General features: G+C 65.3%; 51 protein-coding genes and 1 pseudogene (1 of these 52 cut by a window edge). 30 read left to right on the top strand and 22 right to left on the bottom strand.

Annotation, left to right across the window (positions count from 1 at the left end; genetic code table 11):
* Window positions 1-3025: the 5' portion of a methyltransferase domain-containing protein gene (locus L880_RS32560; RefSeq protein WP_245615188.1), read on the bottom strand. It extends 656 nt beyond the left edge of the window; 3025 of the gene's 3681 nt are visible here — the first part of the coding sequence; the start codon lies at window positions 3023-3025; its stop codon lies off the left edge, out of view.
* Window positions 3026-3162: 137 nt separating this feature from the next.
* Between L880_RS32560 and L880_RS0116145 the strand changes: the two genes are divergently transcribed.
* Both L880_RS0116145 and L880_RS35675 read left to right on the top strand, forming a co-directional pair.
* The gene (locus L880_RS0116145; protein WP_027476555.1) at window positions 3163-3897 is read left to right on the top strand and encodes a SapC family protein; all 735 of its coding nucleotides are present in this window, start codon (window positions 3163-3165) and stop codon (window positions 3895-3897) included.
* Window positions 3898-4035: 138 nt separating this feature from the next.
* Window positions 4036-5243 (top strand): annotated as a pseudogene (locus L880_RS35675) (glycosyltransferase family 4 protein).
* A gap of 67 nt (window positions 5244-5310) precedes the next feature.
* Here L880_RS35675 and L880_RS34445 read toward each other — a convergent pair.
* On the bottom strand, window positions 5311-7698 hold the full coding sequence (locus L880_RS34445) for a tetratricopeptide repeat protein (RefSeq protein ID WP_027476554.1): 2388 nt from the start codon (window positions 7696-7698) through the stop codon (window positions 5311-5313).
* 192 nt (window positions 7699-7890) lie between these two features.
* Here L880_RS34445 and argB point away from each other — a divergent pair, with 192 nt between their 5' ends.
* From argB to slmA, 4 genes are read left to right on the top strand one after another with little or no spacing between them, the layout of a single operon-like run.
* Window positions 7891-8781: an acetylglutamate kinase gene (argB, locus tag L880_RS0116130; protein ID WP_027476553.1), complete on the top strand. Its 891-nt coding sequence runs from the start codon at window positions 7891-7893 to the stop codon at window positions 8779-8781.
* Window positions 8782-8818: 37 nt separating this feature from the next.
* The gene (locus tag L880_RS0116125; RefSeq protein WP_027476552.1) at window positions 8819-9523 is read left to right on the top strand and encodes a response regulator transcription factor; all 705 of its coding nucleotides are present in this window, start codon (window positions 8819-8821) and stop codon (window positions 9521-9523) included.
* Window positions 9524-9528: 5 nt separating this feature from the next.
* Window positions 9529-10956, top strand: a complete 1428-nt coding sequence (locus L880_RS0116120) for a sensor histidine kinase (RefSeq protein ID WP_027476551.1) — start codon at window positions 9529-9531, stop codon at window positions 10954-10956.
* A gap of 52 nt (window positions 10957-11008) precedes the next feature.
* Window positions 11009-11695, top strand: coding sequence for a nucleoid occlusion factor SlmA (gene slmA, locus L880_RS0116115; protein WP_027476550.1), 687 nt, complete (start codon window positions 11009-11011; stop codon window positions 11693-11695).
* 30 nt (window positions 11696-11725) lie between these two features.
* Here slmA and L880_RS0116110 read toward each other — a convergent pair whose 3' ends face one another.
* On the bottom strand, window positions 11726-12322 hold the full coding sequence (locus tag L880_RS0116110) for a hypothetical protein (protein WP_157462921.1): 597 nt from the start codon (window positions 12320-12322) through the stop codon (window positions 11726-11728).
* Window positions 12323-12507: 185 nt separating this feature from the next.
* Here L880_RS0116110 and L880_RS0116105 point away from each other — a divergent pair, with 185 nt between their 5' ends.
* The gene (locus L880_RS0116105; protein WP_027476548.1) at window positions 12508-13371 is read left to right on the top strand and encodes a fumarylacetoacetate hydrolase family protein; all 864 of its coding nucleotides are present in this window, start codon (window positions 12508-12510) and stop codon (window positions 13369-13371) included.
* 62 nt (window positions 13372-13433) lie between these two features.
* Here the strand turns inward: L880_RS0116105 and L880_RS0116100 are convergent, their stop codons facing one another.
* Genes L880_RS0116100 through L880_RS0116090 form a run of 3 tightly spaced genes read right to left on the bottom strand, consistent with a single transcriptional unit; the run spans window position 13434 to window position 16308 of the window.
* Window positions 13434-14438 (bottom strand): Bug family tripartite tricarboxylate transporter substrate binding protein, encoded by a 1005-nt coding sequence (locus L880_RS0116100; protein WP_027476547.1) that lies wholly within the window; start codon window positions 14436-14438, stop codon window positions 13434-13436.
* 38 nt (window positions 14439-14476) lie between these two features.
* A complete protein-coding gene (locus tag L880_RS0116095; protein WP_027476546.1) occupies window positions 14477-15295 on the bottom strand; it encodes a beta-keto acid cleavage family enzyme in 819 nt (272 codons plus the stop codon).
* A gap of 47 nt (window positions 15296-15342) precedes the next feature.
* Window positions 15343-16308 carry a 3-hydroxyacyl-CoA dehydrogenase family protein gene (locus L880_RS0116090; protein WP_027476545.1) on the bottom strand — a complete coding sequence of 322 codons (966 nt, stop codon included), beginning with the start codon at window positions 16306-16308 and terminating at the stop codon, window positions 15343-15345.
* Between the two features lie 104 nt (window positions 16309-16412).
* Here L880_RS0116090 and L880_RS0116085 point away from each other — a divergent pair, with 104 nt between their 5' ends.
* On the top strand, window positions 16413-17351 hold the full coding sequence (locus tag L880_RS0116085; protein WP_019575909.1) for a LysR family transcriptional regulator: 939 nt from the start codon (window positions 16413-16415) through the stop codon (window positions 17349-17351).
* Between the two features lie 4 nt (window positions 17352-17355).
* On the opposite strand, the gene L880_RS0116080 is transcribed toward L880_RS0116085, so the two are convergent.
* Window positions 17356-17856, bottom strand: coding sequence for a CreA family protein (locus tag L880_RS0116080; RefSeq protein WP_043329646.1), 501 nt, complete (start codon window positions 17854-17856; stop codon window positions 17356-17358).
* A 318-nt stretch (window positions 17857-18174) separates the two neighbouring features.
* Here L880_RS0116080 and L880_RS35010 point away from each other — a divergent pair, with 318 nt between their 5' ends.
* From L880_RS35010 to L880_RS0116060, 4 genes are all read left to right on the top strand, one after another.
* A complete protein-coding gene (locus tag L880_RS35010) occupies window positions 18175-18561 on the top strand; it encodes an aggregation-promoting factor C-terminal-like domain-containing protein (protein ID WP_027476543.1) in 387 nt (128 codons plus the stop codon).
* A gap of 267 nt (window positions 18562-18828) precedes the next feature.
* Window positions 18829-19041 carry a hypothetical protein gene (locus L880_RS32545; RefSeq protein WP_157462920.1) on the top strand — a complete coding sequence of 71 codons (213 nt, stop codon included), beginning with the start codon at window positions 18829-18831 and terminating at the stop codon, window positions 19039-19041.
* Between the two features lie 35 nt (window positions 19042-19076).
* Entirely contained in the window at window positions 19077-19865 is a 789-nt protein-coding gene (locus L880_RS0116065; protein WP_027476542.1) for an SDR family oxidoreductase, read from the top strand.
* Between the two features lie 3 nt (window positions 19866-19868).
* Window positions 19869-20162: a 2Fe-2S iron-sulfur cluster-binding protein gene (locus L880_RS0116060; protein WP_027476541.1), complete on the top strand. Its 294-nt coding sequence runs from the start codon at window positions 19869-19871 to the stop codon at window positions 20160-20162.
* Here the strand turns inward: L880_RS0116060 and L880_RS0116055 are convergent.
* The 3 genes from L880_RS0116055 to L880_RS32540 are packed head-to-tail and all read right to left on the bottom strand — an operon-like array spanning window position 20155 to window position 26470.
* Entirely contained in the window at window positions 20155-21567 is a 1413-nt protein-coding gene (locus L880_RS0116055) for an FkbM family methyltransferase (RefSeq protein WP_027476540.1), read from the bottom strand. The genes L880_RS0116060 and L880_RS0116055 overlap by 8 nt on opposite strands.
* Before the next feature lie 60 nt (window positions 21568-21627).
* A complete protein-coding gene (gene cphA, locus L880_RS0116050; RefSeq protein WP_027476539.1) occupies window positions 21628-24195 on the bottom strand; it encodes a cyanophycin synthetase in 2568 nt (855 codons plus the stop codon).
* 43 nt (window positions 24196-24238) lie between these two features.
* A complete protein-coding gene (locus L880_RS32540) occupies window positions 24239-26470 on the bottom strand; it encodes a cyanophycin synthetase (RefSeq protein WP_043329689.1) in 2232 nt (743 codons plus the stop codon).
* Between the two features lie 183 nt (window positions 26471-26653).
* On the opposite strand from L880_RS32540, the gene L880_RS0116040 reads away from it, so the two are divergent.
* From L880_RS0116040 to mdtD, 10 genes are all read left to right on the top strand, one after another.
* Complete coding sequence (locus tag L880_RS0116040; RefSeq protein ID WP_027476538.1) at window positions 26654-28966, top strand: cyanophycin metabolism-associated ABC transporter; 2313 nt, start codon at window positions 26654-26656, stop codon at window positions 28964-28966.
* 9 nt (window positions 28967-28975) lie between these two features.
* Window positions 28976-29449 (top strand): cyanophycin metabolism-associated DUF1854 family protein, encoded by a 474-nt coding sequence (locus tag L880_RS0116035; RefSeq protein WP_027476537.1) that lies wholly within the window; start codon window positions 28976-28978, stop codon window positions 29447-29449.
* Between the two features lie 35 nt (window positions 29450-29484).
* The gene (gene queC / locus L880_RS0116030) at window positions 29485-30189 is read left to right on the top strand and encodes a 7-cyano-7-deazaguanine synthase QueC (RefSeq protein ID WP_027476536.1); all 705 of its coding nucleotides are present in this window, start codon (window positions 29485-29487) and stop codon (window positions 30187-30189) included.
* Between the two features lie 150 nt (window positions 30190-30339).
* Window positions 30340-30795, top strand: coding sequence for a hypothetical protein (locus tag L880_RS0116025; protein WP_027476535.1), 456 nt, complete (start codon window positions 30340-30342; stop codon window positions 30793-30795).
* A 259-nt stretch (window positions 30796-31054) separates the two neighbouring features.
* On the top strand, window positions 31055-31483 hold the full coding sequence (rplM, locus tag L880_RS0116020) for a 50S ribosomal protein L13 (RefSeq protein ID WP_019575878.1): 429 nt from the start codon (window positions 31055-31057) through the stop codon (window positions 31481-31483).
* 9 nt (window positions 31484-31492) lie between these two features.
* Complete coding sequence (rpsI, locus tag L880_RS0116015; protein WP_019575877.1) at window positions 31493-31885, top strand: 30S ribosomal protein S9; 393 nt, start codon at window positions 31493-31495, stop codon at window positions 31883-31885.
* Window positions 31886-31978: 93 nt separating this feature from the next.
* Window positions 31979-32686 carry a DUF6776 family protein gene (locus tag L880_RS0116010; RefSeq protein WP_027476534.1) on the top strand — a complete coding sequence of 236 codons (708 nt, stop codon included), beginning with the start codon at window positions 31979-31981 and terminating at the stop codon, window positions 32684-32686.
* A gap of 37 nt (window positions 32687-32723) precedes the next feature.
* Entirely contained in the window at window positions 32724-33119 is a 396-nt protein-coding gene (locus L880_RS0116005; RefSeq protein ID WP_019575875.1) for a bactofilin family protein, read from the top strand.
* Window positions 33120-33178: 59 nt separating this feature from the next.
* On the top strand, window positions 33179-33544 hold the full coding sequence (gene erpA / locus L880_RS0116000; RefSeq protein WP_027476533.1) for an iron-sulfur cluster insertion protein ErpA: 366 nt from the start codon (window positions 33179-33181) through the stop codon (window positions 33542-33544).
* A gap of 79 nt (window positions 33545-33623) precedes the next feature.
* Entirely contained in the window at window positions 33624-35072 is a 1449-nt protein-coding gene (mdtD, locus tag L880_RS0115995; protein ID WP_027476532.1) for a multidrug transporter subunit MdtD, read from the top strand.
* A gap of 27 nt (window positions 35073-35099) precedes the next feature.
* On the opposite strand, the gene L880_RS0115990 is transcribed toward mdtD, so the two are convergent.
* Both L880_RS0115990 and L880_RS0115985 read right to left on the bottom strand, forming a co-directional pair.
* The gene (locus tag L880_RS0115990; RefSeq protein WP_027476531.1) at window positions 35100-36230 is read right to left on the bottom strand and encodes an anhydro-N-acetylmuramic acid kinase; all 1131 of its coding nucleotides are present in this window, start codon (window positions 36228-36230) and stop codon (window positions 35100-35102) included.
* Between the two features lie 56 nt (window positions 36231-36286).
* On the bottom strand, window positions 36287-37642 hold the full coding sequence (locus L880_RS0115985) for a M23 family metallopeptidase (RefSeq protein WP_027476530.1): 1356 nt from the start codon (window positions 37640-37642) through the stop codon (window positions 36287-36289).
* A 192-nt stretch (window positions 37643-37834) separates the two neighbouring features.
* On the opposite strand from L880_RS0115985, the gene tyrS reads away from it, so the two are divergent.
* Entirely contained in the window at window positions 37835-39070 is a 1236-nt protein-coding gene (gene tyrS, locus L880_RS0115980; protein ID WP_027476529.1) for a tyrosine--tRNA ligase, read from the top strand.
* Window positions 39071-39103: 33 nt separating this feature from the next.
* Here tyrS and L880_RS0115975 read toward each other — a convergent pair whose 3' ends face one another.
* Window positions 39104-40099 carry a LysR substrate-binding domain-containing protein gene (locus L880_RS0115975; RefSeq protein ID WP_027476528.1) on the bottom strand — a complete coding sequence of 332 codons (996 nt, stop codon included), beginning with the start codon at window positions 40097-40099 and terminating at the stop codon, window positions 39104-39106.
* A 128-nt stretch (window positions 40100-40227) separates the two neighbouring features.
* Here L880_RS0115975 and L880_RS34440 point away from each other — a divergent pair, with 128 nt between their 5' ends.
* Window positions 40228-40773, top strand: coding sequence for a DUF2917 domain-containing protein (locus tag L880_RS34440; RefSeq protein WP_051443352.1), 546 nt, complete (start codon window positions 40228-40230; stop codon window positions 40771-40773).
* 30 nt (window positions 40774-40803) lie between these two features.
* On the opposite strand, the gene L880_RS0115965 is transcribed toward L880_RS34440, so the two are convergent.
* Entirely contained in the window at window positions 40804-41742 is a 939-nt protein-coding gene (locus L880_RS0115965) for a DUF6279 family lipoprotein (protein ID WP_157462918.1), read from the bottom strand.
* Between L880_RS0115965 and glmU the strand changes: the two genes are divergently transcribed.
* Window positions 41741-43150: a bifunctional UDP-N-acetylglucosamine diphosphorylase/glucosamine-1-phosphate N-acetyltransferase GlmU gene (glmU, locus tag L880_RS0115960; protein ID WP_027476526.1), complete on the top strand. Its 1410-nt coding sequence runs from the start codon at window positions 41741-41743 to the stop codon at window positions 43148-43150. The two genes, L880_RS0115965 and glmU, sit on opposite strands and share 2 nt — an antisense overlap.
* Window positions 43150-43926 carry a sensor histidine kinase gene (locus L880_RS0115955; protein ID WP_027476525.1) on the top strand — a complete coding sequence of 259 codons (777 nt, stop codon included), beginning with the start codon at window positions 43150-43152 and terminating at the stop codon, window positions 43924-43926. The genes glmU and L880_RS0115955 overlap by 1 nt, the downstream gene beginning before the upstream one ends.
* Here the strand turns inward: L880_RS0115955 and L880_RS0115950 are convergent.
* The gene (locus L880_RS0115950; RefSeq protein ID WP_027476524.1) at window positions 43907-44407 is read right to left on the bottom strand and encodes an Lrp/AsnC family transcriptional regulator; all 501 of its coding nucleotides are present in this window, start codon (window positions 44405-44407) and stop codon (window positions 43907-43909) included. The genes L880_RS0115955 and L880_RS0115950 overlap by 20 nt on opposite strands.
* Before the next feature lie 158 nt (window positions 44408-44565).
* On the opposite strand from L880_RS0115950, the gene glmS reads away from it, so the two are divergent.
* Window positions 44566-46467: a glutamine--fructose-6-phosphate transaminase (isomerizing) gene (glmS, locus tag L880_RS0115945; RefSeq protein ID WP_027476523.1), complete on the top strand. Its 1902-nt coding sequence runs from the start codon at window positions 44566-44568 to the stop codon at window positions 46465-46467.
* 382 nt (window positions 46468-46849) lie between these two features.
* Here glmS and L880_RS32530 read toward each other — a convergent pair whose 3' ends face one another.
* Genes L880_RS32530 through L880_RS0115920 form a run of 5 tightly spaced genes read right to left on the bottom strand, consistent with a single transcriptional unit; the run spans window position 46850 to window position 50302 of the window.
* Complete coding sequence (locus tag L880_RS32530; protein WP_019575862.1) at window positions 46850-47209, bottom strand: siderophore-interacting protein; 360 nt, start codon at window positions 47207-47209, stop codon at window positions 46850-46852.
* A 23-nt stretch (window positions 47210-47232) separates the two neighbouring features.
* Entirely contained in the window at window positions 47233-47973 is a 741-nt protein-coding gene (locus L880_RS0115935; RefSeq protein ID WP_019575861.1) for an SDR family oxidoreductase, read from the bottom strand.
* Window positions 47970-48902 (bottom strand): SDR family NAD(P)-dependent oxidoreductase, encoded by a 933-nt coding sequence (locus L880_RS0115930; RefSeq protein ID WP_043329683.1) that lies wholly within the window; start codon window positions 48900-48902, stop codon window positions 47970-47972. Before L880_RS0115930 ends, L880_RS0115935 begins: the two co-directional genes overlap by 4 nt.
* A gap of 16 nt (window positions 48903-48918) precedes the next feature.
* A complete protein-coding gene (locus L880_RS0115925) occupies window positions 48919-49839 on the bottom strand; it encodes an NADP-dependent oxidoreductase (protein ID WP_027476521.1) in 921 nt (306 codons plus the stop codon).
* Between the two features lie 16 nt (window positions 49840-49855).
* Window positions 49856-50302 carry an ester cyclase gene (locus tag L880_RS0115920; protein ID WP_019575858.1) on the bottom strand — a complete coding sequence of 149 codons (447 nt, stop codon included), beginning with the start codon at window positions 50300-50302 and terminating at the stop codon, window positions 49856-49858.
* 93 nt (window positions 50303-50395) lie between these two features.
* Here L880_RS0115920 and L880_RS0115915 point away from each other — a divergent pair, with 93 nt between their 5' ends.
* Window positions 50396-51307, top strand: coding sequence for a LysR family transcriptional regulator (locus L880_RS0115915; protein ID WP_019575857.1), 912 nt, complete (start codon window positions 50396-50398; stop codon window positions 51305-51307).
* A gap of 93 nt (window positions 51308-51400) precedes the next feature.
* Here the strand turns inward: L880_RS0115915 and L880_RS0115910 are convergent, their stop codons facing one another.
* On the bottom strand, window positions 51401-52540 hold the full coding sequence (locus tag L880_RS0115910) for a zinc-binding alcohol dehydrogenase family protein (RefSeq protein ID WP_027476520.1): 1140 nt from the start codon (window positions 52538-52540) through the stop codon (window positions 51401-51403).
* A gap of 29 nt (window positions 52541-52569) precedes the next feature.
* Window positions 52570-53094, bottom strand: a complete 525-nt coding sequence (locus tag L880_RS32525; RefSeq protein WP_043329642.1) for an antibiotic biosynthesis monooxygenase family protein — start codon at window positions 53092-53094, stop codon at window positions 52570-52572.
* A 116-nt stretch (window positions 53095-53210) separates the two neighbouring features.
* Here L880_RS32525 and L880_RS0115900 point away from each other — a divergent pair, with 116 nt between their 5' ends.
* Both L880_RS0115900 and L880_RS0115895 read left to right on the top strand, forming a co-directional pair.
* Window positions 53211-54143 carry an AraC family transcriptional regulator gene (locus L880_RS0115900; RefSeq protein ID WP_019574260.1) on the top strand — a complete coding sequence of 311 codons (933 nt, stop codon included), beginning with the start codon at window positions 53211-53213 and terminating at the stop codon, window positions 54141-54143.
* A 278-nt stretch (window positions 54144-54421) separates the two neighbouring features.
* Entirely contained in the window at window positions 54422-54697 is a 276-nt protein-coding gene (locus L880_RS0115895) for a hypothetical protein (RefSeq protein WP_043329640.1), read from the top strand.
* The last annotated feature ends 327 nt before the right edge of the window (window positions 54698-55024 follow it).

Here is a 55024-nt window from a genome sequence, read left to right as displayed (position 1 = left end):
GCATGCGGCGGGCCGTGTCGATGCTGGGGGCCAACACATGGCGCATGCGCTGCAAGATGGCGCGATGGTCGCGGCGCCACACCTCGATGGTCTTGTGGTCGGGGGCCGGGCGCTCTTGCAGGCAGGCGGCACATTGGCTGGGCCCTTGCTCCCCGCAGTAGCGCCCGTTCACGTCTACCAGCGACACCTGGGGGCACAGGGTGTAGAAGTCGTGTGCGGTGAAATCGGCAGGCACACCCAGGTCGCGAGGCAGGTTCAGCACCTCGCTGCCGTGGTCCAGCAGGTGGTGGTAGTGCACCAGCACCACGCCCAGTTGTTGCAGGCGTGCTCGCAAGGCCGGGGCCTCGTCGGGCAACTGAAAGCTCTCCAGGTAGCCCTCACGCGGGTCCACACAACTCAGCTTCAGCACGCCGCCTTCGTAAGGCCGCAACAGCAGAAAGTCGGCTCTCTGGCCCAGCTGTTGTGCCAGTTCGCGGATGTGCTGCAGGGTGCCACCGGCGGCGTTGTGGCTCACGGCCAGCACCTTGGGTCGGCCGGTGGCCTGCAGGCGCAGCAGGTCGATCTGCTGGCGGGCCGGGCGGGCCGGGTCGGCCTGCACAAAGCGTTGAACCTCGGCCTCATAGCCGGGGTGCAGACGGCGCAGGGTGCGCATGGCGGCCCGTTCACGTTCGTTTTTGCTGTCGCCAAAGCTCACGCCGCCGCGGTGCAGCACAAAGGTGTCCAGAGCATGCAGATGGCGCCAGCCTGCGGCGCTGGCGCGGCAGCAAAAATCGTTTTCTTCGCCGTAGCCCTTGCCAAAGTGCTCTACATCGAACAGGCCCACCACCTGCAGGCAATCACGCCGGATGTACATGCAAAACCCGATGGCCGTCGGGATGTCCACCGTCTGCCCGGGCAGATGCCGCGCCAGCATCTGGTCGAGCGACGCCGTATCCAACCCTTCGGGCAGCTCATTGGCTTCGCAAAAACGGGGGTAGCTGCAAATCGTGGCGTTGTTTGAAAACGGGGTCACTGAAGACACTCGGGGGGCGCTGTAGGCCGCACGGCGCATCCGGTCCAGCCAGTCGTTGGCCACCTCGGTGTCGCTGTTGAGCAGCAGCACGTCGTGGGCCTCGCTCAGCGCCATGCCGCGATTGACGGTGGCCACAAAGCCCAGGTTGCTTTCGTTCTCCAGCAGCATCACCTCGGAGTGGGTCGCGGCCCATTGGCGCAACCAGTCGCTCAACTCGGGCTCAGGGCTGCAGTCATTGATCACGATCAGGCGGGTGGGCGTGTGCTGATGGTGGGCCAGAACCGATTCAAGGCATTGCTTCGTGTCGTTCAGGCCGCGGTACACCGGCACGATGATGTCCACCGTGGGGGCCAAGGGCGGGGCGATCGAGGCCGGCATCAAGGGCGCTATGGCCGTCGAGGCGGGCCGGGCGGAGGGTTCGGGCGTTGCAGCGGTCACCGCGGCTGGGTCCGGGGTGGCGGCGAGGGACGGCACCGATGGGGCCGCCACGGGCGACGGGGTGGCTTGCTGAGCTGCTGCGGGCCGCAGGCTGCGCCTGGCGAGCCTGAGCAGTCGGTGCAAGGGGTGGGCTTGGGCGGCTTGCCGTGCCGCGTGGCTTTGCCGCAGGGCCTCCTGGCTTTGTTGCAAGGCCTGCAGGGTCTGCTCGTGCTCGGCTTGCAGGGCTTGCAGCCGCTCGTGCCGCGCTACGGCCTGCCCATGTTCGTGTCGCCACTCTCGTTCCATGGCTTGCAGTTGCTGTTCAAGCTGCTGCGTGTGGGTCTGGTCGGTCGACCAAGCGTCGCGCAGGCGGGCCAGTTCTTGCTCGCTGGGCTGAATTTGCCGCAAGTGCTCCAGCAGGGCCAGGTAGTCGGTGGAGGCAGGCCAGCCCAGGCTGGCTTGCAGTGTTCCACCAGCCAGGGCCTGCCAAGGGAGTGCGCGGGGCAGTTCCAGCCAGGGGTCTGAGCCCTCCAGCACCGACAGCACCCCGGACTGTGCATCCACCGCTGGGGCCAGGCTGATCTGATGCAGGGCGCAGTCGGCCAGTGCGGCGGTGCCGAGTTGTCGGAAGTCGGCCTCCCAAATGCGCAGACCTGTGGCATCCAGCAGTTCCAGCCGGTGCCAGCGCATGAAACCGGGTCGGTCTGCGGGGTCCAGCCGCAGCCCGCACAGTCCCAGCTTGGAGGGCAGGGGGTAGCGCAGGGTCTGAAAGTCTTGTCCGATGACGCCACTGACTTGCAGCTTTTGGGCTTCCTGGAAGCCTTGACCCAGGTCCCAGTAGAGCGTGGTGCCGAAGCTGGGCGGCAGGGGCGCAACGGGTGCCTGCAAGGTGGGCGAATGCGGGGCATCCGGCACGCAGGCCGTGATGAATTGGTAGGTCAGTGCATCAGGCAAGGTGCACAGGTAGTGCGACACTGCCGGCGGCAACAGGTCGAAAGCCACCTCGAATTCGGTCTGAGGCACATCCCGTTGAATGCCCTCCAACCGCGTGGCGCCCCAGCCTTGATCGGCCAAAAAGCCGAGCCAGCTCCGGCGGGTGAAGAATCGCAGGTGGGTTCGGTCCAGCAGGCCTTCGTCGCGGTACTCAAGTCGCCCGCCCATCAGTTCGCCAATCAGGCCCGCATGGCCTGCATTCGGGATCGAGGCCAACAGCTGACCGCCTGGCGCCAAGTGTTGGCGACATTGGGCCAGCAGGCGTTCGGGCGAGCGCAGGTGCTCCAGGACATCGGCACAAACAATCACGTCGTATCGTTGCTCGCCCAGCAGGGTGGCCAGCTCGCACTGGTCCAGGTCGGCCACGGCCACCTGTTGGTACCACTGGCGTGCTGCCTCAGCCTCCGCGGGGTTGTAGGTGATGCCGTCAATGCGATCCGTCCCACGCTGGCGCAGCAAATGGCCCAGGGCCCCCGCACCACAGCCCAGGTCCAGCACGCGAGATCCCGGGGCAATCCACTGTGCCAACCGTCCCAGGGAATGTGAGGCGTCAAGGCTCAGGTCGCGTTGGTAGACGTGGAGTGGGGTGGAGGCACTTTGCATGCGTGAATTATCTCGCCCTCTTGGGGCAGACACGGGGGTGTTGGTAAAGGGAGCGCGCCCCTCCGATTTAGAATCGTGCTTTGTCCAATCACTGGTGCTGGCCCGGGCCGCCCATTCAATTCGATCAAAGGTCATTCATGCAGGCACTGAAAGCCGTCACCCCCGAAGCATTTGCGGGCAAATACTGGAAGCACCCGGGCAACTATCTTTATGCCGCAGGCTTGAACCTCATTCCGGTGGTGGCCGCCGAATTGTCCAAGGCGGCTGCGCACATGCCGCTGGCATTCGTGGAGTTTGGTGGCCGTTGGCAATTGATGGCCGTCACCTCGCTGATCCCCAACACCAATTTGCTGGTGGGTCCGCAGGGTCAATGGCTGGGCCAGTACATTCCGGCCTCGATGCGCGGCTATCCATTCGCGTTGGCCCGCCCGCAGGGCACCGATACCCTGGTGCTGTCCACCACCGATGAAGGTGATCACATCGTGGGCGCCGATGAGGGCATGCCTTTCTTCGATGCGTCGGGCCAACCCAGCCCACAGACCCAGCGTGCCATGAACTTCCTGGTCGATTTCAACACCAGCCGCACGCAAACCTGGCGCGCCATCGATGCCTTGGTGGCCGCCAAACTGCTGGTGCCTTGGGAGCTGACCTCCACCCACAACGGGCAGATCCAGCCGGTGGAAGGCTTGTACCGCCTGGATGACGTGCGCTTTGCCGCCCTGTCGCCCAAGGCCCTGGCCACCCTGCATGCGGAAGGCGCAGCCTTGGTGGCGTATGCCCAGTTCTTCTCCCGCGAGCAGTTGGGTCGTCTGCAGGCCGCTGAGCGCGAGCAGGCACGTCTGCGTGGCGTCGACGCTGCGCCGCAGGCCTGAGGCGCATTTGACCCCCTCGACCGAGTTAGATCTGATCCCGTGGGCCAGCGACGGCATGGAGGTTGAGCGCGCATGGTGGTGCTGACCTCGATTGCCTTTCTGCTGGCCGTGTTCGTCGGGGGCTGGCTGGTGCTGCGCATGCCGGCTGGGGCCTACAGCCATGACAAGCCTCAGCGCTTTCATGAAGGCGAGGTGTCACGTCTCGGTGGCGTGGCGCTGGTTGTGGCGTTGGTTCTGGCCTGGCTGGTGGGGGCAGGCTTGGATGGCTGGTTGTTGCAGCTCAATCTGCACCTGCCTTTGAAAACCGTGTTGCTGGCAACGTTGGCTCTGGTTCCTGCGATGGTGGTGGGCTTGCTTGAAGACCTGACCCAGCGGGTCTCGGTGCGTCGGCGCATGCTGGCCACGCTCATGAGCGGCGGCCTGGCCTGCTGGGCGTTGGATTTGTCGATCAATCGCATGGGCATTGGGGGCCTGGATGCTTGGCTGCAGGCCTGGCCTTGGCTGGATCGTCGGTTGAACGGGCACGACCCAACAAAACAGACCAACCCGAGCATGCGTGCGCCTGGGCTCACGGATTCAGGGGCCTTGGCTGGGCATCGGCTTGGCCGTCTTGGCGATCACGGGGCTACCGCATGCCTTCAACATCATTGATGGCTCGCTTGGCTGGGCATCGGCTTGGCCGTCTTGGCGATCACGGGGCTACCGCATGCCTTCAACATCATTGATGGCTACATTTCTTCGGGTACAACGGCTTGGCCGGGGTGGTCGTGACCTTGATCGCATTGGCTTTGGCCCATGTGGCCTTGCAGGTGGGTGACCGGGCCGTGGCCGCCTTGATGATGGCGCTGGTGGGCGCCACGGCGGGCTTTTTGTTCTGGAACTATCCCCGCGGGCAGTTGTTCGCAGGTGATGCGGGGGCTTACCTCTGGGGCGGGGTGATTGCGCTTGGGGCCATCATGCTGGTGCAGCGCAACCCCCAGGTCTCACCTTGGTTCCCGGTGTTGCTCTTGATGTACCCGGTGTGGGAGACCCTGTTCTCGATCTATCGAAAAGCGGCCAGAGGGCATTCGCCGGGCTTGGCAGACGCCCTGCATTTTCACCAATTGATTTTTCGCCGCCTGGTCAAAGGGGTGTTTCACGATGGGCGAGTGCGCCATTTGTTGATCCGAAACAATCGCACATCTCCTTACCTTTGGGGCTTTTCTGCATTGACGGTGCTTCCCGCCGTGTTGTTCTGGAAGTCGACACTGGCGCTGATGCTGTGCTGTGCGCTTTTCGCCATTCTGTATGTCTTGGCTTACCTGGCGATTGTTCGTTTCAAGATTCCCCACTGGCTGAAGCACTGATCCAAGCGCTGAAGGCCTGTCAGATCAAGTAGATGCCCCAGCACAGGGGCATCTTCTCAAGGTCAATTCAGCGGCTGGACGTCCCAAGCGTCAACACGGCAGGTGGCAGACTTTGCAGATGACGTTGGTACATCTGCTCGTACAAGGCTTCCAGGTTTCGGGTGAACAGAGCGTTGTCATAGAGCGGCGCTTGGGCGCGCCCGTCGGCCAGTTTCTGCTTGAGCGCTTGGGCACGGCCTGGCGTGGTGGCGATTTCGATGGCCAGGCGTTCAAATTCGCTGCGTTCAGTGCATGCTAGCTCGGGCAGTCCCGCGGCGCTCACCAGGCTGCCGGCCACTCGGCTGGCAAAAGTCTGGCCCATGCAGGTCAACACCGGCAGCCCGGCCCACAGGGCATCCATGGCTGTGGCGTGCGCGTTGTAAGGGGTGGTATCCAGGAACAGGTCGGCCAGCGCATAGCGGGCCAGGTGATCGGCCTGGCTGGGGACCCGCCCGGCAAACACCAAACGGTCGCCGGCCACTCCACGTGATTCGGCGTGCTCACGCAGGGCTTTCTGTACCACGCCCCCGGCCTGCAGCCACAGCACCGAATCGGGCACCGCCAGCAAGATGCGCATCCAGCTGTCAAAGACCTCCGGGGTCAGCTTGTTGAGGTTGTTGAAGCCGCAGAACACAAAGCCCGACGCCGGCAACTGCTGGCTGGCCCGGCTGGCGGGCGCACTGACAGGCCGGCGTGTGTCATTGGGCATGAACTGGTCGGGCATGTAGGCGATCTGTTCGGTGTAGGCGCCACGCAGTTCGTCTGGGATCACCACCGGGTCGGCAATCATGTAATCCATGTAGGGGGCGCCCAGCGTGCCTGGAAAGCCCAGGTAGTTGACTTGCACGGGGGCGGCCCGGTTGGAGAAGATGCCGGGGCGGCTTTGGGCGGTGTAGCCGGTCAGATCGATGGCGATATCAACGCCCAACTGGCGCGCCATGTCGGCCACATCCGCGTCCGAAGACTCGTGCACATTCAAAAAGCGGTCAAAGCATTCGGTGATCCGCCGGTTCATCTGGTCATCGTGCAGGGGGCCCAGCGAGAAAGCATACAGTTCGAAGCGGTCCCGATCGTGCCGGGTCAGGGTTTCGAGCAACAGCAAGGCCACTGGGTGCTCACCGAAATCGGCCGATATGTAGGCGATGCGGATTTTCTGGCGGCGCGGGTCGCGGCGGGCAAACTTGGGCTTGACCTGGTCGGTGAGTGCCAGCCCCTGGCCGACTTTTTCGGCCCCTTGCTTGAGCAGCATCGGGTCATTGAGCACCTTGGCCAGGGTCAGGGGCTGGTTTTGAATGTGCTCGGACAGCACCGCTTTCTTCAGGTCGGTGATCAGGGCGTCCAAGCCTTGCCACTGGGCGCTCGACAGCTTGATGTCGACCAGCGATTCCAGGACGCCGCTTTGCTCGGGTTCCAGTTCGCGGGCCTTTTCCAGCATGCGCAGGCCTTCGTCAAATCGCTTGAGCTGACCCAGCATCTGGCCCGCGTACAGGTGTGCAGGGCCTGAGGTGGGCGTTTTTTCGACGGCCTTTTGGTAGTACACCAAGGCCTCTTCGTAGAGGCTCTCACTGGCGACCAGGTGCCCCTGGACGAGCAATGCCTCGGTATTGGCTGGGTCGGCGACCAGGGCCTTGTCCGCAAACAGCCGGGCCTTGACAGGGTGCTTTTTGACATGGTGTGCAAAAGCCAGCTTGGCTAGCCCTGCCGCATTGCCGGGCTCGCGTGCCAGCAGCTTTTCACAATGTTGGATGGCCTCGTCGTACCGGGCCCAGTCCACGGCCAGCGTGGCGGCAATCAGCAGAAATTCAGTGTTCTCTGGCTGGGCTTGCAAAGCTGGTTCGATGGCAAGCTTGGCTTGCTCGTACTCGCGCAAATGGCTGTAAGACACCGCCAGCCTTGCCAAGGCTTGAGGCTGCCCCGGCGCCAGGGCCAACACCTTGTTCAGCCCCTCGATGGCCTCGGCGTGCTTTTGCACGCTTTGCAGCGCCACGGCCCTGTTGTACAGAGCCTCGGCATAGTTCGGATTCAGGCGGATGGCTTCGGCATAGTCCTTCAAGGCCAGATCGGTCAACTTGAGGTCTTGCTGCACATTGCCCCGGTTGTTGTAGGCCTCGGCGTAGTCGGGTTTGAGCTGAATGGCCCGGGTGCAGCTTTGCAGCGCTTCCGGCAGGCGTCCCAGCAGGCGCAGCATGTTCGCGCGGTTGTTGTGAAAGGCGGGCTGCTGGGGGGCCAGGGCAATCGCCTGGTCGAGCATCTGCAGGGCCTGGGGCAGTTCACCCATCTGGGCCAGGCACACTGACAGCAGTTGCAAGGCATTGATGTCGGCAGGATTCATTCGGCGCCATTGCTCGTAGCGCTGGCGGGCCTCGGGCAGGCGCCCCTGTTGATGAAGTGAAATGGCCTGATTGAAGAGTTCCATGGGCTGGGCTGAAATGGGTCTGCAAGGCGCCCGCAGGCGCAAGGCCGCCATTATCGGCGTTGCTGACATGCTGGAGTCGTGTCGCTTGCGGCACAATTCCGGCTTGTCAGGGTGCATCGGCACCGACTGGCCTTGTTTTCGCCACCCCGTTGAGGCCTGTTGGGCCCAACCTCCACACTTCCAGTTCAGACCATGACCGAACTCCAATCCATTGCCCCGCGCGACAAGGCCGAGATCCTGGCCCAGGCGCTGCCCTACATCCGCAAGTTCCACGGCAAGACGCTGGTCATCAAGTATGGCGGCAACGCCATGACCGATCCGGCCCTGCAGGCCGACTTTGCTGAAGACGTGGTGCTGCTCAAGCTGGTCGGCATGAACCCGGTGGTGGTGCACGGCGGCGGCCCGCAGATCGAGACGGCCCTGAACCGCCTGGGCAAGAAGGGTGAGTTTGTGCAGGGCATGCGCGTGACCGATGCCGAGACCATGGAAGTGGTCGAATGGGTGCTGGCCGGCGAAGTGCAGCAAGACATCGTGGGCCTGATCAACCAGGCCGGCGGCAAGGCCGTGGGCCTGACCGGGCGTGATGGCGGCATGATCCGCGCACAGAAACTCAAGATGGTCGACAACCACGACCCGAGCAAAGAGTACGACGTGGGCCAGGTGGGCGACATCGTCTCGATCGACCCCAGCGTGGTCAAGGCCCTGCAGGACGATGCCTTCATCCCCGTCATCAGCCCGATCGGCTTTGGTGAGGACAACGAAAGCTACAACATCAATGCCGACGTGGTGGCCAGCAAGCTGGCCACGGTGCTCAAGGCCGAGAAGCTGGTGCTGCTGACCAACACCCCGGGCGTGCTCGACAAAGCCGGCCAGCTGTTGACCGACCTGACGGCCAAGCGCATCGATGAGCTGTTTGCCGACGGCACCATCTCGGGCGGCATGCTGCCCAAGATCGCCGGGGCCCTGGATGCGGCCAAGAGCGGCGTCAACGCGGTGCACATCATCGACGGCCGTGTGCCGCACGCCATGCTGCTCGAAATCCTGACCGATCAGGCTTACGGCACCATGATCCGCTCGCATTGAGCGGCGCCGGTTTCACGCTGTTGAGGATGGCATTGCCATGAGGCTGCTGCTGGTCGAAGACGATGTGATGGTGGCCAGCGGCATCAAGCTGGGCCTGACGGACGCCGGCTATGCCGTCGACTGGGTGGGCAGCGGTGAACGCGCCGAAGAGGTGCTGCGCGCCGAGACCTTCGATGCCGCCATCATCGACATCGGCCTGCCCGGCATGAGCGGGCTGGACCTGACGCGGCGCCTGCGCCTGTCGGATGTGGCCAGCCGCACCATGCCCGTGCTGATCCTGACCGCCCGCGACGCCTTGCAAGACCGCGTGCAGGGGCTGGACTTGGGCGCCGACGACTACATGGTCAAGCCCTTTGAGCTGCCCGAGTTGCTGGCCCGCCTGCGCGCACTGCTGCGCCGCTCGCAGGCCGCGACTTCGGCCGTGCTGAGCTTTGGCCCGCTTGAAATGGACACCGCCAGCCGCCGCGCCACCGTGCGTGCCGTGGTCGACGGCCAAACCCGCCAGCAGGTGATCGACCTGGGGCCGCGAGAGTGGACGGTGATGGAGTACCTGCTCATCAACGCCCCCAAGCCCGCCAGCAAAGACAAGCTGCTGGCCGCCTTGACCGGCTGGGACAAAGAGATCACGCCCAATGCGGTCGAGGTCTACATCTCGCGCCTGCGCAGCAAGCTCGAGCCGCATGGCCTGGCGCTGCGCTCGATCCGGGGCTTCGGCTACCGGCTTGAGCAGCAGGAAGGCTGAGCCCCATGGCCTCGGGCTTGCGCAACCGGCTGCTGGTGTTGCTGCTGGGGCCGCTGTTTGTGTTGGGCCTGGTCAACGTCTGGGTGGACTACCGCTCTGCCGACAGCGCCGCCGTGCAGCACGATCGGCAACTGCTGCGCTATGTGCCCCTGCTGGCCGATTCGGTGCTGGCGCCGGGCGTGCAGGCCGGTGACCCGCCCGTGCTGCTGCTGGCACCCCCGGTGGAGGATTTTCTCAAGGGCCGCGCCGGGCTGGCCGGCTACAGCGTCAACGACCTAGAAGGCCACCTGCTGCACGGTGACCTGTGGTTGCCCGGTGCCACCGTGGCCACGGCCGAGCCCGAGTTCCACAGCACCGAGTACGAAGGCGTCACCTACCGCATCGTCTCGCAGCGGGTGCACACCCGGGCCGGCGACCTGATCGTGCAATTGGCCGATGGCTCGGACCCCCGCCAGCAGTGGCTCAGCACCTTGCTGCGTGTGCTGCTGCCCAATGGCGTGCTGATGGTGGCAGCGGCGCTGGCCGTGAGTTGGGCCGTGGGCCGGGCGCTGCGCCCCCTGACGGAGCTGACCGAGGCCGTCAGCAAGCGTTCGCCGCAAGACCTGAGCGCCATCGATGTGGAGGCCTCGCCGGCCGAGGTGCGACCGCTGGTGGCCTCGCTCAACCGGCTGTTTGATCTGGTGAACGCGCAGTCGGCCAGCCAGCGCCGCTTCATTGCCGACGCCGCGCATCAGCTGCGCACCCCATTGGCCGGCCTGCAGGCGCAGGTCGAGGCCTGGGCCCAGGTGCTGCAGACCCGGCAGCGGCTGCGCCTGGGCGTGTCGGGGGCGGACACGGCGCCGGCCAGCATCACCCTGAATGCCGAGCAACTCGACAAGCTGCGCCAGGCCACACGGCGCACCTCCCAGCTCGCCAACCAGTTGCTGGCACTGTCGCGTGCCGATGCGCGTGCCATGGAGGCGCAGCCCATGCAGCGGGTGGACCTGCTGGCCTTGTGCGAGTCGCTGCTGGAGGCCCATCTCGATGCCGCCACCGCACGCGGCCTGGACCTGGGCCTGGCTGCCCAGCCAGCCCACACCACCGGGCATGAGTGGCTGCTGCGCGAGTTGCTGGGCAACTTGGTCGACAACGCCATCCGCTACACCCCGCGCGGTGGCAGTGTGACCATCCGCTGCGGCCTGTTGGTGGTGGGCGATTCGTCGTTGCCTTATCTGGCCGTGGAAGACGATGGGCCCGGCATTGCGCCGGCCGAACGCAACCGGGTCACCGAGCGTTTTTACCGCGTGCCCGGCACCCAGGGCGAGGGCAGTGGGCTGGGCCTGGCCATCGCCCATGAAATTGCCCGCGTGCACCACAGCAGCCTGGAGTTGTTGAGTGGCCCGGGGCAGTGCGGATTGCTGGTCAGACTGGTGCTGCCGGAGCAGACTGCCTAGGCGATGCGAAGGGCCGGTGTGCGAGAATCGTCCGAGCCGATCTTCCATGCCGATGTCTGAACCGCACGAACTCCCCGCCGCACCTGAAACCGATGCCCATCCGGTCGGCAGCGAGGCCGAGGCCCCTGCGGCCCGCAAGCGGCCCCGCCCGGGTGAGCGCCGTGTGCAGATCCTGCAGACCCTGGCCAGCATGCTGGAGCAACCCGGCGCCGAGCGCATCACCACCGCCGCGCTGGCGGCCCGCATCGGGGTCAGCGAGGCGGCACTGTACCGTCACTTTGCGAGCAAGGCGCAGATGTTCGAAGGTCTGATCGACTTCATCGAGCAGACCGTGTTTTCGCTGTCCAAGCAGATGATCGAGCGCGAAGCCGCTGCCAACCCCGACCCTGCCACGCTGGGTCGCCGCCAGGCCACGCGGGTGATCTACCTGCTGGTGCAGTTTGCAGAGAAAAACCCGGGCATGGTGCGCGTGATGTGCGGTGATGCGCTGGTGCTGGAGCACGAACGCCTGCAGCAGCGCATGAACCAGTTTTTTGAGCGCTTGGAGTTGACGTTTCGCCAATGCCTGCGTCCGCAGGCCGAGGCCACTGGTTCGGCCAAGCCCTCGGTGCGCTCGCAGGCCCAGGCCGCGGTGTTGACGGCCTTCATCCAGGGGCGCTTGCAGCGTTACGCGCGCACGGGCTTCAAACGGCTGCCGTCGGAGCAGTTGGAGGGCGCCATGGAGTTGCTGCTGGCTTGAAGACCCTCCCGCCCTGCCAAAGGGAGAGTCTCAAGGCGTGATTTCAAGGTTCAGGTCGTCAACCCATAAGGCGCCGTCGTCTTCCAGCATCACCGCCGTTTCAAGCATGTAGCCGTTGTCCGGGATCCGGAGTTCGATGGTGTAGCGCTTCCAGTCCTGGGTGCCCTTCACACGGTCATCGCTCATGTGGTTCCACTTCAGGATGTTGCTTCCGTCCGTGACATGCAGCACCAGTGCGCCGCCGCCGCCCATAGCCTTGTCCGTGCGCAGGTAACCCGACAGCTTGGCCAACTTGCCCTTCCAGCAGGCCGGGATCAAGGTTTCCTGCTTCAAGACCCCATAGTCTTCCGGACTCACCTGACGGATCTGAGCGCTGCTAGGGGCGGAGTGAAAGATCTTGGTGTCGAGTTCAAAGGCGTAGTTGCCCCTGACCCGGTGTTCGATGGCTTTCCAGCCTTTGATGCCGCCGTCCACGTTCTCGCTGAACGATGGGTTGGACAAGGTTACCTTGACGGCTTCGTTGGCGCTGGGACACCCCGCTTGCGCCTGGGCTGCGCTGGGGATTCCAGCCAGGAATGTCAATGCAGACAGCAGCAGAGTGGTTGCGTTGTGGTGTACAGAACTCATGGTGCAGAGGCGAGGTGGTGACGCACCTGACGGGTGCTGGGCAAGTTTTCAGTTGGTTTGGCATGGAAGTCTACCGCCTGGCTTGGCGCTGTTTGGATCGATGCCGCCCGGCCCGGCTGTGATCGTTATCGATAATGGCGCCGGACCGTCGTGTTGACGGTGCGGGCAATTTTTGAAAGGACACCATGAAACTCGTACGCTACGGCAACCCCGGCAAGGAAAAACCCGGCCTGATCGACGCCGAAGGCAAGTTGCGCGACCTGAGCGGCGTGCTCAAGGACTTGGGTCCAGAGCAGCTCAGCGATGCCGCCTTGGCCAAGCTGGCCAAGGTCAAGGTCGACAAGCTGCCGCTGGTGCGCGGCAAGCCTCGCTTCGGCACTCCGGTGGCCGGCGTGCGCAAGTTCATCGCCATCGGCTTGAACTACGCCGACCACGCTGCCGAGGCCGGTCTGCCGGTGCCCAAGGAGCCGGTGGTGTTCACCAAGGCCATCAGCTGTCTGCAAGGCCCCAACGATCCGGTGATGCTGCCCAAGGGCTCCAAGAAGACCGATTGGGAGGTAGAGCTGGGCGTGGTGATCGGCAAGCAGGCACGGCATGTGTCGCAAAAAGAGGCCTTGAACCACGTGGCTGGCTATGTGCTGGTCAACGACGTGAGTGAGCGTGAATTCCAGATCGAGCGCGGTGGCACCTGGGACAAGGGCAAGGGCTGCGACACCTTCGGCCCGGTCGGCCCCTGGTTGGTGACGCGCGATGAAGTGCCCAACCCGCAGCGCCTGGACCTGTGGCTGGACCTGAACGGCCAGCGCATGCAAAGCGGCAGCACCAAGACCATGATCTTCAGCGTGGCCAAGATCATCAGCTACCTGAGCCAGTTCGTGACCCTGGAGCCGGGCGACATCATCACCACCGGCACCCCGCCGGGCGTGGGCATGGGCATCAAGAAGGACGGCCAGCCGGCACCGGTGTTCCTGAAAAAGGGCGATGTCATGACCCTGGGCATCAGCGGCCTGGGCGAGCAGCGCCAAGAGGTGGTGGCTTTCAAGCTCTGAAGCCGGTCTTCACAGACCCGCCCCGGCGCGCAGGCCCCGGGGCTTTTTCATGGGGCGGGCCCTCAATCCACCGTCGCCCCCGAGTCCTTCACCAGCTTGCCCAGGCGCACCGAGTCCTTTTTGATCAGCTCGCCAAACTGCGCCGCGCTGCCCGCCACCACGGGCGTGCCGATGGCCTCCCACTTCTTGCGGAATTCGGGCTGGCTGAAGATGGCGTTCAAGGTGCTGTTGAGCTTGTCGATCACGGCCGGGGGCGTGCCGGCGCGCACGGCCACACCGTGCCAGCCGGTCATCTCGTAGCCCGGCAGACCGGCTTCGGCCATGGTGGGCACATCGGGCAGGGTGGGCACGCGTTTGGCGGTGGTGACGGCCAGTGCGGTGAGCTTGCCCGACTGGATGTAGGGCAGCGAGCTGCCCAGGATGTCGAACATCACGTTCACCTGGCCGCCCAGCAGGTCGTTCAAGGCCGGGCCCGCACCGCGGTAGGGGATGTGCGGCATCTTGGTGTCGATCTGGGTGTTGAACAACTCGCCCGCCAGGTGCTGAGGCGTGCCATTGCCGGCCGAGGCAAAGGCCAGTTCGGCGGCGCGTTTGCTCTTGAGCGCGGCAATCAACTCCTTGACCGATTTGATGCCCGTCTTGGGGTTGACCTCGAGCACCAGCGGAAAGGCCGACAACTGGATCACCGGCGCCAGGTCGGTCAGCGGGTTGAAGGGCATGTTGCGGTACAGCGTCGGGTTGACCGCCATGGGGCCGCTGGCCGCCAACAGCAGGGTGTAGCCGTCGGCGGGCGCCTGCTTGGCCACCTCGGCGCTGCCCAGGTTGCCGCCCGCGCCGCTCTTGTTGTCGACGATCACCGACACGCCCAGGCGGGTCTGCATTTCGCCCTGCAGCAGGCGTGCCATCAGGTCGGTGGGGCCGCCCGGCGGGTAGGGCACCACAAAGCGGATCGATTTGCTGGGCCAGGTCTCTTCGGCCTGGGCCAGTGGGCTGCACAGGGTGCCCAGGGCGGCGAGCGAGCTCAGGGCCAGCGTGGCCAGGGTGCGGGTGAAGGGGCGGCGTTGCATGGTGTGGTCTCCTGTTGTGTTTTTTCGGGCCTGGCGCTTCAGCCGGCAAAGCGCTCGCGGATGTGGCGTGCCGTGGCCAGGGGACGGCCCAGGCTGGCAGCGGCTTCGGCCGCCTGGGCCACCAAGGCTGCGTTGTTCGGGGCCCGGCTGCCATCCTTGAGCTGCAGGTTGTTTTCGAAGCCCACCCGCACATGCCCGCCCAGGGCGGCAGCAGCGGTCACGCAGGCGTGTTCGGTGGCGCCAAAGGCGCACACCGCCCAGGGCTCGGGCCCGGTGTGGGCGTGCACAAAGGGCACCAGGTCCAGCGGGCTGGAGGTCTGCCCCGCGGTGTAGCGCCCCAGCACAAACAGCAGGAACCAGGGGGCCTCGGGCACCACGCCGCGTTCGCGCAGTGATTGCCAGCGCGCCAGGTCAGCGCTGTCGTACAGGATCACCTGAGTCATCACCCGCTCGCGGGCCAGCCAGCCGAAGAAGTCGGCCAGGCCCGGCTCACCGATCTCGGCTTGATCGACCTCGCGCAGGCCCACCGACACGGCCTCGGGGCGCAACTCACGCACCATGGCGATCTGCGCCGGGGCGTGGTAGACGCGGGCGGCTTCGCTGGTCACTTGCAGCACCATCTGGTCGCCCACGGCGGCCCGCACCGCGCTCAGCGCATCACGGTAGCCTTCCACATCCAGGCTGTGGTGGCCCTGGGCGTCGCGGATGTGCAGGTGCAGCATGGCCGCACCCGCGTCCAGGCATTGGCGTGCCGTGAGGGCCAGGGCTGAAGGGGTCAGCGGCACGGCGGGGTGGTCGCTGTGCAGTTTGTAGGCGCCGTTGGGGGCCGAGGTGATGATCAGCGGGGTGCTGGGCATGGGGTTCTCCGATGGGGGCCGTGAGGGCGCTGTGTTGGGGGGCGGGTTCAGTCGCGGTCGATGGGCGGCAATTCGGACGCCAGCAGGGCCAGACCTTGTTGCAGCAAGGCGTCGTAGCGCTGGCGTTCGGCCAGCCGGCGCTCCTCGGGCCACTCGAAAAAGCCGGCGCCGGTCTTCATGCCCAGGCGGCCGGCGGCCACCTGCTCGCGCAGCACCTGGGCGGGCTCGGTGTTGGCGGCCAGCGAGGGGTACATGGTGGCGGCGGCGGCGCAATGCACGTCCAGCCCGGCGTGGTCGCGCTGCAGCACCGGGCCTGCGGCCAGGTAGCGGAAACCGAAGCCGAAGCGCACCGCGGCATCCACGTCTTCCGGCGTGGCCACGCCCTCGTCGATCATGGCAAAGGCCTCGCGCGCCAAGGCGTGCTGCAGGCGGTTGGCCAGAAAGCCTGGTTTGTCCTTGCGCACCCGCACCGGCACGCTGCCGCAGCCGCGCATGAACTGGCACAGGCGGCTGGCCTGCGCCTCGTCGGTGGCGGGGCCATGCACCACTTCGACCAGAGGCACCAGGTGGGCCGGCATGAAGAAGTGCAGGCCCAGCATGCGCTCGGCGGTCGGCAGGCCTGCCGCGATGGCGCTGATCGGAAAGCTCGAGCTGTTGCTGGTCAGCACCGTGTGCGCCGGGGCGCGCTGCACCAGTTCGGCGAACAGGGCCTGCTTGAGGTCCAGCTTTTCGGGAATGCATTCGATGACCAGCACCACGTCATGCCAGTCCACCTCCTGCAGGCTGGCCACCGCCTGCACGCGCTCGGCGCGTTGCGCCAGCCCCAGGGGCTGCAGGCCTTGCAGCACACGCTGGGCCATGGCTTGCCGCTGGGCGGGGTTAGGGTCACTCACGGTGACGCGGCAGCCCCCCCGGGCCAGCACGGTGGCGACATCGGCCCCCATGGTGCCGGCGCCGACGACCACGGCATGGGTGTGGCGGGGGTGGGCGGGTAAAAGCAGGTCGGTGTTCATGGTGTCAGGGCCCGGGAGGCGCTCAGAGGGATTGAGAAAGTCTGCGCAGTCTAGGGAGGGGGCATTGCACCGTCCAGACGATTTTTTCAATAAACTGATCGGCCATGCAGATCAATTGGTCCACTCGTGAGCTCGATGTCTTTCTCGCCCTGGGGCAAACCCTGAGCTTTCGGCGCACGGCCGATCAGGTGCACCTGTCGCAGTCGGCGGTGTCGGGGGTGCTGACCCGGCTGGAAGAATCCTTGGGCACGCGCCTGTTCGACCGCACCACGCGCAGCGTGCAGCTCACCCTGGCCGGCCAGGTGTTCTTTGAGCAGGTGCAGGTCTTGCGTGCCCAGACCGACGAGGCCGTGCGGGCGGTGCGCAGCGTGGCCGAGTTGCAGGTGGGGCAGGTCACGCTGGCGGCCTTGCCCTCGCTGGCCGCCACCGTGGTGCCCGCCGCCATGGCCCGGCTGGCCGCCCAGCACCCGGGCATTCGCCTGTCGGTGATCGACACCTTGTCGGGCCCTGCGTTTGACCTGGTGCGCCGCGGCGAGGTCGACTTTGCGCTGACGGCCGCCAACCCGGCCTATGCCGATCTCGACGACCAGCCCCTGGCCTCAGACGGCTTTGTGCTCTTGCTGCCGGCCCAGCACGCTCTGGCCAAAGGACGGCAGGCCCTGGGCTGGGCCGAGGTGGCGGACCTGGTGCACATCTCCATGCCCCAACCCACCAGCGTACGCCAGTACGCCGACGCGGCCTTGCTGGAGCACCGCCTGCGCTTTGCGCCGCGTTACGAGGTGGAGCATCTGGCCACCATCCAGGCCATGGTGGCCGCCGGCCTGGGCGTGGCCGCGCTGCCCGAGTGGGCTGCCGCCGTGGCGCCCTTGCCCGGGGTGGTGAAGCGGCGCCTGTGCCGGCCCGACATCCGCCGCCCCATCGGCCTGGTCACGCGCCGGGGCCGGGCCTTGAGCCCCGCCGCCACCGAGATGGTGGCCCTGCTGCGCGAAGAGATGCTGCGCCTGGTGCCGGCGCGCAGGCGCCGCAACGTGGGCGAGAGCTGAGGGCTTACTTCAGCGGAATGGCCTGGGCCCGATCCACCGGCACCGCAGTCACGCTGTTCTGGGGCGAGCCTTCGACCAGCCGATCCGAGTACGTCAGGTAGACCAGGGTGTTGCGTTTGGTGTCCACCATGCGCACCACGCGCAGCCGCTTGAACAGGATGGACATGCGCTCCGAGAACACCTCGTCTTCACGCGGCAAGGGCTTCTTGAAGCTGATGGGGCCCACCTGACGGCAGGCAATCGAGGCCTCGGCCTTGTCCTCGGCCAGGCCAAAGGCCCCCGACAGCCCCCCCGTGCGGGCGCGCGACACGAAACAGGTCACGCCCTCGACCAGGGGGTCGTCATAGGCCTCGACCACGATCTTGTGGTTGGGGCCGATCAGCTTGAAAGCGGTGCTGACGTCGCCGACCAGGTCAGGGCCCGCGTGGGCGCTGGTGACGGCGAGCCATAAGCCAGCAGCGGTGAGCAGGGGGCTTGTCAGGGCGGCTGCGAGAATTTTCAACATCGAGATTCCAATCAAGGGCCGGCAGGCGGCGGTCACATTGGGGGTACCTCAGCCTGCCGGGGTGTCAAGTCTGGATTCAGGCGGGGCCAGCGGTCAAGCTCACCGGTTCGGGTGGCGATCCTCATCAGCTACATAAATTGCTATTTATAGACAAAAATTCGCTTTCAAAACTTTTCGGTCTGTTGAGAATCAATTCTAGGCTGTGTCGTGTAGGGAAGTAGATCAGGGAGGCACCTGAAGGGGCTTGCTGATCCGTTCCGTGGTGCTTTGTTAGGCGCAGGTCCCGTATTTTGAATTTTCGTTTTCGGAGGCGTTCACATGGGAAAAATGCACACGCATGGTCACAGCCCTATCAAGCGCCCCGTCGCGCCTTGGGTTGCCCAGTCGCCCATGAAGGTTCCGCAATCCGTGCAGCAGTCTTTGAAAGAAGCCATGCGTTTAGAGGATGTTCCTTCAGAGCAGTTTGATGACCTGCTGTGGATCATGGCGCAAGAGTCTGGTGGTGTCGTGGGGGTTCGAAATGAAAAATCAACGGCCCGGGGTCTGTATCAACTTTTGCGGGCCCAGTACGATTTGAACCCAAAGGGGGAACGTTCTTTTGGGAACGCTATTGAGGAATGCCAGGGTGGCATTCGATATATTCTTGGCCGCTACCGCACTGCCCAGGCTGCGCGGGCGTTCTGGGAAAGACACCACTGGTATTAATCAATGCGACTATTTTCTCTCGCCTTGCTCCCAGTGCTCTCTGCGTTGGCGGCATCCACTCTTTTGGGCAGCCAGACCGACACATCTTTTGAGGACTGCGCTGCGCCCTCTGGGCCGAGTTCTGCGCCAAGGTCGCCGCCACGCCTTCAATTGACCGACCCGCAATCCCGTCGCTATGCTTCTGTGCTACGGGAAGGCGCCAAGCAATCCGTCAATTTTGCCGGTCACTACATCCTGACCACTTGGGGGTGCGGCGCAGGGTGCTTGATGGCTGCCGCCATCGATGCCCGCAGTGGCCATGTCGCCATGTTTCCCTTCACCGTTTCAGATTGGCCTCTGACGGTATCCGAGCCCCTGTCCTATCGCGTTGACAGTTGCTTTCTGCAAGTTCAGGGGCGGCTCAATGAGCAGGCCACCGGGGTGCATGTCTACCGCTTTGACGGCCAGCACTTTCACCTCAGGGAGGCCGTGCGGCCCTAAACTGCTAGCCTCGCTTCAAACTCGCAGGCAGCACCATGGACTTGCAACTCACCCATCGCCACATCCTGATCACCGGCGGCAGCAAAGGCATCGGCCTGGCTTGCGCCCAGGGCTTTCTGGCCGAAGGGGCCCGTGTGACGCTGGTGGCGCGCAACCCGCAGACACTGGCGCAGGCCTTGAGCACCTTGGGCGGTGATGCGCAGCGCGTGGCCACGGTGGCTGCCGACCTGTGCGATGCCGATGCCGCCTTGGCCGCGCTGGATGCCGCTGAGGCGCGCTTGGGGCCGGTCGATGTGCTAGTCAACTCGGCCGGTGCCGCCCGCCGCACCCCACCCGACGAGTTGACGCCCCAGGCCTGGCACGACGCCATGCAGGCCAAGTACTTCAGCTACCTGCACATGATCGATCCGGCCATCAAGCGCATGGCCCAGCGCGGGCAGGGCGTGATCGTCAATGTGGTGGGCGCGGGCGGCAAGGTGGCCAGCCCCATCCACCTGCCCGGCGGCGCCGCCAATGCCGCGCTGATGCTGGTCAGCGCGGGTCTGGCCTCAGCCTATGGCCCGCGTGGCGTGCGGGTGAATGCTGTCAACCCTGGTGCCACCCTGACCGAACGCCTGCGCGAAGGGCTGAATGCCGAGGCCCGCCTGCAGGGCATCACCACGGACGAGGCCCTGGATCGCTCCCGCGCCAAGCTGCCGCTGGGCCGCCTAGCCACGCCGGAGGAGGTCGCCAACGCGGTGGTATTTCTGGCCTCGCCCAAGGCCAGTTACATCACGGGCGCCATCTTGGCGATGGACGGCGCGGTGACGCCGATGGTGGTCTGAGCCATGAGCGAATGGCGCATCCGTTGCCCCGATCTGGAGGTCGAGTGGTTGGCGGCTGAAGGCGAGTCGCTGCTCGAATCGGCCGAGCGAGCCGGCATCGAGTTGCTCAGTTCGTGCCGCAATGGTACTTGCCGTACCTGCATGTGCCGGCTGGTGGCTGGTGAGGTGCGCTATCGCATCGAGTGGCCGGGGCTCAGCCGGGAGGAGAAAGCCGAGGGGTGGGTGCTGCCCTGTGTGGCGGAGCCCACGGGGCCTCGTGAGTTGTCACTCGACAGCCCCTGGGCCGGTCTCAAATGACCTTGTAGCGCCGCACCATCAATTCAAGTCTGCGCAGCATTTCCGGGCTGCCGAAGCCGAGTTGACGGATCGTGGCCAAGCGGTTGAGCACCTCTTGCGAGGATGAGTAGAACGATGAGTAGCCCGAGTAGCGCTCCAGGCCTTCGAGCAGGCCGCAAAAAATCCAGTTGCCCAACTGGTTGACCGGGTCAATGAATTGATTGGCTGCGCACGGCGTCAAAAAGGGAACACTGGGGTCAATTTGCCGCTGGGTGTTCAGGCGGTCGATCTGACCGGCGACCGAGTTCACGGCCAGGGTGTGGAGTCCGGCATCGCGGGCCACTCGGGCCAGGCTGGCCGCGTGCAGTGCCCCGGGTTGCCGCGTGGCCAATGCCTGGAACAGGGCCAGGCTGCGGTGCAAGGCCGCGTAGCGTTCACCCAGTGAAACGGTCTTGTCCATGGCCAGGGTGTACAGCGCCATGGCTTCATCCGTCTGAGTGCTGTTCTCATCGGTTGCTCGCTGTTGCCAAGTGGCCGCCAGGGCCTGAGCGTAGGGCATCACCGCCAGTTGTTGTTGCCAGGTGTAGCGGCCGCTCTGCAGGCGCGAGGCCAGCTTGGCAGTCGCGCTGTCGTCGTCCAGCACATCTTGCACTTGCAGCAAGAGGCCGCGAGCAGCCAGCGCAGCAGCTCGATCGGGCTTGCAGCAAAACAAATTGAGTTGACGAGGCTCCCGTGCCTCCAGGACTTGGAGTGGAGCGATTGCGCCCAGCCCCGGGATCAGCCGGTAGCACTGGTAGCCGATTTCTTCAAAGGTTTGAACCAATTGGTGGTTGATGCCATGACCTGCAATCAGCTCGAATTGAACCAGGGGGGAATGGCGCTGGAAGAACGCCTTGCCACCGCGGATGATAGGCACCTCTTCCCCTTCTGCGTCCATTTTCATGAAGGCGATGTCAGCCCAGTCGTGTTCGGCCATCAAGTGATCGATGGTCGACAGGGCCACTTCCTCCGATGGGACTGAGCTGTTTTCATCCCGGATCAGTTCGTTGAGTTCGGCGCAGTCGTTCAAAGACAAGCGTGCGGTACCGAGGTGATCCGACAGGGCCATCTGATCGATCTTGACCTGCTTAAAACCATTCAGTTGAACGCTTTCACGCAGAAAAGCGGCTGTGCCGGAGGCTGGCTCGATTGCCCAGACGCGTCCGGTGGGGCCAACGGCCTGGGCCAGAGACAACGTGAACATGCCGTAATTGGCACCGATGTCGATGGCTTGTTGACCCTCTCCCATCAAGGTGCGGACAAATCGGAGTTCATCCTCAAACCAGTCACCCTGCTCTTGCAGCACATAGGTGGAGATCTGTTCCAGCGAATCAGGCAACACCATCTGGATATTCCCGTTCAGGGGAAGTGTGATTTTCTTTTGCATGGGTTTTCAAAAACGGAGACCCGCACAAGGCGGGTCGGGTAACTCAAGGTGCAGAAGGAATCACCCCTCCGCCACCCGCTTCGCCAAATGCGCCAGCGCCTCTTCCACCTGATCCACCAGCACCAGGCACAGGTCGCCGGGTTGCAGGCGGTCCAGGGCCACGTCGATGGCCTTGAATTCGCCCTGGATCTCTTCGACATGGCGGGTGCGGGTGGCGCCGGCCAGGCCTTGGCGCAGCAGGGCCATCACTTCGCCGTCGGCGCGGCCGCGCTGGCAGGCGTCTTCGTACAGCACCACGTCGTCAAAGGCCTGGCCCAGGATGGCGGTCTGTTCGGTGATGTCTTCGTCGCGCCGGTCGCCGGCGCCGCTGATGACCACGGCGCGGCGTTGGGCCGGCATGGCCTCGACGGCTGAGACCAGGGCGCGCATGGCGTCGGGGTTGTGGCCGTAGTCGGCGATCACGGTGGCGCCGCGGAAGTCCATCACGTTGAAGCGGCCGGGGGCGTTGTCGCTGTCGTTGACAAAGCTGGCCACGCCGCTGCGGATGGTGTCCCAGCTCAGGCCGACGCCCCAGGCGGCGGCCACGGCGGCCATCACGTTGTCCACCTGGAAGCCGATGGTGCCATTGCGGGTGATGGGCACGTCGCGCAGCAGGATGTGCTCGCGCCAGGTGCCTTCGGCCACCACGATGGCATCGCCGTCCACATAGACGGTGCGCTTGCCCTGGGCCCGGTGGGTGGCCATGACGGGGTGGTTGCGGTCGCGGGCAAAGTAGATCACCTGGCCCGGGCAGCTTTCGGCCATGGCGGCCACCATGGGGTCGGCCGCATTGAGCACGGCATAGCCCTGAGGGGCCACGTTCTGCACGATCACGCGCTTGACCACGGCCAGGTCTTCCACGGTGTCGATGTAGTTCATGCCCAGGTGGTCGCCGGCGCCCACGTTGGTGACCACGGCCACCTGGCAGCGGTCAAAGCCCAGGCCTTCGCGCAGGATGCCGCCGCGGGCGGTCTCGAACACGGCTGCGTCCACATCGGGGTGCAGCAGCACGTTGCGGGCGCTCTTGGGGCCGCTGCAGTCGCCGCTGTCGATCTGGCGGCCGTTCACGTACACGCCGTCGGTGTTGGTCATGCCCACGCGCAGGCCGCTGGCGCTGAACAGGTGGGTGATCAGGCGGGCGGTGGTGGTCTTGCCGTTGGTGCCGGTGACGGCCACGACCGGGATGCGGCCGTCGTCGCCGCTGTTGTACAGGTGCGAGACCATGGCCTCACCCACCTGGCGGCCCTTGCCGAACGAGGGCATCAGGTGCATGCGCAGGCCGGGCGCGGCGTTGACTTCAACGATGCCGCCGTGCTGCTCTTCGAGCGGGCGCAGCACGCTTTCGCAGACCACGTCGACACCGCAGATGTGCATGCCCACCATCTGGGCGGCGGCCACGGCGCGCGCGGCCACTTCGGGGTGCACGTCGTCGGTCACGTCGGTGGCGGTGCCGCCGGTGCTCAGGTTGGCGTTGTTGCGCAGGATCACGCGCTGGCCCTTGGGGGGCACGGATTCGGGCTTCAGATCTTGCAGGGCCAGTCGGGCGATGGCGATGTCGTCAAAGCGGATCTTGGTCAGCGAGGTGGCGTGGCCCACGCCTCGGCGCGGGTCGGCGTTCACGATGTCGACCAGTTCGCGCACGGTGTGCACGCCGTCGCCGATCACCTGGGGCGGGTCGCGGCGGGCTGCCGCCACCAGGCGATCGCCCACCACCAGCAGGCGGAAGTCGTTGCCGGGCAGGTATTTCTCGACCAGCACCTCGCCGATGTCGGCGGCGGCCTTGTAGGCCAGGTCCAGGTGGGCGCGGTCGACGATGTTGACGGTCACGCCCTTGCCCTGGTTGCCGTCTTGCGGCTTGAGCACCACCGGCAGGCCGATTTCGAGGGCGGCGGCCCAGGCGTCGTCGGGGCTGGTGGCCGGGCGGCCCAGCGGCACGGGCACGCCGGCGGCGCGCAGCAGCATCTTGGTCAGGTCTTTGTCCTGGGCGATGGATTCGGCCACGGCGCTGGTGGTGTCCACCTCGGCGGCCTGGATGCGGCGCTGGCGCGAGCCCCAGCCAAACTGCACCAGGCTGCCCGAGGTCAGGCGGCGGTAGGGGATGCCACGCTTGACGGCGGCCTCGACGATGGAGCCGGTGCTGGGGCCCAGGCGCTCGTCCTCATCGGTTTCGCGCAGCTTGGCGATGGCCTCGTCGATGTCGAAGGCGGTGTTGTTCTGCGCCGCCGCGATCAGGGCCAGCGACAGATCGAAGGCCTGGCGGCCGACGGCTTCTTCGCTGTACTCGATCACCACCTGGTAGATGCCGGCTTCGGAGGTGGTGCTGGTGCGGCTGTAAGTGACCGGGCAGCCGGCCTGCGATTGCAGCGCCAGGCCGGCCGCTTCAAGCACGTGGGCCAGCGACACCGGGCCTTCGTTGCTGTCGTGGCGCAGCGGCCCCAGGCCCGGGAAGAGGGCGCGGATGCGGGCTTCGAAGCCCTCCAGGGCGGCAATCGAGCGCTCGGCGGGGGCACATTCCACCACGGCCTCGATGGCGGTGTGGCGGCTCCAGATGTTGGGGCCGCGCAGGGCCCGGATGCGTGAGACTTCCATCTGTTTCTCTTGGGTTCAGTGGGCGCTGGGGGGCAGCCGGTGTTCAGCGGAAAAAGGCGGTGCTGCCTGCGGGGCGAACCGGTTGCGGATCGGGATCGAAGGTCTCGATGCCGGCGGCGATCAGGTCGGGCGAGATGTCCAGGGCCCAGGCTGTGGCCACGGCGGCCAGCAGGGCCTCTTCGGTCATGGGGAAGGCGGTGTTCTGGCGCTCGCGGATGTCGCCCAGGTCGGACAGCACCTTCTCGTGGCTGCCTTCGGCCAGCACCACATAGCCTTGCTTGAGGTAGACGGCGCGGCCCTGGCTGGCGCGGTGCGCCTCGATGGCGGGGATGTCGGCCTGCAGGCCGTACAGCACCACCGAGCCGTCGCACAGCGAGGCCATGTCGCTGACACGGGTGTCGGCGGTGTTGAGCACGGCCACGCCATCGGGCAGCACCACGTCCACCTGGGTGCGCATCACGCGCACCATCTGGTCAGGTTCGTGCACGTCGTAGTGGCTCAGGGCCTCGAAACCTTCGAGGTCGGTCACCACGCCCACCTGGCAGCGGTCATAGGGCAGGCCGTCGCGCAGAATGGTTTCGGCCCCGTTTTCGATCACCGTGGCCTGCACCGAATGGTTCATCAGCAGGCGGTGGCCGGCCTCCCAGTGGGCGCAGTTCACCGATTCAACACGGCGGCGGTCCAGGAACAGGCCGTCTCGGCAGGCCAGGCCGGTCTGGCGGCCGCTCAAATGGGCCAGCCAGGCCACCATGCGGGCGATCTTGTGCGTGTCGCGGGTGCCGGCCACGCCCACCACCGGGATGCGGCCCGGGGCGGTGTCGCCCTCGGTTTCGGGGAACAGGTGGTCGACGATGGCGCGGCCCACCGGGCGCGGCGAGCCCTCGGCGGGCTTCAGGTGCATCAGCAGGCCGGGGCCGGCATTGACCTCGACGATGGCTCCGCCCTGGGCGTCCAGAGGGCGCGAAATGTCCTGCGCCACCATGTCGATGCCGGCGATGTCCAGGCCCACCACGCGCGCGGCCAGGGTGGCGGCATGGGCCACTTCGGGGTGCACGCTGTCGGTGCAGTCGATGGCCACGTTGCCATTGCGCTCGATCACCACAAAGCGGCCGGCAGACGGCACGGCGTCGGGCGTCAGGCCCTGGCGCTGGATCTCGAGCTGCACCTTGGTGTTGGTTTCGATGACGATGGTCTCGAGCGGAAACTCTTCTTCGATGCCGCGGCGCGGGTCGGAGTTGAGCTGGCTGTCGATCAGCTGGTGCACGCTGCTGCGGCCGTCGCCGGTGATGCCGATGATCTCGCCGCGGGCGGCGGCCACCACCCGGTCACCCACCACCAGCAGGCGGTGCTCGTGGCCCGGGATGAAGCGCTCGACCATCACGTCGCTGCCTTCCGGGTAGGCCACGTGGTAGGCGGCTTCGATGTCGGCCTGCTCGTGCAGGTCCAGTGTCACGCCGCGGCCGTGGTTGGCGTCCGAGGGCTTGACCACCACCGGCAGGCCGATGTCCTGGGCGGCTTCCCAGGCTTCCTCGGGGCTGTTGACGATCTGGCCCTCGGGCACCGGCACGCCGCACGATTTGAGCAGCGACTTGGTCAGGTCCTTGTCGCCGGCAATGCCTTCGGCAATGCCTTCGGCAATGGCGCTGGTGAATTCGGTCTCGGCCGTCCAGATGCGGCGCTGGCTGGCGCCGTAGCCCAATTGCACCAGATTGCCGTCGTTCAGGCGGATGTGGGGAATGCGGCGGTCGGTGGCGGCGTCAACGATGCAGGCCGTGCTGGGGCCGAGGTAGCAGTTGTCGACCTCGGTGCGCACGCGGTTCACGGCGGTCTTGACGTCAAAGGCCTCGCCTTTGATGGTGGCGATCAGCAGTTTGTGGCCTTCGTCCAGGGCGGCACGGGCCACGCGCTCTTCGCGGGCACGGAACACCATGCGGTACACGCCGTGGCGCGAGGTGCTGCGGGTCTGGCCGAAGCCGGTGGGCATGCCCGCCAGGTTCAGCAGCTCGATGACGATGTGCTCCAGGATGTGCCCGGCCCAGGTGCCTTCCTCCAGGCGCTGCAGAAAGCCGCCCCGTTCGCCGACACCGCAGTGGTGCTCGATCAAGGCGGGCAGCAAGGTGACCAGCCGGTCTTTGAAACCCGGGATCTTGTTGGAGGGGTAGTCTTCCAGTTCCCCGAGGTCCAGCCAGACTTCCAGCACGGAGCGGTAAGTCCAGATGTTGGGGCCGCGCAGGTAATTGATGCGCAAGAGCTTGAGATCGTCGGCTTTGATCATGTTCGAGTCGGGTTCTGGGCCTGGCGCCATACCGCCAGTCAGGCGAGATTGTGCGCTCAGTTTGGGGGGCTCGGTCACGCCACATTCTCCCGCAGCCTGCCGCATGGCCTCGGTTTCGGCGAAAATCGACTTTTCCTGCTTGAGCGCGGGAGGTCGAACGGTGCCGCGCGGTACGGAATCAAAATGCAACATTCACATCCTGTAGGTTCATCTGGCGAAGCGGCGGATCCCGGAAGAATCAACCCCCAATCTCAGCTTGCACGTGGTGAAAACGTGCTCGCTTCCCTGCCGGTTGACTTGGACGAACGTCTTAATTTCTCCAGCGGCCTGTTGGTGGTCACCGAGCAACGCCTGCTCAGTTGGGCCCCGGGGGCCGGGCAATGGCAGTCCTGGCCCCTGCACGCGGGCCTGAGCCTGCGCCACAGCGACCACGCCGGCGTGGGCCTGCTGGAGCTGCTGGGCCCGGGCGAGCGCCTGGCGCGCTGGCGTTTCACGATGGCGCTGGACGTGCACGCCATGCGCGTGATCAAGGTGTTCGAGCAGCGCTTGGCCTTGTTGGCGGGCGCCGCCCCGGTCGAGACGGATGAGGCGGCGGCCTGCCCCTCGTGCGGCGCCTTGCTGCCATCTGACAGCGAGGAGTGCCCTGCCTGTGCCCGTGAGCTGCAGGCCCCCACCTCCACCTGGGTGCTGCTGCGCCTGTGGCGTTTTGCCCGGCCCTATCGCAAGCAACTGTTCACCGGGTTTGCGCTGACGCTGGCCTCCACCGCGGCCACCCTGATCCCGCCGTACCTGACCATCCCGCTGATGGACGACATCCTGATCCCGTTCCAGAACGGCAAGCAGATCGACCCCATGCTGGTGCTGCTGTACCTGAGCGGGCTGCTGTTGTCGGCGCTGGCGGCCTGGGGGCTGAGCTGGGCGCGCACTTACATATTGGCGCTGGTGTCCGAGCGCATCGGTGCCGACCTGCGCACCACCACCTACGAGCACTTGTTGCGGCTGTCGCTGGATTATTTTGGCGGCAAGCGCACCGGTGACCTGATGAATCGCATCGGCTCGGAAACCGACCGCATCAACGTCTTCCTGTCCTTGCATGCCCTGGATTTCGTCACCGATGTGCTCATGATCGCCATGACCGCGGTGATTCTGTTCTCGATCAACCCCTGGCTGGCCCTGGTCACCCTGGTGCCGTTGCCCTTCATTGCCTGGCTGATCCACACCGTGCGGGACCGGCTGCGCACCGGCTTCGAGAAGATCGACCGGGTCTGGTCGCAGGTGACCAACGTGCTGGCCGACACCATTCCGGGCATCCGGGTGGTCAAGGCCTTTGCCCAGGAGCAACGCGAGGCCGACCGCTTCAAGCAGGCGAACCGCCACAACCTCGAGGTCAACGACAAGCTCAACCGCACCTGGTCGCTGTTTTCGCCCACGGTGTCGCTGCTGACGGAGATCGGCCTGCTGGTGGTGTGGGGTTTTGGCATCTGGCTGGTGTCCAAGAGCCAGATCACGGTGGGGGTGCTGACCGCCTTCATCGCCTACATCGGGCGCTTCTACACCCGGCTGGATTCGATGAGCCGCATCGTGTCGGTGACGCAGAAGGCGGCCGCGGGTGCCAAGCGCATTTTTGACATCCTGGACCACATCTCGAACGTGCCTGAGCCCAGCCAGCCGGCACCCCTGCCGCGGGTCTCGGGCCGCATCGAAATGAGCGGCATCGGCTTCCGCTACGGCACACGCACGGTGATCCGCGGGGTGGATCTGGACATCCAGCCCGGCGAAATGATCGGCCTGGTGGGGCACAGCGGCTCGGGCAAGAGCACGCTGGTGAACCTGATCTGCCGTTTTTATGACGTGACCGATGGGGCCATCAAGCTCGACGGCACTGATGTGCGCCGCTTCAAGGTGTCGGACTACCGCAGCAACATCGGCCTGGTGCTGCAGGAGCCCTTCCTGTTCTTTGGCACCATTGCCGAGAACATCGCCTACGGCAAGCCGGGCGCTTCGCGCGAAGAGATCGTGGCGGCCGCCCGGGCCGCACATGCGCATGACTTCATCCTGCGCCTGCCGCAGGGCTATGACTCGTTGGTGGGTGAGCGCGGCCAGGGCCTGTCGGGCGGCGAACGGCAGCGCATCTCGATTGCACGTGCCCTGCTGATCGACCCACGCATCCTCATCCTCGATGAAGCCACCTCGGCGGTGGACACCGAAACCGAGAAGGAAATCCAGCGCGCCCTCGACAACCTGGTCCAGGGGCGCACCACCATCGCCATCGCGCACCGGCTCTCCACCCTGCGCAAGGCCGATCGGTTGGTGGTGATGGACCGTGGCCAGGTGGTCGAAGTGGGCCCGCACGACGAGCTGATGGCCAAGCAGGGAGCCTATTGGCGCCTGTACGAGGCACAAGCCCGCCGCGTGGACGGGTCGGACGACGACGGCGCCACCCTGAGCCCCAGCGCCCTTTCGGCTCATTCGGCCCACCCGGCCGGCCAACCCTGAGTTGCCACCATGACCCCACAAGCTGATTTCAAGTTGAGCCGCCACCCCCTGGGCCGGCTGGTGCTGACCGATGCCGAGGGCATCGAGCACCTGGGCGTGACCCCGGTGCGCGCCTTTCCGATTGCCGCGCCCGATGAGGGCTTGTCGCTGGTCGGGCCTGAAGGGCACGAGCTGGCCTGGGTGCCGCGTCTGTCGGCCCTGGCGCCCGAGTTGCGCCAATTGATCGAGGAAGAACTGGCCAGTCGCGAGTTCAGCCCTGAACTGCGCCGGCTGGTGGCCGTGTCCTCGTTCTCCACGCCCTGCACCTGGACCGTCGAGACCGACCGCGGACGCACCGATTTTGTGCTCAAGACCGAGGACGACATCCGCCGTCTGGACCGCGGGCGCCTGCTCATCACCGGCAGCCAAGGCATCGTCTATCAGATCCGTGACCTGCAGACCCTGGATCGGGGGTCGCGCCGGCTGCTGGAGCGCTTCCTCTGAGCCGGGCTCTTCAACCCTCTTTCCATTCGACTGCCATGCACAAATCCGCACTGGTTCTTTTCTCCGGGGGGCAAGACTCGACCACCTGCCTGGCCCACGCCCTGTCGCGCTACGAGCGGGTTGAAACGGTGGCGTTTGATTACCGCCAGCGCCACAGCGTGGAGCTCGACGCCCGGCTGGCCGTGCTGGGGGCGATGCGTGAGCAGTTTCCAGCCTGGGCCGCCAAGTTGGGCGAGGACCACCTGCTGGACCTGGCCGTGTTGGGCCAGGTCAGTGAGACCTCGCTGACGCGCGACATGGCTTTCAAGATGGAGCAGGGCGGTCTGCCCAACACCTTTGTGCCGGGGCGCAACCTGCTGTTCTTGACCCTGGCCGCTGCGCTGGCCTACCGGCGTGGCCTGGAAGTCATCGTGACCGGGGTGTGTGAAACCGATTACTCAGGTTACCCCGACTGCCGTGACGACACCATGAAGGCCATGCAGCTGGCCTTGTCTCTGGGCATGGACCGGCGTCTGCTGATCGAGACACCGCTGATGTGGATCGACAAGGCCGATACCTGGGCCTTGGCCGAGCAATTGGGGGGCAAGGCCCTGGTCGATCTGATCGTGGAACATTCGCACACCTGCTACCTGGGGGATCGTGAGCATCGCCATGCCTGGGGTTGGGGGTGTGGCAGTTGTCCGGCATGCGAACTTCGGGCGCGGGGTTACGAGCGCTACCGCGCCGCTGCCGGGTCTTGAAACCCCCCTTTTTCAAGTCGACATTCCGAAAAATCGAAAATTTTTTGAAAAGGGCCTCAATTTTTCCTGCGCCATGCCGTAACACCGTACGAGGACGTCTAAAAACCTTTCCCGTCATGATGTAAACGAACTGTATCCGTCGGAACTGCCATGCAACTCCCACCTGTTGATCGATCGATGAACTGGGCCTATTCAGGCTCCAGCCAGTCGTTGGCAGGCGCGGACAACGCGATCAGCACCAAGCCGGCGGCCACGACGGTGACCAATGCGCCCACCGAGTCGACCATCGTGACCGTCTCGGGTCAGAAAGCCGCGAGCCCTGACAAGCCCTCGTCTTCCAATGATCAGCCCAACAAGGACTGGACGGCGGTCAAGAAGAAGGCCACCACCGAAGAGGCCAAGACCCCGCCGCCGGAGCCCATCTCCAAGAGGTTGATCGACTTCCTGAATTCGATGTGGAAAGCCAGCGGCTCGGTGGTCGAATTGGCGGCCGAACAAGCCAGCGCCGAGGCCAACCGGCTTGAGAGGGAAAAGCAGAAGCAGGGCTTGTCGACCAACCTGCTGGTCTACACCGACCCCAAGGTCAAGCGCAGCGGTGGCTTGTAAGCGTGTGGCTTGCGCCACTTTAGCGGCGCGTATAGACGACCAACTGCACTTTTTGTAGAATGGAAGGCTTCGCAGCGTTTTAAGCCCCGCGGCGAAGTTCGTTGAAGGACCGTGCTGCCTGGTTTCCCAGATTGGCACCCAAGCCCTCAACACCCCCCACCTAAGAGGTTTCCAGCAGAGAAACACCGACCGTGGAAAAGGGCTTTTTGTAGCCAGCCTGCGATTTTTCGATGGCTGGCAACCAACTCGAAAGCAATACATGTCTACGTTCAGCGCTAAGCCCGCAGACGTGAAGCACGAGTGGTTTGTGATTGACGCCACCGACAAGGTGCTCGGCCGGGTAGCCAGCGAAGTTGCCCTCCGTCTGCGCGGCAAACACAAAGCCATTTACACGCCTCACGTCGATACTGGCGATTTCATCGTCATCATCAACGCCGCCAAATTGAAGGTCACCGGCACCAAGTCTCTGGACAAGGTGTACTACCGTCACTCCGGCTTCCCCGGTGGCATCACTGCTACCAACTTCCGCGACCTGCAAGCCAAGCATCCTGGCCGTGCACTCGAGAAGGCCGTCAAGGGCATGCTGCCCAAGGGTCCTCTGGGTTACGCCATGATCAAGAAGCTCAAGGTGTACGGCGGTGCTGAGCACCCCCACACCGCGCAGCAACCCAAAGTGCTGGAACTGTAAGGAGCCGAGATGATTGGTGAATGGAACAATGGCACCGGCCGTCGCAAATCCAGCGTCGCCCGTGTGTTTCTGAAAAAAGGCACCGGCAAGATCACGATCAACGGTAAGGACATCCAGGCCTATTTCGGCCGCGAGACCTCCATCATGATCGCGAAGCAGCCCCTGGCCCTGACCAACCATGTCGAAACCTTCGACATCCAGGTCAATGTGCACGGTGGTGGTGAATCCGGCCAAGCCGGTGCAACCCGTCACGGCATCACCCGCGCCCTGATCGATTACGACGCCACGCTGAAGCCCGCACTGAGCCAAGCCGGCTTCGTGACCCGCGACGCTCGTGAAGTCGAACGTAAGAAGGTCGGTCTGCGCTCTGCTCGCCGCGCCAAGCAGTTCAGCAAGCGTTAATCTGCTTTCAGTTCTGCAAAAAGCCGCAACAAGTTCTGCTTGTTGCGGTTTTTTTGTTTTACGCTCGCGGTTTTTCTCGTTTCGAACCCCTTCATGCGCTTTCGCCTGCTCCGCCGTCGCCTCACCATCAGCACGCCCCGCATGGCGGTGCGCAGTGCCATGCCCTGGCCTTTGCGCTGGGTTCTGCTGGCCCTGGTGTTCGGTTTTTGCGCTGCCGTGGCCCTGTGGGCATTCGAGACGGGCAAGAACATTGCCGGGCTGGATCGGCACACCCGCGAAGAGTTGGCCGCGTTGCGCCAGCAGGTGGCGCAGATGCAGGACGAGCGTGACAAGGCTCAATCCATTGCCAACACCTCGGGCAGCCTGCTGACGGCCGAGCGTGCTACCCAGGAGCGCCTGCTGGCGCAGATCCACCAGTTGGAGCTCGACAACCGCAGCCTGCGTGACGACCTGGGCTTTTTTGAGAAGCTGATCCCGGCCAACAGCGTCGAGGACGTGGCCATTCGCGGTCTGCAGGCCGAAATCGTGGCCAGTCAGCAACTGCGCTGGCAGGTGCTGGTGATCCAGCCCGTCAAGAGCGGCCCCGAATTCAAAGGCCGACTGGAACTGGTGCTGAGCGGCACCCTGGCTGGCAAGCCCTGGGAGCAGCCCCTGCCGCAGGGCCCGGTGCCCTTGCAATTCAGGCAATATCGCCGCCTGGAGGGCCTGGTCGACTTGCCACCGCAGGTTTCGGTCAAGCAGGTCACGGCCCGCATTTTCGATGGCAGCAGCTCGCGTGCCGTCCAGACACTCAAGCTCTGAGCACTCTCATCCGGCACTATTCCTGAAAGGACGGCCCATGTTCGCGAAAAAGAAGCAACCGCCCATCAAAAGCCTGATCGCGCAAGGCAGCCGCATCGACGGCAACATCACCTTTGCCGAAGGCCTGCGGGTCGATGGCGATGTGGTGGGCGACATCCGGGTCGATGAGTCGCAGCCGAGCCTGCTGGTGATCTCCGAAACCGCCACTGTGATGGGCGCGGTGTACGCCGACCACCTGATCATCAACGGGCGCATCCAGGGGCCGGTGCATGCCCGTGAGTTGCTCGAGTTGCAGCCGCGTGCGCGCATTGAGGGCGATGTCTATTACAAGGCGCTCGAGATGCACCAGGGGGCCGTGATCGCCGGCATGCTGTGCCCTGCGGCACCCCTGGATGAAAAACCCCTGCTGACACTAGCGGCAAATAGCCGCTGATCAGAATTCCCGAGCGAATTCTTGTACTATTCGAGCCAAACCCGTTTCCGGAGAACCCCATGAGTGCTGTTGTCGAGTCGCTGCCGACTGAAATGCCCGCCCCCATTCTTTTCACAGACAGCGCTGCCGCCAAGGTGGCCGACCTGATCGCCGAAGAGGGCAACCCTGACCTGAAGTTGCGCGTGTTCGTGCAGGGGGGCGGTTGTTCTGGCTTCCAGTATGGTTTCACCTTTGATGAAATCACCAATGAAGACGACACCACCATGACCAAGAATGGTGTCTCGTTGCTGATCGATGCCATGAGCTACCAATACCTGCTGGGCGCCGAGATCGACTACAAGGAAGACCTGCAAGGCGCCCAGTTCGTGATCAAGAATCCGAACGCCACCACCACCTGCGGTTGCGGCTCCAGCTTCTCCGTTTGAGGGTGCGCCTGCCGCCCCCCAGCACAACCGCCCTTGAGGCGGTTTTTTCTTGGCCGTCCAACCCCGAAGCCCGCAGAGCATGACAGTCGATCCGGAAGTTCGTTCCCAGCAACGCCTGCTGTGGCTGGTGGCCCTGGGCTTTTTCATGCAGACGCTGGACGCCACCATCGTCAACACCGCACTGCCGGCCATGGCGCAAAGCCTGCACGAGAGCCCGTTGCGCATGCAGTCGGTGATCGTGGCCTATTCGCTGGCCATGGCCATGCTGATTCCTGCCTCGGGCTGGGTGGCCGACCGATTTGGAACCCGACGGGTTTATGTGGTGGCCATCACGCTGTTCGCCGTCGGCTCGCTGCTGTGCGCGATGTCGACCTCGTTGGCCCTGCTGGTGGCCTCGCGGGTGGTGCAGGGGCTGGGCGGGGCCTTGTTGTTGCCGGTGGGCCGGCTGGCGGTGCTGCGAACGTTTCCGAAGGAGCGTTTTCTGCAGGCCATGAGCTTCATTGCCATCCCCGGCCTGATCGGCCCCCTGATCGGCCCGACCCTGGGGGGCTGGCTGGTGGAGGTCGCCTCCTGGCACTGGATCTTCCTGATCAACCTGCCGGTGGGGGTGATCGGGGCGGTCGCTGCCTACTTCTTCATGCGCAGCGGTCCCGCCGTCACCGTGGCCCGGTTCGACTGGTCGGGCTACCTGTGGCTGGCCACGGGCATGGTGACCTTGTCGCTGGCCCTGGACGGGCTGTCGGGGCTGGGTCTGGGGCAGGCCGGGGTGTTGGTGCTGCTGGTGTTCGGGCTCGCCAGCCTGGTGGCCTATTGGCTGCATGCCATGCGCAGCCCGGCGCCGCTGTTTGCGCCCCAGTTGTTCGGTGTGGTGTCGCTGGCGATTGGCTTGCTGGGCAATCTGTTTTCGCGCCTGGGCAGTTCTTGCATGCCCTTTCTCGTGCCCTTGCTGCTGCAGGTGAGCCTGGGTTATTCGCCCTTTGAGGCCGGCCTGATGATGCTGCCGGTGGCCATGGCCGGCATGGCGGTGAAGCGCATCACCACGCCGCTGATCACCCGGCTGGGCTACCGCCGTGTGCTGGTGGGCAACACCGCCTTGGTGGGCCTGGCCATGATGAGCTTCGCATTGATCAACCCGGGGCAGCCGCTGGGCCTGCGTCTGCTGCAATTGGCCGTGTTCGGCGCGGTCAATTCGATCCAGTTCACAGCCATGAACACCCTCACCCTGAAAGACCTGGAGGGTTCGCAGGCCAGCAGTGGCAACAGCTTGCTGTCAATGGTGCAGATGCTGGCCATGGGCATGGGGGTGGCTGTGGCGGGCGCCGTTCTGGCCGGCTTCGCGGCCTTGCTGGGCCCGGGGGGCAATGCAAGTGCCACTCACCTGGACACCCTGGCCTCGTTCCACGCCACCTTCGTGACCATGGGGTTCATCACCCTTGCCTCGGCGGCCATCTTCTGGCAATTGCCCTCCGGCCTGGAGCCGGGCTTGTTGCGGGGCGATGCCTCGGCGGCCGGGCCGCACGAGCCTTGAGCAGTGCGGTGCACGCAGCGCCGGGGTTCAGGCCGGGTAAAGCGCTCCCAGGATGCGCGGGCCTTGCGCCCCGGTCACGCTGGGCAGGTTGCCGGGTTGGCGCAGCAGGGCCTGGCGGGCCAGCCAGGCAAAGGCCACTGCCTCGACCTGCAGCGGGGGCAGGCCGGCCAGGCCGCTGGATTCGACACTCACTTCGGGCAGGTGGTGCTGCAGCCGGCTGATCAACTGGCCGTTCAGTGCCCCACCGCCGCAAACCAGCAGGCGCCGGCTGCCCTGTGCGTGGGCCTGCACGGCCTGGGCGCAAGACAGCGCGGTGAATTCGGTGAGTGTGGCCTGCACCTGGGTGGCGCTCAGGTGCGGGTGGGCTTTCAGGTGCTGCTCCAGCCAGACCGGGTTGAACAGATCGCGTCCGGTGCTTTTGGGCGGAGGCAGGTGCAAAAAGGGCTCCTGCATCAGGTCGGCCAGCAAGCCGGGGTGGATCTGCCCCTGTGCGGCCCACTGCCCGTCGCGGTCGAAGGCCTGGCCCGTGTGTTGTAGGCACCAGTGGTCCATCAGCGCATTGCCGGGCCCGCAGTCAAAGCCCAGCACCGGAGCGGTCGGCTGGTTCTGGGGTGGGATCACGGTCAGATTGGCGATGCCGCCCAGGTTGAGCACCGCCAGGGTCTGATCGACCTGACCAAACACCCGGGCGTGAAACGCGGGCACCAGCGGCGCACCCTGACCGCCGGCCACCACATCGCGGGTGCGAAAGTCGGCCACCACGTCAATGCCGGTGTGTTCGGCCAGCAGGGCCGGGTTGTTGAGTTGCAAGGTGTAGCCGGTGCCGTCGTACTGCCCGGGCTGGTGCCGCACGGTCTGCCCGTGCGCGCCAATGGCCGCCACATGCCAGGTTGGCAGCACGGCCTCGGCCAACAGGCGCGACACCACCACCACATAGGTGCGGGCCAATGCATTGGCCGCCATGGCTGCGCGGTGCAGCTCATCGGGGCCGGGGCTGTTGAGTTCGAGCAGCGATCGCTTGAGTTCGGCCGTGAAGGGCAGGGCCACGTGTGCCAGCACCTGGGGCTGATCGCCCTCAAAACGGCACAGAACGCCATCGACCCCATCGAGGGAGGTGCCGGACATCAGTCCGATGTAGTGGTCTGCCTTGCCTTGCATGGGCTGATGATAGCGGGCTGCGCGCTGGGCCCTGCGTGCGGCCTCCGCTCCCAGCGTCAATCGGCGCTGGCCTGTTGCACCGATGCCGCAGCCGACAGCTGGATGCGCATGGCCGAAGCCAGGCGGTTGAAGGCTGGGCGCGCTGCCGGAGACACCGGAACGGCCTGCGCCTGATGGGCGATGGTCATCGGGTCCTGGTGGATGCCATTGACGCGGAACTCAAAGTGCAGGTGCGGCCCGGTGGCCCAGCCGGTAGAGCCCACGGCACCCACGGTCTGGCCCTGGCTCACCGTCTGGCCGCGCGTCACGCCGATGCGGCTCAGGTGGGCGTACACCGTCATCTGGTTGTTGCGGTGCTTCAGCATCACCACATTGCCGTAGCCGTTCTGCACACCGGCAAAGTCGACCACGCCATCGCCCACGGCACGCACGGCGGTGCCGGTGGGGGCAGCGTAGTCGGTGCCCAGGTGGGCCTTCCAGGTTTGCAGAATGGGGTGGAAGCGCATCTTGAAGCCGCTGGTCACCCGCGAGAACTCGACGGGCGAGGTCAGGAAGGCGCGGCGCATGCTGTTGCCGTCCAGTGTGTAGTAGCTGCCCTTTTGGCCGGGCTCCTGGAACCACAGGGCCTGGTAGGCCTTGCCGTCGTTGATGAACTCGGCGCTGAGCACGCGGCCGGCACGCAGGGGTTCGCCGTCGGCTTCCAGGGTTTCATAGACGACCGAGAAGCGGTCGCCCTTGCGCAGGCTGCGGTGAAAGTCGACATCGCCCGAGAAGATCTCGGCCAGTTGCGTGGCCACCGTGTCAGGGATGCCGGCTTCGTCGGTGGCGGCAAACAGCGAGCTGCGGATGGTGCCACCGGCCAGCTTGTTGCTGGCGCTCAGGGGGGCGGTCTCGATGTGCGAGCTGAAGCTGCCGCGTGCCGTCTTTTCGAACACCAGGCGTTGGAAGGTGTTGCTGTCGTCGGGGGTCCAGCGCGCCACCAGGCGCACCAGGCGGTGGTCTTCACTGGCCTCGGCCGTCACCTGGCGGCCATTGCGGCCCAGCAGGCTGATGCGCACCAGCGCGTCGTTGCGCAAAAAGGCGGCGGCCACCGGGTCGCTGATGCCCAGGCGTTGCAGCAGGGTGTCCACACTGTCGGTGGGGCGCACCGTGTCGGATCGGAACAGGTTGAAGCGGTGGACATCCAGTGCCTCGGCCTGCTCGGCCACCGAGATCGGTTGCACGGTTTCGGTGATCTGGCGCACCGGCAGGTCGGCCGCGTCGGGGGCCATGGAGGCCACCGCGAAGGCGCCACCGCCGCCACCCAGCAGGAGGGCGGCGACCACGGTGGTGATGCGTTTGGGATGGTGTTCGACCTGGTGGGCCAGTCGTGTCAGCAAAAGCTCGCCGGCGGCGATGAAACCGTTTTTCAAGAAGCTATCCCCAGAGTCGTTTGCCTATTTTTGAGGCAGTGTGTCGGGGGCGCTGCGCCTGATGATTCCCGACGGTGGCAGGTGTTCGGATGGACACGAACCCGTTCGCAAAAAGCGGGCCAATTAAAATCCACTTTTGCGAGCCGAACGAGTATAGCTGCCCGCCCCGCCCCGACATCTGAAAAAACCCTTATGAATCAAGCTGCTGCTGTTACAAATCACCCCGTCACCGACCGTGTGCGGGAGGCGCTGGCCGTGACCCTGCGGGGCTGCGACGAACTCATCCCGCAAGACGCCTGGGTGCAGAAACTGGCCCGTTCCGAGGCCACCGGCGTGCCATTGCGCATCAAACTGGGGCTGGATCCGACGGCGCCCGACATCCACATCGGCCACACCGTGGTGCTCAACAAGATGCGCCAGCTGCAGGACCTGGGGCACACCGTCATCTTCTTGATCGGTGACTTCACCAGCATGATCGGCGACCCTTCGGGCCGCAACAGCACCCGGCCGCCCCTGACGGCCGAGCAGATCAAGGTCAACGCCGAGACCTACTACAAGCAGGCCAGCCTGGTGCTCGACCCCGCCAAGACCGAGATCCGCTACAACAGCGAATGGAGCGATCCGCTGGGCGCGCGCGGCATGATCCAGCTGGCGGCCAAGTACACCGTGGCCCGCATGATGGAGCGCGACGACTTTCACAAGCGCTTCACCACCAACCAGTCGATCAGCGTGCACGAGTTCCTGTACCCGCTGATGCAGGGCTACGACTCGGTGGCCCTGAAAAGCGACCTGGAGCTGGGCGGCACCGACCAGAAGTTCAATCTGCTGATGGGGCGTCACCTGCAGCAGGAGTACGGACAAGAGCCCCAGTGCATCCTGACCATGCCCCTGCTCGAAGGCCTGGATGGCGTGGACAAGATGTCCAAGAGCAAGAACAACTACATCGGCATCAGCGAAGAGCCGAACACCATGTTTGCCAAGGTGCTGTCGATCTCCGACACCCTGATGTGGCGCTGGTACACCCTGCTGTCGTTCAAGAGCGAAGCCGAGATCGCCGCCCTCAAGGCCGAGGTCGAAGGCGGGCGCAACCCCAAGGACGCCAAGGTGGCCCTGGCCAAGGAGATCACCGCCCGCTTCCACAGCGCTGCCGCCGCCGACGCGGCCGAGCAGGACTTCAACAACCGCAGCAAGGGTGGCGTGCCCGATGAGATCCCGGAAGTCAGCCTGTCGGGTGCCCCAATGGGCATCGGTGCCCTGCTCAAGGCCGCCGGCCTGGCCCCTTCGGGCAGCGAGGCCAACCGCCTGATCGATGGCGGTGGGGTGCGCGTGGATTCGAGCGTGGTCAGCGACAAGGGCCTGAAGCTGGCCGCCGGCACCTACGTGGTGCAGGTGGGCAAGCGCAAGTTCGCCCGCGTGACGCTGGGCTGAGCGCAAGCCCGTCTGCCCGGGTGGGGGCCTGGCTCAGCCCAGGTCGTCGCACAGATCGGTGTCGGGGATGTCGCCCACCGTGTGGCGGGTGCGTGAAGCTTCGCCCACCAGCCAGTCGCTGAAGGCCTTGACCTCGGGCCGGTGCGCCGTGCGCGGCCCCACCAGCAACCAGTACACCAGGGGTGAGTCGAGGCGAAAGCCCGGCAGCACCTCGACCAGGTCGCCCGAGGCCAGGCTGTCGGCGATCAGGGGCATGCGCGCCAGCGCCACGCCCTGGCCCGTGAGCGCGGCCTGCACGATCTGGTGCGCGTAGTTGAAATACAGCCAGCGCTTGGGCTCGACATTGCTCAGGCCCTGGGTCTCGAACCAGCGCCGCCACGACAGCCATTCCATGTGCTGGGTGCGGTGGGCGTCGCCGGCTTCGATCAGGGTGAACTTGGCCACATCGGCCGGTTTGCGGATGGGTTGCCCGCTTTTCAGCAGCCAGGGGCTGGCCACCACGGCCAGTTGCTCGCCGAACAGGCGTTGCGCGCCCCGCACCGAGGCCCCGGGCAGGCTGTAGCGCAGGGCCAGGTCGATGTCGGCGGTTTCCAGGTCGACCGCAGTGTCGGTGGCGTCGATGCGGATGTCGATGTCGGGGTGGCTGCGCTGAAAGGCCTCCAGCCGCGGGATCAGCCACATCGACGCGAACGAGGCCCAGGTGGTGATGGCCACGCTCTTGCGCCCCGCGCTCTGGCGGATCTGGCGCACCGTGCTGTCCAGGCGCTCCAGCGTGGGCAGCAGGGTGCGCAGCAATTGCGAGCCGGCGCTGGTCAACTCCACCGCCCGGGTGTGGCGCAGAAACAGGGGCACGCCGATCTCGTCTTCGAGCGACTGGATCTGGCGGCTGACGGCCGATTGGGTCAGCGCCAGCTCTTCGGAGGCGGCGCGGAAGTTCAGGTGCCGGGCCACGGCTTCAAAGGCGCGAAGGTGGCCCACGGCGACGGGGCGGGTGCGCAGATGGGTGATGGAGGGGCTGGCTTTGCTCATGCGGCGGGCATCGTCTCATTCATGCGAAAGAGGTATCAATCGCGGGTGTGCAATTCATTGGACCATCCGCATTCTGACGCCGATCATGAAGGCTCCTCAACGGTTTTTTCTCACTCAAGGAGTTCATCATGCTGTCCCGCCCTGTTCTGGAATCGCAACAATCCGCCGCTTTTGCACCGGCCGGCCGCGCGTTCCCCGGCGGCTGGAATATCAAGCCCGGGCGCGCACTCACCCTGTGCCCGCGCGAGCGCAGCGTGATCGAGATGAACCAGGGCCGACTGTGGCTCACCTTCACCGGGCCGCACCGTGGCCACGCCAATGACCTGGGCGACCGCTTTCTGATGCCGGGTGACTGGCTGGTGGTCGAACCGGGCCAGACCGTGGTGCTGGAGGCCTTTGTGCTGGCGCAGGAGTTGACCCAGGCTGCACCGGCGGATGTGGTCTTCCGCTGGGACCGTGCGCTGCCCCTGGTGGCGCAGACCCAGCGCCGGCCTCAGCCGGCCAGCGCCTTGCCCAAGGACCTGGCCTTGCCCCTGGCCGACCTGAGCCGGGGGCTGTGGCAGGGCTGGCAGGCCGGTGGCGCCGTGCTGGGGGCGCTGGGGCGTCTGGCCGCGGGCAGCGCGCGCCTGGGCTGGCTGCTGCTGCAGGGCGGCCGACAGCGTCACCCCGCCTGAACGCGTCAACGTGTTCTGAGAACGCAGGCCTCAACGCTGCTGCGACAGGGCCTGCACATCGCTGGCCCAGCCGCGCAGGCGCTTGGCGGCCTTGTCGCGCTGTTCGGGCGTGGCCTGGCGCTGCAACTGGGCGTAGATCTGGCAGCCTTCTTCGATCGAGTGCTCCTGCTGTTCGCGGTGGGCTGGCACCGGCGGGCTCAAAGCCCGGGCCAGGTAGGCCAGCCAGGCCTGCTCGGCCTGGGCTTGGGTCTGGGCTTGGGTCTGGGGGGCCCCGCTGCTGCGCAGGCGGCGCAGGGTGCCGAGCATGTCCTGGTGGCGCCGCTGCTGCTCGGCCAGCCGGATGCGCGGGTCGAACGCCGAGGCCTGCAAGGCCTCGCGCAAGCCCTGGCGCTGTGCTGCATTGAGGCGCCCGTACAGCGATTCGGCCCGGTCGGTGTACTGCTCGATGCGCTTGTCCAGCAGCTCGCCGGGTGACAGCTCCACCCATTCGCTGCGCAGCTTGGCCTCGTTCTTGGCGAACTTCTTGTCCATGTGGTCCAACTGGGCCGGGCTCAGGCTCAAGGCCAGGCGGGCGATCATGGGGGCGCTTTGCTCGGCCAGGGCCTGCAGGCGCTCGCGCGCCGGGGGCAGCAGGCTGCACAGCTGGGCGGCATCGGGTTCGGTGCTGGTCAGGCGCTCCAGGTTCAGCAGCAGTTCGCGGTAGCGTGGCAACTCGCGCGTGCGGTGCCAGGCCTGCAGATCGGCCAGATCCTGCTTCAGGCGCAGCGATTGTTCGCCATTGAAATCGCCATAGGCATCGGCCCACCAGTAGCTCACCTCGGGCAAGGCGTTGTAGCTCAGCTTCACGGCGCTGCAGGCGCTCAGCCATAAAACGGCCATGAGCAGCGTTGCCAGCGAGATAATCCGGCGCAATGACAGGATGGCCGGCGTTGTTGTGACCGGGCCGCCAAAAGCAAGAGGACGTTTCATGTCGGGATTTGGATCTGCGCTGGATGTGGTGGTGATGGCTGCGGGCAAGGGCACGCGGATGAAGAGCAGTTTGCCCAAAGTCTTGCACCGTGTCGCGGGCAAGGCCATGGTGCGCCATGTTCTGGACACTGTCGAGTCGCTGTCGCCCCGCCGCGTGGTGCTGATCACCGGCCACGGCGCCGAGGCCGTCGAGGCCCACCTGGCCGCGCACCCGCTGAGCCAGGGCGGCCAGTTGCAGTTCGCCCGCCAGATGCCCCAATTGGGCACCGGCCATGCGGTGCAGCAGGCGGTGCCCCTGTTGCCGGATGACGGCGTGGTGCTGATCCTCAATGGTGACGTGCCCCTGATCGCCGCCGACACCGTGCGGGCCCTGGTTCAGGCCTGTGCCGGCCAGCACCTGGCCCTGCTCACCGTGGTGCTGGACGATCCCACGGGCTATGGGCGCATCCTGCGCGACGGTGAGGCGGTGTTGGGCATTGTTGAGCACAAGGACGCCACCGAAGCCCAGCGTGCCATCACCGAGACCTACACCGGCATCATGGCGCTGCCCGCCGCCCGCCTCAAAACCTGGCTGGGCCGCCTCACCAACGACAACAGCCAGCACGAGTACTACCTGACCGACATCGTGGCCATGGCCGTGGCCGACGGCGTGGGCGTGCTGGGCCTGCCCACCACCGACGAGGTGCAGGTGGCCGGCGTGAACAGCCCCCAGCAACTGGCCGCCCTGGAGCGCGCCTGCCAGGCCCGCCGTGCCGAGGCGCTGATGGCCGACGGCGTGCGCCTGGCCGACCCGGCCCGCCTGGACGTGCGTGGCACCCTGCAATGCGGCAGCGATGTCGAGATCGACGTCAACTGCATTTTTGAAGGTCAGGTGGTGCTGGGCGACGGCGTGCGCATCGGCGCCCACTGCGTGATCGCCAATGCCCGGATTGCCGCTGGCGCGGTGATCCACCCCTTCACCCACATCGAAGGCGAGAAGGCCGGCGTGCAAGTGGGCCCCGGCTCGCTGATCGGGCCGTTTGCCCGCCTGCGCCCCGGTGCCGTGCTGGGGGCCGAGGTGCACATCGGCAATTTTGTCGAGGTCAAGAACTCCACCTTGGCCGACGGCGCCAAGGCCAACCACCTGGCCTACCTGGGCGACGCCACCGTGGGTGAGCGCGTCAACTACGGCGCCGGCAGCATCACCGCCAATTACGACGGGGCCAACAAGCACCGCACCGTGATCGAGGCCGACGTTCACGTGGGCAGCAACTGCGTGCTGGTGGCCCCCATCACCGTGGGCGCTGGCGGCACCGTGGGAGGCGGCTCCACCCTCACCAAAGACACCCCGCCCGGCGCTCTGAGCGTGAGCCGGGCCCGCCAGGTCAGCATTGCCAATTGGCAGCGCCCTGCCAAGGGGGCTAAGTGATGGGGGAGGCGGGCGACACAGATCGCGACACGGATCGCGACACGGATCGTGACGTCGAGCTGGCCCGGCTGCGTGCCGAACTGGCCGAGCAGCGCGAGCAGCAGCAGGCTTTTCTGCGCGCCATCTCGCACGACCTGCGCTCCCCGGTGCGCCACATTGTGTCGTACGGCCAGTTGGTGCGCGAGCTGGTGCAGGAGAGCAACGCCGACCCTTCGGCGGTGCAGTACCTCGACACCATCACCCAGTCGGCACGCCACCTGGGCCAGATGATCGACGGCCTGATCGCGCTGGCCCGCATCGGTGCGGCCGAACTCCATGTGCAGCCCCTGCCGCTGGCCGATGTGCTCAGCGATGCCGTGACCCAGGCTCGGGCCGCCTGTGGCGAGCGTGTGGTGCAGTGGCAACTGCCCGAGGCCCAGGGCCTGCCCCGGGTGCAGGCCGATCTGGCCCAGTTGCGCGATCTGTTGCGCCTGCTGTTGGACAACGCCGTCAAGTTCACCCGCCGCCAGCCCGAGGCCCGCATCGCCATCGCTGTGGTGCACCAGGGCGAGCGGGTGCAGCTCACCCTGCAGGACAACGGTGCCGGCTTCCGGCCCGAGCATGCCGACCAGTTGTTCGGCGTGTTCCAGCGCCTGCACACCGTGCGCGACTTCGAGGGCCTGGGCCTGGGTCTGGCCATGGCGCGCCGCATCGTGGAGCGCCTGGGCGGCGAGCTTTCCCTGCAGGGCCAGCACGGCCAGGGTTGCACCGTGACCCTCAGCCTGCCGGCAGCGTGAGGGGCACAGACAGGCGGGGCTCGAACTTGCTGCGCTTGACGTTGAAGAAGGTCTTCACATTGCGCACATGGGCGTCGCTGTTGAACAGGCGCTGCGTCAGCGCCAGATAGGCCGGCATGTCGGCCGCTCCCACCACCAGCACGAAATCCGGGCCCGGCGACACCCGGTAGCACTGCTGCACCGATTCATCCGCCACCACGCGGGCCTCGAAGGCCTCCAGCTGCTCGGCGTCCTGGCGGTCCAGCGTCACCTCCACGATGGCCGTCAGGCCGTGCCCGAGCGCCTGGGCCAGGCGCTCGGGGTTCAGCAAGGCCACCTGGCGTTCGATCAAGCCTGCCTCGCGCAGGCGCTTGACCCGCCGCAGGCAGGTCGGCGGCGAGATCCGCAGTTGCTCGGCCAAGGCCTGGTTGCTGGCGCTGGCGTCAGCTTGCAAGGCGTCGAGCAGTTGCAGGTCGGTCGAATCGAGTTCAATGGATTTCATTTGTCATTCTATTTTGAATGAAAATTTCACAAAATCTGTTATGTGAATTTAAATTTCATTTCGCTAATAAAAATCATCGAAATATTTTTCTGCGCCCTGCCTAAGATTCGCTCCAATCTTTTCTGCAACCCGTTTTCAACCCTTCCGGGAGCTTGCTCATGTGTGGCATCGTTGGCGCCGTCTCAACCCGAAACATTGTTCCTGTGCTGGTGCAAGGCCTGCAGCGCCTGGAGTATCGCGGCTATGACTCTTGCGGAGTCGCGGTGTGGGCCGATGGCCTCAAGCGGGCGCGCAGCACCTCGCGCGTGGCTGAGTTGATTGCCCAGGTGCAGACCGAGCAGGTGCAGGGCGTGACTGGCATCGCCCACACCCGCTGGGCCACCCACGGCGCCCCCGTGGTGCACAACGCCCACCCGCATTTCAGCCAGGGGCAGGGGGCCGATGAGGGCCGCGCCCCCCGCGTGGCCCTGGTGCACAACGGCATCATCGAGAACCATGACGAGCTGCGGGCCCAATTGCAGGCCCGGGGCTATGTGTTTGCCAGCCAGACCGACACCGAGGTCATTGCCCACCTGATCGACAGCCTGTACGACGGCGACCTGTTCGAGGCCGTGCAGGCCGCCCTGGCCCAGTTGCATGGGGCCTATGCGATCGCCGTGCTGCACAAGGACGAGCCTCACCGCGTGGTGGGCGCCCGTGCCGGCTCGCCCCTGATCCTGGGCGTCGGCCGCAGCGAAGGCGAGGGCGCGGGTGAGAACTTCCTGGCCAGCGATGCCATGGCCCTGGCCGGCGTCACCGACCAGATCGTCTACCTCGAAGAGGGCGATGTGGTCGACGTGCAACTGGGCCGTTACTGGGTGCTGGGCCGCGATGCCAAGGGCGCCCTCAAGCCGGTGACCCGCCCCGTGCGCACGGTGCACGCCCACAGCGGCGCGGCCGACCTGGGCCCCTACCGGCACTACATGCAAAAAGAGATCTTCGAGCAGCCCCGTGCCATTGCCGACACGCTCGAAGGCGTGGAAGGCATCGTGCCCGAGTTGTTCGACGGCGTGCCGGCCCAGGCCGGCGAAACCGGTGCCGCCGCCTGGCGCGTGTTCAAGCAGATCGACTCGGTGCTCATCCTGGCCTGTGGCACCAGCTACTACAGCGCCTGTACCGCCAAGTACTGGCTCGAATCCATCGCCAAGATCCCCACCCAGGTCGAGATCGCCAGCGAGTACCGCTACCGCGAATCGGTGCCCAACCCCAAGACCCTGGTCGTCACCGTCAGCCAGTCGGGCGAGACTGCCGACACCCTGGCCGCGCTGCGCCACGCCCAAAGCCTGGGCATGGAACACACCCTGACCATCTGCAACGTGGCCACCAGCGCCATGGTGCGCGAGTGCAAGCTGGCCTACATCACCCGGGCCGGCGTCGAGATCGGCGTGGCCTCCACCAAGGCCTTCACCACCCAGCTGGCCGGCCTGTTCCTGCTCACCCTGGCACTCGCGCAAAGCCGCGGCCTGCTCAGCCCCGAGCAAGAGGCCGAGCACCTCAAGGCCATGCGCCACCTGCCGGCCGCCCTGCAGGCTGTGCTGGCGCTCGAGCCCCAGGTCATCAGCTGGGCCGAAGACTTCGCGCGCAAGGAGAACGCCTTGTTCCTGGGCCGTGGCCTGCACTACCCCATCGCGCTCGAAGGGGCCTTGAAACTCAAGGAGATCACCTACATCCACGCCGAGGCCTACGCCGCCGGTGAACTCAAACACGGCCCCCTGGCCCTGGTCACCAGCGAGATGCCCGTGGTCACCGTGGCGCCCAACGACGCCCTGCTCGAAAAGCTCAAGAGCAACCTGCAGGAGGTGCGCGCCCGCGGCGGCGTGCTGTATGTGCTGGCCGATGCCGACACCCGCATCGAAACCGGTGAAGGCCTGCACGTGATCCGCATGCCCGAGCACTACGGTGCCCTGTCACCCCTGCTGCACGTGGTGCCGCTGCAACTGCTGGCCTACCACACCGCCTGCGCGCGCGGCACCGATGTGGACAAGCCGCGCAACCTGGCGAAGAGTGTGACGGTGGAGTGAGGGGGCGGGTCAGCTTGTCGACTGATCCATGGGAATAAAGTCTGTCGGACTCGTAATAAGGTCTGTCGGACAAATCCGATGAATCTGCCGCTGTTACAAGTTCAGCTTTGACACCGAGGGCCTCAAGTGGGGCCCTCACGCTTTGGTGCGGCCGTCAGCGCGGAGAGCACTGCGGTTCAATTGCCGCTCGGTCACCCTGCTGCTTGGCGACCACTTAGGGCACCAGTGCACCCGTCCATGGCGAACCCAGAAGTGCGACTGACAAGGCAAGCATACGTCCCTGGCCGATCCATCTCGCGGGCTGGTCTGGTCTAACCCCAATGTCTCAGATGAGGTCTTGGTCCGCCTCGCGCTGAAGCACGGTGCTTATGACCTGCCCCCTTCAGCCGTACCAGCGATTCGGAAGGGTTCCTAGTTGAAGGTTAAAGGATCTGGGCAGGCATCTCGTCACGAGCGGTGTCGCCTGCGACGACCAACGAGCAGGTGGCCCGTTGCCGTGCAATGCGAACTCGATAGTCAGCGACCTGGCAACGCCATCGAAGTGACGCACCGTGTAGTCCCGCATTGCAAACTGCCCGTCGGAGTCGGGAATGAAGAGCCTTACGTGGTCGTTGAAGGACGCGATGACGAAGTCGCTCAGGTCAAGGCTATCAAGGGTGATCCCGAGAATGAATGGGCTCAGCGTCTCGACGCCAACGACCAGAAGCCCACGACGCTTCAATTCGTGGCGCACATGCACCATGCGGCGTTGCGACGTCTATTGATTCATGCAAAGCCCCCATTGCTTCTGACGACCTGCGCATTGATCCATCGCCCCTGCGCACCGACGAGGAACGACACCAAGTCAGCGACGTCGGCAGGCTCGCCCAATCGGTTCAAAGGCGAGAGGCCAGCTAACACCTCCAGTTGCTGTGCGGACTTCCCTTTCAGGAACAGGTCCGTCACCGTCGGGCCCGGCGCGACCGCGTTGACCGTGATGTTCCGGCCTTGCACCTCGTTGGCGAGCACCCGCACCAGCCCCTCTACAGCGCACTTTGAAGCGATGTAAGCACCATACCCAGGCGTGGATTTGGCAATGACGCTGCTCGACAGCACCACAATCCGCCCGCCGTCTTCGAGCACCTCTGAGGCCTTGGCCAGGACAAGGAAGGCGCCGCGGACATTGATGGCCATGGTCCGGTCGAACGCGTCGATCTCATCCGAAGAGATCGGCGCCAATGCCATGACGCCCGCGTTGCTAACCACTACGTCCACCCGTCCAAATGCCTGCTCGGTCATCCAGAACAGATTGGCGACATCAGCCGCTTGGCTGACGTCTGCCTTCACCGCGATGGCCTGACCGCCACGACATTCAATCGCTGCGACCACCGCCTCGGCTTTCAGACGGTCAGTGGCATATCCAATGGTGACGGCAAAGCCGTCGTCGGCCAATCGACATGCGATGGCCTGACCGATACCACGCGAGGCCCCGGTCACGATCGCCACTTTGTTGACTGACGCACTCATGTAGCCCGCTCCTCATGGGTGGAGGACCACGGCGCAGCTGGGATCAGATCATCCAGTACCATGGCGCGCAAAAAGGCTGTCTGCCTTTCGTGGTGTGCCTCGTCAAGCTGCTCGGTGCCTTTGCGCTGGCCGTCGATGACCACACGGGAAGGCCGTTGACCGCGAGGCGTCTCCAGCACCCGGCAAGCGGCCTCACCCACAGCTGAGACATCGAGTGCGCCGCCGTTCGCTGCGTCGATCGTAGCGAGCCGCTCGGCCAGCCCGTCCATCCGCGACACCAGCTCACCATATTGCATTTCGATCGCTGGGTGATCAGGCGCATGGGCATGGGCGAAGTGCTCGGTCCCGGCGGTGAACGCACCAGGTACCAAGATCACGCTCTCGATGCCTGCGGGCCGAACCTCCATGCCCATGATTTCCGCCAGTGCGTCGCCCGCCACCTTGCTCGCGATGTACGGCCCCAGAAACGGCTCATGGATGCGGGAGGTGGTGCTGCCGACGTACATCAGCAGGCCGTGCCCCTGACGTCGCATCACCGGCAGTGCCGCACGGTTCACGCGCAGCCACGAGAGTGCGTTCGTGTCGATGATGTGAGCCACCTGTTCGACGGAGAAGGCCTCCGTGAGACCTTGCATCAACATGCCAGCATTGTTGACCACGACGTCCAGGGAACCGTGACGGGCAAGGATCATGTCGATGGCAGCCCGGCAGCTCACTTCGGAGAGCACATCCAGTTCCAACACCTCCAGCATGAGGCTCTCTTCCCGCGCTAACTGCACCAGGACATCGACACGTTCCCGGTTCTTGCCGCGGGTATTGCGCATGCTGGCGAACACGCGATGCCCAGCGCGGGCCAATGCCAGCGCGATCTCGCGGCCAATGCCAGACCCGGCACCGGTCACCAGCACCGTTTGAGGTGTACTGCTCATGATGCGGCGCACTCCCTCACTGCCCGACACGAACGATCAACTTGCCTCGGGCGTGCCCTGTGGCGAGCCGCTCCAGTGCTGTGCGGACGTCATCGAACCGGAAGATGGCGTCTGTGATGACTTGCAGCCTTCCCGTTTCGAACATGCGGAATGCCGCTGGGAGATAGCGCGCCGCGTCGCTGAAGAAGACAAACGCACCTGTGTGCCCCTCGGGAGCTTGGATGCCAAATTCCACGGTGGTCGCCACACGCCCTCCCGTGTTCAGCACGGCCCACGACTTGGTGAGCGTGTCACCGCCGATGGTGTCGATCACGAGGTCGATGCCGCGCAGCTGTGAGACATCCTGCGTGCGGTAGTCAACTACTTCGTCGGCGCCCAGACTGCGGACCAAATCGTGGTTTCTCTCTGACGCCGTGGTGATCACTCGGGCACCGGCCTCGTGTGCCAGCTGAATCGCCATGCTTCCGACACCACCGGCGCCGGCATGGATCAGCACCGTCTCGCCATGCTGGAGTGCACCGGCGTCGAACAAGGCCTGGCTGGCCGTGCCGAAGGCCGTTGGCAGCGCAGCGCCCTGCTCGAAGCTTATGCCAGCGGGCATGGGCACGACCGCGCTGGCCGCCACTACCGCGTGCCGGGCGAGGGCGCCACCGGCGCCCGGCGCCGTTCGGCCGACCACGCGGTCGCCCACCTTCAAGTGCGTCGCTGCGGCGCCGATCGACACCACGACGCCACTGAAATCGGTGCCCGGGACGTAGGGCAGCGTGATGGGGAAGATCTGCTCCATGTAGCCCGCGATGATCTTGAGGTCGAGCGGATTGATCGCCGCGGCCTCGACGCGGACAAGGACTTGATCGGGGAGAAGCGCTCCGAGGCTGGCATCGCCAAGGGTGACGCCCTCCGGACCACCGAACGCTCGAATGATGGCTGCTTTCATGATGATTGCCTCCACCTCAAGCCTGCGCCGGGAACTGCCCCAGCTGCAGAAAGAGACCGAACCAATCCTCCATGTGCCAGGTGGTGGTCACTCGGCCGTCCGCAAGCGTGTGGAACTCATGGAGGCGAAAGCTGACAGCCTTGCCGGTCGGCGCGATGCCGAATAGCGCGCCGCGATGGGTGCCGCTGATCTCAGCGCGGACACCGATCTTGCCGGGCTCCTGCACCATGTCATGGATGGTGATCTTCACGTCCGGGAAGGCTTCTGCCACGCTGCGGATGATGGCCTTGATGCCTTGCGGCCCTGGGGCTTGCCCAGGCGCCAGTGGGATGTCGTCCCAGTCTGCGGTCAGCACGGCATCGACGAGGTCGACGTTCTGCTCCGTGAAGGCGCGATAGAAGGTCTCGACGGCTTCGCGTTCGGTGCGAAGGCGGATGGCGAGTTGTTGATCGTTCGTCTGCATTTGTAAACCGGGTGGTTGTTGTCGATGGGGTGATTCTGGGAATCCTCATACAATCTGTCCAACAAATAACCTGTATACGTGTTTATCAGTGGTATGGATTTTCACGGCATTGATCTCAATCTCCTCGTCGCATTCGATGCCCTGATGGGCGAGCGCAATGTCACTCGGGCAGCAACGCGTGTGGGCGTCAGCCAGCCCGCCATGAGCGCAGCTCTGTCGAGGCTTCGCAAGCTGCTGGGGGATCCACTCTTCCTGCGGGGCGCCAGCGGCCTTCTGCCGACCCAACGTGCGCGGGATCTGGCCGAGCCGCTGTCGCAGGCGCTCGCGCAGATCGGGGCCACACTGCTCGCCCCCACTGAGTTCCTGCCGGAGCGGGCGTCGCTGGTCTTCAATCTCGGGCTGCAGGACTATCCGACCTACGTGCTGTTGCCGCCGCTGCTGGAGGCACTGGCCGAGCAGGCGCCCGGTATCGCCTTGAATGTGCGTGCCTTCAATGACCGCAATCATGCGGTGGACCTGCTTGACGCAGGTGCTATCGACGCGGCCGTCGGCGTGGTGCCGACGCAGACGGATGGGCGCATCCTCACGCGTCCCTTGCTGGAGGACGAGTTCGTCACGATCCTTGCCCGCGACAATCCGGCGGCGCGACGCGGGATGTCCATGAAGAACTTCCTGTCCTTGTCGCATGTGCTGGTCTCGCCCGAAGGCGACCGCCATGGCATCGTGGATCAAGCCCTCGCGCGCGACGGCAAGGTGCGCAAACTCGGACTCACTTTGCCTCAGATGTTCGCCGTGCCTGGCGTCGTGGCCCGCACAAACATGGCCGCCACGGTGATGAAGCGCTTCGCGCTGTCATCCGAGGCTGCATCCCACCTGCTGCTCTTTCCGCCTCCGCTCACCCTGCCAGCGATCACGTTCCATCTGACCTGGCATCGGCGCAATGACGCCAGCCAATCGCAGGTGTGGCTGAGGAATCTGATCGCATCAACGGCGTTGCGGCTTTGAGCCCACGCAGCGAACGATCGAGGTCGGCCGATCGGGTTGCCATGTGCCAGCTTTGCTACGAGCGGTACTGGAGCGCCCTTCCGCAGTGACGGCTCAGCCCAGTTGCACAACGACCTTGCGAGCGGAGACGCCGCGCCGGAGAGTCTCCATCGCGTCCGGAATGTCTTCCAGTCTCGATCCTGCGATCAACGGTTCCGGCACCAGCTGAAGCCGTCCATCTCTCAGGGCGGCCTCCGCGAATGTGCCGAATGTCGCCGCCCCCAAGGGATCGTCCACCAGGGCAGTGCCCCAGATTGCGCTGGTCGGCACGCGCAGGATGCCTGCCCTCAGCGCTTGGATGGCCATTCCGCCAGCCAGACGAGGCAATGTCGCTAGGCGCCAGCCTATCTGGGGGCCGATCGGGGCGCTGTCCAGGGGGCAGGGCATGCTCGCCATTGCCACCTTCGGCCGTGGGTTCCGGCCAGCGGCGAGCTGCAGGCATGCGCGTCCCGAACCGACGCCGATGGCCAGTACACCGGCGATCGTTGTGCCTGCCGCAGCCTCAAGCAGGCGTGCCACCGCCCGAGGTTCCCTGTAGTCCTCCACGGCGGCCGCGCCCAGTCCCACAAGCAGTGCATGGTTGTGCGGCGATGCGGTGCTCAGAACACGGTAGCCAGCAGCCCTAGCCAACTGGATCGCCACTGAGCCGACGCTGGTGGCGCCACCCCAAACCACCACAGACCCTTTGGGCGCTGTGGGATAGCCGACATGCGCGGAAGCGGGGTTAGGGTCGAGCCCGAGCTGGTTGCGCAGAAACAGACCGGAGGCTGCGGTGGCCAGTGCAAGGGGCAATACCGCCGCCTGCGTGAGGGTGACCTCCGCCGGCAGGCGGCAGCAGCAGGTCTCCCGAAGAATCACCTGCTCCTGGAAGGCACCTTCGGCGGCTCGATTTCCTGCACGGTCTGCGCCAAGCGCCAAACCCAGGACCCGATCGCCCACTTGGATTCGCCGGCACTGGTCGCCGACAGCAACGACCTCTCCCGCCACATCCGAACCCAGGACGGCCGGAAACGCGACCCAAGGTGTGACCAGTCCCCCCAGCGTCTGGACGATCCGATCGAAGGGGTTGAGGGCGATCGCTCGGACGCGCACCCGGACCTCGCAAGGGCCAGGCGCGGGTGTGGCGACTTCGGTCATCCTCAAGGGGCGATTGAAACCTTCCAGCACAGCAGCGCGATGCTTCGAGGTGGTCATGGTGTCGTTCCCGGAATAAATGGCGCAGCTCAGCGGGGAGTGGCGGCTGCGCGGGCGGCGGCTCGTTCGAGCTCGGCCAGCACCCGGCTCCAGTCCAGCGGTAGATCCGAGACGCGAACCTGTACGCGGTGGTATTCGACCTTTGCGATCGCTGATGATCCTTGGCGAACGGCAGTGAGGTGCTCGGGCGATCGGACGAAGGCGTCGATCGACGCGTCGTCACGCCAAACGGTCGCAGTCCAGACTTCGTGGCCCAGCACGCGGGAGCGGACCGAATACCCCACGATGCCGGGTTGCGCAGGCAGCATCTCGACGACCTGATCGGCGCCGCGATCAAAGGCCGCTCGCTCCGCGCCGACGAGCTGAGCATGCGTGATCGCCAGAACGACCGTGTCACGGCCTGCCCCGGTTAGCCGAGCCTGTGCTGTGGCCAACCCCGGCCACGCGAAGGGTTTGGACAAGGCCAGGCCGGAACAGGCGGACAAGCCGCCGAGCAGGACAAAGGCCAAGGCCCCGAAAGGCGCAAGCGTCCAGATGGACTTAAAGAAGGACATGAGAAGGCAGTTCAGGGTGTGAACCTGCAGCAGGTGAGGCCTCCAATGTAGGCAGGATGGGCGATACGATCTACAGCGTAGCGTCCGCGTTTCTTCTTCAATCGTCCAGAACTGCCATGCCAGCGTTTCCCACCAACGAGAACTTCAACGATCCGCTCACTCAGGTGCTGGACGTGCTGCGGCCCGCAACCTACATGTTCCGGGCCTTGGATGCCGGGGGCGACTGGGCACTCCGGTACCCCGGTATGAAAGGCTTGCGCTGCTACGCAGTCACCCGAGGCGCCATCTGGATGCACATTGACGGTGAGCCCCAGCCGCGCCGGCTGGAGGCTGGCAGTTGTGTGGTCCTGACCCGGGAGCAGGCGTTCTCGATGGGCAGTCGCATCGATCTGCCGCCGCAAGACGCGATCGGCACCCTCGCGACCGCGCCTTGGGGCGCAGTGGTGACCATCAATGGAGGCGGTGAGGTTTACGGCCTGGGCGGGATGTTCATCTTCGAGAGTGCCCACGCCAGCCGGTTTCTGGAAACCCTGCCTGCGGTCATGCACTTCGAGGGACTGCCAGACCAGGCCAGATTGAATGCCGCGATGGAGGTGATCATGAGCGAGCTTCGCGAGCCGCGTCTCGGGGGACGCCTGGTGGCGCAGCAAACATCACTGTCCATCCTGGTCTTGGTCCTGCGCCAGCAACTTGGCCAGAGCGCAATGACCAGCCAGGGTTGGCTGCAGGGGCTGGGCGACCCGAAGATCAGCCGTGCGTTGCATGCCGTGCATGTCGCGCCAGCTGAACGTTGGACCTTGGCGACGCTGGCGCAGGAAGCTGGAATGTCCAGATCCGCTTTCGCCTTGCACTTCCATCAAACCGTTGGCGAGCCCGCGATCAGCTACCTGCAGCGCTGGCGTATGTTGTTGGCAGCCGATCAGTTGCAACGTACGCGCAATCCCATCGGTGAAATCGCGGCACAGGTTGGCTACGAATCGGTAAGCGCTTTCAGCATGGGGTTCAAGAAGTTCATGGGTCAGTCGCCGCGCGCATTTCGGAATCAGTGAAGTACGAAATGCCCTTGTATGAAACCGTCATTTACCTGGCGACAGCCACGGCAAAAGTCAGGCGCGAAGTCCGCGCTCTTTCATCGACACTTGCGACTCTCTGAGAGTCGCGTTTCAATGTTGAAGCAGTGTGGGGCGCATGCCTAGGCGCGCGTTTCGGTGTGACGCCAGCTCGCGCGCCGCCCTTGGCACGCGAGCGTCAGTGCCGAGCCAACGGTTTGCAGTTGGATCTACGGCCTGTACGCTGCGCCTGTTCGTTGTCTGATCCGATCAGCATCATGCAAGGCAAGCGTACGTCCCTGGCCGACCCAGCTCGCGGGCTGGTCTGGTCTAACCCCAATGTCTCAGATGAGGTCTTGGTCCGCCTCGCGCTGAGGCACGGTGCTTACCACTTCGTCTTGGACGCCGTTCTCGACTTCGGTCTCGCCTATGTTCGAGAGCAGTGGCTGCTGATGCTCGAAGATGAAGACGCCGCGCCGCCGAAGGACGCCTGTGTCGATGTCGAACGGAAACTGGGCAACATCGAGCGGGGCTTGCGCTCGGTCGGCCTCTGACAACGTCATCCAGTCACCGCGCCGGAAGTTCCCGCGCGCCGTGCGCAGCCGTGCCTGTTACAAGTCTCGACAGACCTTATTCAAACGTTGCATGTCGGGCGGGACAATGTCAGCGCATTCGACAGGTCTTGAGGCCTTCAAAACTCGAGTGCCTCACCTGGGAAGAGTCCGACAGACTTTATTCCAACCGATCACGACCGTGACACCCACAACCAAGCCCTGGCGGCGACGCCCGCCCTTCGTGGTGGGTTTGGGCGATGGCCGAGAGGTCAGAGGTACCTGCTTCTGATCGGCGTTGAAACCGGTGCGGGGTCAGCGAGCGCCTGG

The sequence above is a fragment of the Curvibacter gracilis ATCC BAA-807 genome, assembly GCF_000518645.1.
Classification (GTDB): Bacteria; Pseudomonadota; Gammaproteobacteria; order Burkholderiales; family Burkholderiaceae_C; genus Curvibacter; species Curvibacter gracilis.
Note: the sequence above shows the minus strand (reverse complement) of the source record. Positions and strands in the feature narration are given on the sequence as shown.

What these genes read in the sequence shown, in the direction of transcription:
- L880_RS0116145 (WP_027476555.1), top strand. Translation starts at nt 3,163, where the DNA reads ATGCAGGCACTGAAAGCCGTCACCCCCGAAGCATTTGCGGGCAAATAC.
- L880_RS34445 (WP_027476554.1), bottom strand. Translation starts at nt 7,698, where the DNA reads ATGGAACTCTTCAATCAGGCCATTTCACTTCATCAACAGGGGCGCCTG.
- argB (WP_027476553.1), top strand. Translation starts at nt 7,891, where the DNA reads ATGACCGAACTCCAATCCATTGCCCCGCGCGACAAGGCCGAGATCCTG.
- L880_RS0116125 (WP_027476552.1), top strand. Translation starts at nt 8,819, where the DNA reads ATGAGGCTGCTGCTGGTCGAAGACGATGTGATGGTGGCCAGCGGCATC.
- L880_RS0116120 (WP_027476551.1), top strand. Translation starts at nt 9,529, where the DNA reads ATGGCCTCGGGCTTGCGCAACCGGCTGCTGGTGTTGCTGCTGGGGCCG.
- slmA (WP_027476550.1), top strand. Translation starts at nt 11,009, where the DNA reads ATGTCTGAACCGCACGAACTCCCCGCCGCACCTGAAACCGATGCCCAT.
- L880_RS0116110 (WP_157462921.1), bottom strand. Translation starts at nt 12,322, where the DNA reads ATGAGTTCTGTACACCACAACGCAACCACTCTGCTGCTGTCTGCATTG.
- L880_RS0116105 (WP_027476548.1), top strand. Translation starts at nt 12,508, where the DNA reads ATGAAACTCGTACGCTACGGCAACCCCGGCAAGGAAAAACCCGGCCTG.
- L880_RS0116100 (WP_027476547.1), bottom strand. Translation starts at nt 14,438, where the DNA reads ATGCAACGCCGCCCCTTCACCCGCACCCTGGCCACGCTGGCCCTGAGC.
- L880_RS0116095 (WP_027476546.1), bottom strand. Translation starts at nt 15,295, where the DNA reads ATGCCCAGCACCCCGCTGATCATCACCTCGGCCCCCAACGGCGCCTAC.
- L880_RS0116090 (WP_027476545.1), bottom strand. Translation starts at nt 16,308, where the DNA reads ATGAACACCGACCTGCTTTTACCCGCCCACCCCCGCCACACCCATGCC.
- L880_RS0116085 (WP_019575909.1), top strand. Translation starts at nt 16,413, where the DNA reads ATGCAGATCAATTGGTCCACTCGTGAGCTCGATGTCTTTCTCGCCCTG.
- L880_RS0116080 (WP_043329646.1), bottom strand. Translation starts at nt 17,856, where the DNA reads ATGTTGAAAATTCTCGCAGCCGCCCTGACAAGCCCCCTGCTCACCGCT.
- L880_RS35010 (WP_027476543.1), top strand. Translation starts at nt 18,175, where the DNA reads ATGGGAAAAATGCACACGCATGGTCACAGCCCTATCAAGCGCCCCGTC.
- L880_RS32545 (WP_157462920.1), top strand. Translation starts at nt 18,829, where the DNA reads ATGGCTGCCGCCATCGATGCCCGCAGTGGCCATGTCGCCATGTTTCCC.
- L880_RS0116065 (WP_027476542.1), top strand. Translation starts at nt 19,077, where the DNA reads ATGGACTTGCAACTCACCCATCGCCACATCCTGATCACCGGCGGCAGC.
- L880_RS0116060 (WP_027476541.1), top strand. Translation starts at nt 19,869, where the DNA reads ATGAGCGAATGGCGCATCCGTTGCCCCGATCTGGAGGTCGAGTGGTTG.
- L880_RS0116055 (WP_027476540.1), bottom strand. Translation starts at nt 21,567, where the DNA reads ATGCAAAAGAAAATCACACTTCCCCTGAACGGGAATATCCAGATGGTG.
- cphA (WP_027476539.1), bottom strand. Translation starts at nt 24,195, where the DNA reads ATGGAAGTCTCACGCATCCGGGCCCTGCGCGGCCCCAACATCTGGAGC.
- L880_RS32540 (WP_043329689.1), bottom strand. Translation starts at nt 26,470, where the DNA reads ATGATCAAAGCCGACGATCTCAAGCTCTTGCGCATCAATTACCTGCGC.
- L880_RS0116040 (WP_027476538.1), top strand. Translation starts at nt 26,654, where the DNA reads ATGCAACATTCACATCCTGTAGGTTCATCTGGCGAAGCGGCGGATCCC.
- L880_RS0116035 (WP_027476537.1), top strand. Translation starts at nt 28,976, where the DNA reads ATGACCCCACAAGCTGATTTCAAGTTGAGCCGCCACCCCCTGGGCCGG.
- queC (WP_027476536.1), top strand. Translation starts at nt 29,485, where the DNA reads ATGCACAAATCCGCACTGGTTCTTTTCTCCGGGGGGCAAGACTCGACC.
- L880_RS0116025 (WP_027476535.1), top strand. Translation starts at nt 30,340, where the DNA reads ATGCAACTCCCACCTGTTGATCGATCGATGAACTGGGCCTATTCAGGC.
- rplM (WP_019575878.1), top strand. Translation starts at nt 31,055, where the DNA reads ATGTCTACGTTCAGCGCTAAGCCCGCAGACGTGAAGCACGAGTGGTTT.
- rpsI (WP_019575877.1), top strand. Translation starts at nt 31,493, where the DNA reads ATGATTGGTGAATGGAACAATGGCACCGGCCGTCGCAAATCCAGCGTC.
- L880_RS0116010 (WP_027476534.1), top strand. Translation starts at nt 31,979, where the DNA reads ATGCGCTTTCGCCTGCTCCGCCGTCGCCTCACCATCAGCACGCCCCGC.
- L880_RS0116005 (WP_019575875.1), top strand. Translation starts at nt 32,724, where the DNA reads ATGTTCGCGAAAAAGAAGCAACCGCCCATCAAAAGCCTGATCGCGCAA.
- erpA (WP_027476533.1), top strand. Translation starts at nt 33,179, where the DNA reads ATGAGTGCTGTTGTCGAGTCGCTGCCGACTGAAATGCCCGCCCCCATT.
- mdtD (WP_027476532.1), top strand. Translation starts at nt 33,624, where the DNA reads ATGACAGTCGATCCGGAAGTTCGTTCCCAGCAACGCCTGCTGTGGCTG.
- L880_RS0115990 (WP_027476531.1), bottom strand. Translation starts at nt 36,230, where the DNA reads ATGCAAGGCAAGGCAGACCACTACATCGGACTGATGTCCGGCACCTCC.
- tyrS (WP_027476529.1), top strand. Translation starts at nt 37,835, where the DNA reads ATGAATCAAGCTGCTGCTGTTACAAATCACCCCGTCACCGACCGTGTG.
- L880_RS0115975 (WP_027476528.1), bottom strand. Translation starts at nt 40,099, where the DNA reads ATGAGCAAAGCCAGCCCCTCCATCACCCATCTGCGCACCCGCCCCGTC.
- L880_RS34440 (WP_051443352.1), top strand. Translation starts at nt 40,228, where the DNA reads ATGCTGTCCCGCCCTGTTCTGGAATCGCAACAATCCGCCGCTTTTGCA.
- glmU (WP_027476526.1), top strand. Translation starts at nt 41,741, where the DNA reads ATGTCGGGATTTGGATCTGCGCTGGATGTGGTGGTGATGGCTGCGGGC.
- L880_RS0115965 (WP_157462918.1), bottom strand. Translation starts at nt 41,742, where the DNA reads ATGAAACGTCCTCTTGCTTTTGGCGGCCCGGTCACAACAACGCCGGCC.
- L880_RS0115955 (WP_027476525.1), top strand. Translation starts at nt 43,150, where the DNA reads ATGGGGGAGGCGGGCGACACAGATCGCGACACGGATCGCGACACGGAT.
- L880_RS0115950 (WP_027476524.1), bottom strand. Translation starts at nt 44,407, where the DNA reads ATGAAATCCATTGAACTCGATTCGACCGACCTGCAACTGCTCGACGCC.
- glmS (WP_027476523.1), top strand. Translation starts at nt 44,566, where the DNA reads ATGTGTGGCATCGTTGGCGCCGTCTCAACCCGAAACATTGTTCCTGTG.
- L880_RS32530 (WP_019575862.1), bottom strand. Translation starts at nt 47,209, where the DNA reads ATGGTGCATGTGCGCCACGAATTGAAGCGTCGTGGGCTTCTGGTCGTT.
- L880_RS0115935 (WP_019575861.1), bottom strand. Translation starts at nt 47,973, where the DNA reads ATGAGTGCGTCAGTCAACAAAGTGGCGATCGTGACCGGGGCCTCGCGT.
- L880_RS0115930 (WP_043329683.1), bottom strand. Translation starts at nt 48,902, where the DNA reads ATGAGCAGTACACCTCAAACGGTGCTGGTGACCGGTGCCGGGTCTGGC.
- L880_RS0115925 (WP_027476521.1), bottom strand. Translation starts at nt 49,839, where the DNA reads ATGAAAGCAGCCATCATTCGAGCGTTCGGTGGTCCGGAGGGCGTCACC.
- L880_RS0115920 (WP_019575858.1), bottom strand. Translation starts at nt 50,302, where the DNA reads ATGCAGACGAACGATCAACAACTCGCCATCCGCCTTCGCACCGAACGC.
- L880_RS0115915 (WP_019575857.1), top strand. Translation starts at nt 50,396, where the DNA reads ATGGATTTTCACGGCATTGATCTCAATCTCCTCGTCGCATTCGATGCC.
- L880_RS0115910 (WP_027476520.1), bottom strand. Translation starts at nt 52,540, where the DNA reads ATGACCACCTCGAAGCATCGCGCTGCTGTGCTGGAAGGTTTCAATCGC.
- L880_RS32525 (WP_043329642.1), bottom strand. Translation starts at nt 53,094, where the DNA reads ATGTCCTTCTTTAAGTCCATCTGGACGCTTGCGCCTTTCGGGGCCTTG.
- L880_RS0115900 (WP_019574260.1), top strand. Translation starts at nt 53,211, where the DNA reads ATGCCAGCGTTTCCCACCAACGAGAACTTCAACGATCCGCTCACTCAG.
- L880_RS0115895 (WP_043329640.1), top strand. Translation starts at nt 54,422, where the DNA reads ATGCAAGGCAAGCGTACGTCCCTGGCCGACCCAGCTCGCGGGCTGGTC.